Annotated in this window: 48 protein-coding genes, 1 rRNA gene and 2 pseudogenes (1 of these 51 running past the window's edge); all 51 read left to right on the top strand. The window is 38.0% G+C overall.

Features of this window, described 5'->3' with window-relative positions; genetic code table 11:
* A protein-coding gene (gene serC / locus DW963_RS07575; protein ID WP_012739008.1) for a 3-phosphoserine/phosphohydroxythreonine transaminase crosses the window boundary here: on the top strand, positions 1 to 908 show its 3' portion. Its footprint begins 193 nt before the window's first position; only the last 908 of its 1101 coding nucleotides appear in the window; its start codon lies beyond the left edge, outside the window; it ends in the stop codon at positions 906 to 908.
* Positions 908 to 2071 carry a phosphoglycerate dehydrogenase gene (locus tag DW963_RS07570; protein ID WP_012739009.1) on the top strand — a complete coding sequence of 388 codons (1164 nt, stop codon included), beginning with the start codon at positions 908 to 910 and terminating at the stop codon, positions 2069 to 2071. Before serC ends, DW963_RS07570 begins: the two co-directional genes overlap by 1 nt.
* 147 nt (positions 2072 to 2218) lie before the next feature.
* Complete coding sequence (locus tag DW963_RS07565; RefSeq protein WP_199669368.1) at positions 2219 to 3451, top strand: DUF1015 domain-containing protein; 1233 nt, start codon at positions 2219 to 2221, stop codon at positions 3449 to 3451.
* A 298-nt stretch (positions 3452 to 3749) separates the two neighbouring features.
* On the top strand, positions 3750 to 4598 hold the full coding sequence (locus tag DW963_RS07560; RefSeq protein WP_117914777.1) for an alpha/beta hydrolase: 849 nt from the start codon (positions 3750 to 3752) through the stop codon (positions 4596 to 4598).
* Complete coding sequence (locus DW963_RS07555; RefSeq protein WP_117914775.1) at positions 4591 to 6972, top strand: GlgB N-terminal domain-containing protein; 2382 nt, start codon at positions 4591 to 4593, stop codon at positions 6970 to 6972. The genes DW963_RS07560 and DW963_RS07555 overlap by 8 nt, the downstream gene beginning before the upstream one ends.
* A gap of 18 nt (positions 6973 to 6990) precedes the next feature.
* Positions 6991 to 7878 carry a mechanosensitive ion channel family protein gene (locus tag DW963_RS07550; protein WP_117914773.1) on the top strand — a complete coding sequence of 296 codons (888 nt, stop codon included), beginning with the start codon at positions 6991 to 6993 and terminating at the stop codon, positions 7876 to 7878.
* Positions 7879 to 8374: 496 nt separating this feature from the next.
* Positions 8375 to 8689: pseudogene (locus tag DW963_RS13405) on the top strand (VTC domain-containing protein); the annotation flags it as partial.
* Between the two features lie 150 nt (positions 8690 to 8839).
* Positions 8840 to 9097 carry an IreB family regulatory phosphoprotein gene (locus DW963_RS07540; RefSeq protein ID WP_012739017.1) on the top strand — a complete coding sequence of 86 codons (258 nt, stop codon included), beginning with the start codon at positions 8840 to 8842 and terminating at the stop codon, positions 9095 to 9097.
* A 1-nt stretch (position 9098) separates the two neighbouring features.
* Positions 9099 to 9524: a Holliday junction resolvase RuvX gene (gene ruvX, locus DW963_RS07535; RefSeq protein WP_117914771.1), complete on the top strand. Its 426-nt coding sequence runs from the start codon at positions 9099 to 9101 to the stop codon at positions 9522 to 9524.
* Between the two features lie 22 nt (positions 9525 to 9546).
* Positions 9547 to 9810 carry a DUF1292 domain-containing protein gene (locus DW963_RS07530; protein ID WP_117914769.1) on the top strand — a complete coding sequence of 88 codons (264 nt, stop codon included), beginning with the start codon at positions 9547 to 9549 and terminating at the stop codon, positions 9808 to 9810.
* Positions 9811 to 9860: 50 nt separating this feature from the next.
* Entirely contained in the window at positions 9861 to 11531 is a 1671-nt protein-coding gene (locus DW963_RS07525; protein ID WP_117914767.1) for a ribonuclease J, read from the top strand.
* A gap of 3 nt (positions 11532 to 11534) precedes the next feature.
* Entirely contained in the window at positions 11535 to 11876 is a 342-nt protein-coding gene (locus DW963_RS07520) for a YlbF/YmcA family competence regulator (protein WP_117914765.1), read from the top strand.
* Positions 11877 to 11921: 45 nt separating this feature from the next.
* On the top strand, positions 11922 to 12299 hold the full coding sequence (locus DW963_RS07515) for a hypothetical protein (protein WP_286169167.1): 378 nt from the start codon (positions 11922 to 11924) through the stop codon (positions 12297 to 12299).
* 24 nt (positions 12300 to 12323) lie between these two features.
* Positions 12324 to 12965, top strand: coding sequence for an O-methyltransferase (locus DW963_RS07510; RefSeq protein WP_117914763.1), 642 nt, complete (start codon positions 12324 to 12326; stop codon positions 12963 to 12965).
* A 36-nt stretch (positions 12966 to 13001) separates the two neighbouring features.
* A complete protein-coding gene (locus DW963_RS07505) occupies positions 13002 to 14267 on the top strand; it encodes a peptidase U32 family protein (protein ID WP_195367561.1) in 1266 nt (421 codons plus the stop codon).
* Positions 14268 to 14343: 76 nt separating this feature from the next.
* Entirely contained in the window at positions 14344 to 14997 is a 654-nt protein-coding gene (sigK, locus tag DW963_RS07500; protein WP_117914761.1) for an RNA polymerase sporulation sigma factor SigK, read from the top strand.
* A gap of 44 nt (positions 14998 to 15041) precedes the next feature.
* The gene (locus tag DW963_RS07495; RefSeq protein WP_117914759.1) at positions 15042 to 16859 is read left to right on the top strand and encodes an aminopeptidase P family protein; all 1818 of its coding nucleotides are present in this window, start codon (positions 15042 to 15044) and stop codon (positions 16857 to 16859) included.
* A gap of 1 nt (position 16860) precedes the next feature.
* Positions 16861 to 18036 carry a hypothetical protein gene (locus DW963_RS07490; RefSeq protein ID WP_117914757.1) on the top strand — a complete coding sequence of 392 codons (1176 nt, stop codon included), beginning with the start codon at positions 16861 to 16863 and terminating at the stop codon, positions 18034 to 18036.
* 88 nt (positions 18037 to 18124) lie between these two features.
* Positions 18125 to 19906: a GspE/PulE family protein gene (locus tag DW963_RS07485; protein ID WP_117914755.1), complete on the top strand. Its 1782-nt coding sequence runs from the start codon at positions 18125 to 18127 to the stop codon at positions 19904 to 19906.
* Positions 19907 to 19942: 36 nt separating this feature from the next.
* Entirely contained in the window at positions 19943 to 21010 is a 1068-nt protein-coding gene (locus tag DW963_RS07480; RefSeq protein ID WP_117914753.1) for a type IV pilus twitching motility protein PilT, read from the top strand.
* A 107-nt stretch (positions 21011 to 21117) separates the two neighbouring features.
* Complete coding sequence (locus DW963_RS07475; RefSeq protein ID WP_117914751.1) at positions 21118 to 21339, top strand: hypothetical protein; 222 nt, start codon at positions 21118 to 21120, stop codon at positions 21337 to 21339.
* Between the two features lie 533 nt (positions 21340 to 21872).
* Positions 21873 to 22850: an Rpn family recombination-promoting nuclease/putative transposase gene (locus tag DW963_RS07470; protein ID WP_158568659.1), complete on the top strand. Its 978-nt coding sequence runs from the start codon at positions 21873 to 21875 to the stop codon at positions 22848 to 22850.
* A 375-nt stretch (positions 22851 to 23225) separates the two neighbouring features.
* Positions 23226 to 24443, top strand: coding sequence for a type II secretion system F family protein (locus DW963_RS07465; RefSeq protein ID WP_117914748.1), 1218 nt, complete (start codon positions 23226 to 23228; stop codon positions 24441 to 24443).
* Positions 24444 to 24523: 80 nt separating this feature from the next.
* The gene (locus tag DW963_RS07460) at positions 24524 to 25015 is read left to right on the top strand and encodes a type II secretion system protein (protein ID WP_117914746.1); all 492 of its coding nucleotides are present in this window, start codon (positions 24524 to 24526) and stop codon (positions 25013 to 25015) included.
* Between the two features lie 25 nt (positions 25016 to 25040).
* Complete coding sequence (locus DW963_RS07455) at positions 25041 to 25811, top strand: prepilin peptidase (RefSeq protein ID WP_117914744.1); 771 nt, start codon at positions 25041 to 25043, stop codon at positions 25809 to 25811.
* Between the two features lie 86 nt (positions 25812 to 25897).
* Positions 25898 to 27484 (top strand): pilus assembly protein PilM, encoded by a 1587-nt coding sequence (gene pilM, locus DW963_RS07450; protein ID WP_117914742.1) that lies wholly within the window; start codon positions 25898 to 25900, stop codon positions 27482 to 27484.
* A gap of 12 nt (positions 27485 to 27496) precedes the next feature.
* Positions 27497 to 28183, top strand: a complete 687-nt coding sequence (locus tag DW963_RS07445) for a hypothetical protein (protein WP_117914741.1) — start codon at positions 27497 to 27499, stop codon at positions 28181 to 28183.
* A 22-nt stretch (positions 28184 to 28205) separates the two neighbouring features.
* On the top strand, positions 28206 to 28388 hold the full coding sequence (locus tag DW963_RS07440; protein WP_117914739.1) for a prepilin-type N-terminal cleavage/methylation domain-containing protein: 183 nt from the start codon (positions 28206 to 28208) through the stop codon (positions 28386 to 28388).
* A 23-nt stretch (positions 28389 to 28411) separates the two neighbouring features.
* Positions 28412 to 29509, top strand: a complete 1098-nt coding sequence (locus DW963_RS07435) for a hypothetical protein (RefSeq protein WP_147347586.1) — start codon at positions 28412 to 28414, stop codon at positions 29507 to 29509.
* Between the two features lie 25 nt (positions 29510 to 29534).
* Complete coding sequence (locus DW963_RS07430) at positions 29535 to 32063, top strand: hypothetical protein (RefSeq protein ID WP_117914735.1); 2529 nt, start codon at positions 29535 to 29537, stop codon at positions 32061 to 32063.
* Positions 32050 to 32658: a type II secretion system protein gene (locus tag DW963_RS07425; RefSeq protein ID WP_117914733.1), complete on the top strand. Its 609-nt coding sequence runs from the start codon at positions 32050 to 32052 to the stop codon at positions 32656 to 32658. Before DW963_RS07430 ends, DW963_RS07425 begins: the two co-directional genes overlap by 14 nt.
* A gap of 37 nt (positions 32659 to 32695) precedes the next feature.
* Positions 32696 to 33403 (top strand): PilW family protein, encoded by a 708-nt coding sequence (locus DW963_RS07420; RefSeq protein ID WP_117914731.1) that lies wholly within the window; start codon positions 32696 to 32698, stop codon positions 33401 to 33403.
* Positions 33404 to 33421: 18 nt separating this feature from the next.
* Positions 33422 to 37495 carry a DUF5057 domain-containing protein gene (locus DW963_RS07415; RefSeq protein ID WP_117914729.1) on the top strand — a complete coding sequence of 1358 codons (4074 nt, stop codon included), beginning with the start codon at positions 33422 to 33424 and terminating at the stop codon, positions 37493 to 37495.
* A 169-nt stretch (positions 37496 to 37664) separates the two neighbouring features.
* Positions 37665 to 37916: a hypothetical protein gene (locus tag DW963_RS07410; protein WP_117914727.1), complete on the top strand. Its 252-nt coding sequence runs from the start codon at positions 37665 to 37667 to the stop codon at positions 37914 to 37916.
* A 176-nt stretch (positions 37917 to 38092) separates the two neighbouring features.
* Positions 38093 to 39625, top strand: coding sequence for a YifB family Mg chelatase-like AAA ATPase (locus tag DW963_RS07405; protein ID WP_286169159.1), 1533 nt, complete (start codon positions 38093 to 38095; stop codon positions 39623 to 39625).
* Between the two features lie 41 nt (positions 39626 to 39666).
* Positions 39667 to 40682, top strand: a pseudogene (gene dprA / locus DW963_RS13985) (DNA-processing protein DprA).
* The gene (locus tag DW963_RS13980) at positions 40616 to 40777 is read left to right on the top strand and encodes a DprA-like winged helix domain-containing protein (protein ID WP_243004213.1); all 162 of its coding nucleotides are present in this window, start codon (positions 40616 to 40618) and stop codon (positions 40775 to 40777) included. The pseudogene dprA and the gene DW963_RS13980 overlap by 67 nt, the downstream one beginning before the upstream one ends.
* A 15-nt stretch (positions 40778 to 40792) precedes the next feature.
* Positions 40793 to 42868 (top strand): type I DNA topoisomerase, encoded by a 2076-nt coding sequence (gene topA, locus DW963_RS07390; RefSeq protein WP_117914719.1) that lies wholly within the window; start codon positions 40793 to 40795, stop codon positions 42866 to 42868.
* A gap of 48 nt (positions 42869 to 42916) precedes the next feature.
* Positions 42917 to 43687 (top strand): GTP-sensing pleiotropic transcriptional regulator CodY, encoded by a 771-nt coding sequence (codY, locus tag DW963_RS07385; protein WP_117914717.1) that lies wholly within the window; start codon positions 42917 to 42919, stop codon positions 43685 to 43687.
* A gap of 186 nt (positions 43688 to 43873) precedes the next feature.
* Positions 43874 to 44602: a 30S ribosomal protein S2 gene (rpsB, locus tag DW963_RS07380; RefSeq protein WP_117914715.1), complete on the top strand. Its 729-nt coding sequence runs from the start codon at positions 43874 to 43876 to the stop codon at positions 44600 to 44602.
* A 92-nt stretch (positions 44603 to 44694) separates the two neighbouring features.
* Complete coding sequence (tsf, locus tag DW963_RS13650; RefSeq protein WP_286169158.1) at positions 44695 to 45138, top strand: translation elongation factor Ts; 444 nt, start codon at positions 44695 to 44697, stop codon at positions 45136 to 45138.
* Complete coding sequence (gene tsf, locus DW963_RS07375) at positions 45051 to 45776, top strand: translation elongation factor Ts (RefSeq protein WP_286169157.1); 726 nt, start codon at positions 45051 to 45053, stop codon at positions 45774 to 45776. The genes tsf (DW963_RS13650) and tsf (DW963_RS07375) overlap by 88 nt, the downstream gene beginning before the upstream one ends.
* Before the next feature lie 181 nt (positions 45777 to 45957).
* Positions 45958 to 46662, top strand: a complete 705-nt coding sequence (gene pyrH, locus DW963_RS07370; RefSeq protein ID WP_012739092.1) for a UMP kinase — start codon at positions 45958 to 45960, stop codon at positions 46660 to 46662.
* A 22-nt stretch (positions 46663 to 46684) separates the two neighbouring features.
* Entirely contained in the window at positions 46685 to 47236 is a 552-nt protein-coding gene (gene frr, locus DW963_RS07365) for a ribosome recycling factor (protein ID WP_022097318.1), read from the top strand.
* 74 nt (positions 47237 to 47310) lie between these two features.
* Complete coding sequence (gene uppS, locus DW963_RS07360; protein ID WP_117914713.1) at positions 47311 to 48045, top strand: undecaprenyl pyrophosphate synthase; 735 nt, start codon at positions 47311 to 47313, stop codon at positions 48043 to 48045.
* Positions 48046 to 48048: 3 nt separating this feature from the next.
* Positions 48049 to 48864, top strand: coding sequence for a phosphatidate cytidylyltransferase (locus DW963_RS07355; RefSeq protein WP_243269387.1), 816 nt, complete (start codon positions 48049 to 48051; stop codon positions 48862 to 48864).
* Positions 48865 to 48866: 2 nt separating this feature from the next.
* A complete protein-coding gene (locus DW963_RS07350) occupies positions 48867 to 50009 on the top strand; it encodes a 1-deoxy-D-xylulose-5-phosphate reductoisomerase (RefSeq protein WP_117914709.1) in 1143 nt (380 codons plus the stop codon).
* A 3-nt stretch (positions 50010 to 50012) separates the two neighbouring features.
* Positions 50013 to 51392: an RIP metalloprotease RseP gene (gene rseP / locus DW963_RS07345; protein WP_117914707.1), complete on the top strand. Its 1380-nt coding sequence runs from the start codon at positions 50013 to 50015 to the stop codon at positions 51390 to 51392.
* A 21-nt stretch (positions 51393 to 51413) separates the two neighbouring features.
* Positions 51414 to 52469: a flavodoxin-dependent (E)-4-hydroxy-3-methylbut-2-enyl-diphosphate synthase gene (gene ispG / locus DW963_RS07340; RefSeq protein WP_117914706.1), complete on the top strand. Its 1056-nt coding sequence runs from the start codon at positions 51414 to 51416 to the stop codon at positions 52467 to 52469.
* Between the two features lie 5 nt (positions 52470 to 52474).
* Positions 52475 to 57007 (top strand): PolC-type DNA polymerase III, encoded by a 4533-nt coding sequence (locus tag DW963_RS07335; protein WP_199669366.1) that lies wholly within the window; start codon positions 52475 to 52477, stop codon positions 57005 to 57007.
* Between the two features lie 602 nt (positions 57008 to 57609).
* A 16S ribosomal RNA gene (locus tag DW963_RS07330) occupies positions 57610 to 57671 on the top strand; the annotation flags it as partial.

The raw sequence follows: 57671 nt of genomic DNA, 5'->3' as shown, positions 1-57671 counted from the left end.
ATAACTATAAGGTGTTATTTTTACAGGGTGGTGCATCGCAGTTCTTCGCTGAAGTGCCTATGAACCTTATGAAGAATAAGAAAGCAGGTTATATCCTTACAGGACAGTGGGCTAAGAAAGCATTTGCAGAAGCTAAGATATATGGAGAGGCTGTTGAGCTTGCTTCATCAGCAGACAAGACATTTTCATATATTCCAGACTGCTCAGATCTTGATATTCCAGAGGATCTTGACTATGTATATATCTGTGAGAACAACACAATTTACGGAACAAAGTATAAGACATTACCTAACACTAAGGGTCATATTCTTGTATCAGATGTTTCATCATGCTTCTTATCAGAACCTATGGATGTAACTAAGTACGGCGTTGTATACGGCGGTGTCCAGAAGAACATCGGACCAGCAGGCGTTGTAATTGCTATTATCAGAGAAGACCTTATAACAGATGACGTTCTTCCAGGAACTCCTACAATGCTTAAGTGGAAGACACAGGCAGATGCAGATTCTCTTTATAATACACCACCATGCTACAATATCTATATCTGTGGCAAGGTGTTCAAGTGGATTAAGAAAATGGGTGGACTTTCAGCAATGAAGGAACACAATGAGAAGAAGGCTAAGATTCTTTATGATTTCCTTGATGAGAGCAAGTTATTCATGGGAACAGTTGTTAAGGAAGACCGTTCACTTATGAATGTACCTTTTGTATGCAACATTGAAGATAAAGAAGCTAAGGATGCTATGGAAGCTAAGTTCATTAAGGAAGCTGCAGCTGCAGGATTTGTTAACCTTAAGGGACACAGAACAGTTGGCGGTATGAGAGCATCTATCTACAATGCTATGCCAATCGAAGGTGTAGAGAAGCTTGTTGAATTCATGAAGAAGTTCGAGAAGGAGAATGCATAATGATTAATGTTAATTGTCTTAATAATATAGCAGCCTGCGGATTAAAGCTTTTTTCTGATGAGTATAATACAGAAAGCTCATTTGAAGATGCACAGGCTGTACTTGTAAGAAGTGCCAAGATGCATGATATGGAGCTTAGTGATAATCTTCTTGCAATTGCAAGAGCAGGAGCTGGCGTTAATAATATTCCTCTTGACAAATGTGCAGAGGAAGGTATTGTTGTATTCAACACACCAGGAGCTAATGCTAACGCAGTTAAGGAACAGGTTATTGCAGCTATGCTTTTAGCATCAAGAGATTTAATCGGTGGTAACAAGTGGGTTGCAGATAACGCTGAAGACCCTGATATTGCCAAGGCAACTGAGAAGGCTAAGAAAGCATTTGCAGGACAGGAAATCAAGGGCAAGAAGCTTGGTGTCATCGGTCTTGGAGCAATTGGACAGTTAGTTGCCAATGCAGCTATAGCACTTGGAATGGAAGTATACGGATATGACCCATATGTTTCAGTTAAGGCTGCATGGAATCTTTCAAGTGAAGTTAAGTACATATCTGATGTTAAGGATATCTATAAGGAATGTAACTATATTACAGTTCATGTTCCTGCACTTGACAGCACTAAGGGAATGATTAATAAGGAAGCATTTGACCTTATGCAGGATGGAACAGTAATTATCAACTGTGCAAGAGATGTACTTGTTGATGAAGCTGCTATCGGCGAGGCACTTAAGTCTGGAAGAGTTAAGACTTATGTTTCAGATTTCCCTAACCCAACAACAGCTAAGATGGAAGGAGCAATTGTTCTTCCTCATCTTGGAGCTTCAACAGCAGAAGCTGAAGATAACTGTGCTATTATGGCAGTTAATGAGCTTAGAAACTTTATCGAGAACGGTAATATTGTCAATTCAGTTAATTACCCTAACTGTGATTGCGGAGTATGTGCAACTAAAGGAAGAATTACTGTATGCCACAAGAATGTTCCAGCGGTTATCAGTAAGATAACAACAGTTCTTGGTGCTGCAGGCATCAATATATCATCTATGGCTAACCAGTCAAGAGGTGATTATGCATATTCTCTCTTAGATATTGAAGCATCTGCGCCAGAGGCAGTAGTTGAAGAGCTTTCAGCAATTGAAGGTGTTATCAAGGTAAGAGTTATTAAGTAATCATATGTAATGATAATAATATCAAAGACCAGTCATTTGTTGTAACATTTGGCTGGTCTTTCTTGTATTAAGGTTGTCTGAATGTTAAAATGTATCTAATATATGAAAGTATAGTACTTAAGTTAAATAGTGCGGATGGAGGTTAGTATGGCAGTAATAAGACCATTTGAATGTGTCAGACCGGCTGAGAAAGTGGCAGATAGAGTAGCAGCTCTTCCTTATGATGTGTATGATTCAAAGGAAGCAAGAGCAGAGGTGGAAAGAGAACCATTATCATTTCTTAAGATTGACAGGGCAGAGACCCAGTTTGATGAATCAGTTGATATGTATAGTGAGCAGGTATATAAGAAAGCCCATGATATGCTTATGGAAGCTATAGATGATGGAACATTTATAACAGATAAGGACAAGGCATATTATGTGTATGAGCTTACAATGGATGGAAGGACACAGACAGGAATTGTAGCATGTGCTTCTATTGATGATTATCTTAACAATGTTATTAAGAAGCATGAGAACACAAGAGCTGATAAGGAATTAGACAGAATTAACCATGTTGATACATGCAGTGCCCAGACTGGTCCTATATTCCTGGCATACAGAGCTAATGCAGTAATAAGTGCAGAGGTTGCCAAAGCTAAGCAGGAAAAGCCTGTATACAGTTTTACAGCGGTTGATGGAATAAGACATCAGGTCTGGAAAATAAGCAGTAAAGAATCTGTAGAGGCTATAAAGAACGCATTTGCAGGAATTAACCATATATATATTGCGGACGGACACCACAGGGCAGCTTCCGCTGTAAAGGTAGGTTTACGCAGAAGAGAAGCTAATCCGGGATATACAGGCAATGAAGAGTTCAATTATTTCCTGTCAGTATTATTCCCAGACGAAGAACTTATGATAATGCCATACAACAGGGTAGTAAAGGACCTGAATGGTTTAAGTGAAGAAGAGTTCATGGCAAAGATTAAAGATAAATTCACTGTAAGCGAGAGCAGCACACAGGTTGCACCTTCTAAGAAAGGTGAATTTGGAATGTATCTTGGCAGGAAATGGTACATACTCACAGCCAAAGAAGAAATCTTAAGCAGCGACCCGGTAGACGGCTTGGATGTAGCAGTACTCCAGAACAACGTCTTAGAGCCGCTCTTAGGAATCCACGACCCTAAGACAGATAAGAGAATAGACTTCGTAGGCGGAATCCGCGGCTTAGGCGAGCTTGAGAGAAGATGTGATGAGGATTGCGTTCTTGCTTTTTCAATGTATGCAACTTCTATTGGAGAACTATTTGCAGTAGCGGACGCAGGACTATTAATGCCTCCTAAGTCAACTTGGTTTGAGCCAAAATTAAGAAGCGGATTATTCATACATAGATTCTAAGTAGATATTAATCTGCTTTTTGTAGAAGTGTAGATGTGATGTGTGTATATTTTCGTGTGTGGTCGATTTATGACGAGCTGTGTGGGAGTTAATGCCATTAGATGCATAAGCGCTGTGAATGAAAGCTCGTTCAAGCGAAGCGCGTTTGCTTTCGTTCACAGTAAAAAACTTTGCAGATAACGGCATTTACTCCCACTAAGCGTAGGAATCATGAGACCACACACGAAAATATACGCACATCACCACCACTACACTACAGACATAATATACAGAATTATTCAGCTGGAAGGAGAACATTATGTTACATAATACTATTAATATAGATTTACCATATCAGGAGTTTGGAATAGAACAACAGGGAAATGCAACAATTACTACTTACATCAAAGATGTATTTCCTAATGATCAGGATCCGTTTAAGAGACCTCTTATAGTTATCTGTCCGGGTGGCGGATATAATCATCATTCTCCAAGAGAAGGAGAAGCTATAGCTATTAAGATGCTTGATATGGGGTATAATGCTGTTGTATTAAGATACAGTCTTGCACCTGTTACGTATCCTGCACAGCTTTTTGAGGCAGCCTATACAATGAAGTATGTAAGAGATAATGCAGCAGAATGGGATGTTGATCCTGACAAAATCATTATCGCAGGATTTTCAGCAGGAGGTCATGTTGCCGGACTTCTCGGAACCGGATGGAATTCAAAAAGACTTGATTATCTTCTGGAAAATGTACTTCACTGCAGCCATGAGTATGTTAAGCCTGATGGCATGCTGTTAGGTTATCCTGTAATTACATCAGGAATTGATGCACACAGGGCATCATTTGAGAGAAGTCTTGGGGAAAAATATGATGAGTTTATAGATGAAGTGTCTATAGAAAAGAGAGTGGATAAGGACACACCACCTGCATTCATATGGCATACATGTGAAGATAAGACAGTTCCGCTTGAGAATTCACTACTTATGGTAGAGGCGTTAAGAAAACAGGAGATTCCGTTTGATTATCATGTATATGCTAAAGGTACTCATGGTCTTGGACTTGGCACACGAGAGACTGCGACTAAGAATATGGGACATTATGAACCACAGGTGTCATCATGGACGGAATGCTTTAAACAGTGGATGGGGGTAATGTATGAATAAAAACTTATACGGCCTGATGAACTGGCCGGAGATAGAGGGAATTGTATATGCAGAATGTGACAAGCCAAAGGAGCTGCTTGGTGCGCATGTTACCGGTAAGGGACTGCTTATACAGATAATGCGTCCTGATGCAGTGACAGTTAAGCTGCATATAGATGGCAGAAAAACTGCTGTTAATATGGAAAAGGTTGATGAATCTGGATTCTTTGCAGCACTTGTTTCATCTAAGAAAAAGCTTTCATACACTTATTCAGTGGAAAAGGTTAATGGAGAGGTCACAGAATATACGGACCCATATGCATTTGCAAATGTTACGAAACCGGAAGATTACAAAGCATTTCTTGCAGGAGAAGAGAAAAATGCAGCACATATATTCGGCGCTCATGAAAGAACTGTCAATGGCGTGAAGGGAGTGCTTTTTACTGTATGGGCACCTAAGGCACTCAGCGTAAGTGTTGTCGGAGAGTTTAACAAATACGACGGCAGAGTTCACTTAATGGAAAGAATTGAGGATACAGGAGTATTTGAACTGTTTATTCCGGGACTGACAGCCGGATGCGGATATATGTATGAAATTAAGAGACAGGGTAAAGGGACTACAAGAAAGTTAGACCCTGTATCAAGACAGATATCATCAGTTCCAATTACTGCATCAGTGGTAATTGATGAGAACATGCCTGATTCATATGCATGGAACGATGGGATATGGATGATAAAGCGGAAGAAAGAAGCAGGAAAGAAGAAGCCTGTAACAGTATATGAGGTATCACTTACTGACTGGCTGAAAGAAAAAAGTGCAGATGAGCTTGTGAATTTTGTAAAGCAGGAAGGATATACACATGTATGTTTTATTCCGGTTGCAGAGTATCTTAATGAGGAGATGAATGGATATTCGACATTGGGATATTTTGCGGTGACACACCGAACAGGCGGCAGTGATGCATTTAAAAAGCTGGTTGATGACTTCCATAACGCTGGAATTGGCGTAATAATGGACTGGAATGGTGCTTACTTTGGTACAGAAGCTAAGGGACTGTATGATTTTGACGGGGCAGATGCTTACGGATATCTTAGGCCATCACTAGAGAAGCATCCTGAGTGGGATGTTGTCACATTTGACTACAAGAAAGGCGCTGTAAGAAGTTTTCTTTTATCAAGCATATTAATGTGGCTTAATGATTACCATATTGACGGCATCAGAATTGACGGCGTTGCATCAATGCTTTATCTCGATTATGGTAAGCAGCCGGGCACATGGACACCTAACATGTATGGCGGCAATGAGAATCTTGACGCCATCGAATTTCTTAAGACTATGAACAAATGTATTGTTAAACGTGGCGATGGCTGTTTTACAATAGCAGAAGAATCAAGCGGCTGGTTTGGGGTTACTGCGGCAGATAATGATGACCCTCTTATGTTTACTTATAAGCAGAATAACTGCTGGACTAAGGATTTTCTTGAGTTCATGGGAACTGACCCGCTGTTTAGAAAAGGTGAGTATGATAAGCTGACATATGGAATGCTCTATAATTACGGAGAAGATTTCATGCTCTCGCTCAATCATGATGATTTCAGGCAGAAAGCGTTTGTGGACATGGTGTCAGGCTGTGATGAGAAGGCACATTTGTCAGATATCAAGGCCGCACTTGGATTCATGTATGCACATCCCGGAAGCAAGATGTTTGCAGCAGGACAGGATATAGGACTTGAAAAGTTTATGGCAGAGCTTAATAATTTCTATGCGAAAAATGCGGCTCTATATGAGCTTGACAATGACCCTGATGGATTTATGTGGCTCGAGAATTCTAATCCTGAAGAGACTGTTATTGCAATGCAAAGAACTGACAGCAAGGGTAATAAGCTGGTGATTGCTGTGAATTTTACTCCTGTTAAGAGGGAAAACTACAGACTTCACGTTGATGTGCGTGGAAAATATAAGGAAGTATTTAACAGCGAGTGGAAGAAATTCGGTGGAGACGAAAAGGTTAATGGACAGATTATCAAGTCAGATAATGATGGTGATGATATGGAATATATTGATATTACACTTCCCGGACTTTCATTCGTTATATATAACAGTGAGCCGTATACACAGCTTGAACTCGAGGAGATTGCTGTATTAAAGAGGGCTGCAATTGCAAAGAAGGAAGCAATGAAAAAAGCAGCAGAGGCTGAAATGCTTGAACTTGCTGCAGCAGAGGAAGCAAAGCGGGCGGTTGAAGCAAGAAAACAGGCAGAGAAAGCCTGCATGGAAGCACTTCAGGCTAAGGAAGAAGCTGTAAGAAAGGCTGAAGAAGCAGCCCGTGCAAGTGAAGAGATTGATATAGAGACTAAGAAGAAGTTAGAGCAGCTTAAAAAGAAGATGAAATAATACAAAGGGGGATCAGCTATGGGATTCATAGGACTTGTGGCAGATGCAGCCACAACAATCCAGCAGGAAACGGATGAGATAACCAGATTCTTTTCTATTGCCCATGTTAAGCAGCTTCTCAATGATTTAGGAAACTGGTCAGTTTCACTTATCGGTAAAATTGTTATTGCTGTCTTAATATGGTTTATTGGCAAGAAGATAATCAGGGTGCTTGATAAGCTTGTAAAGAAGATGCTGGATAGAAGCACGCTAGATAAAGGCGTTGTTAATTTTGTGGTATCAGTGCTTAAGTTTGTAATGTATGCAATACTTATCATGATAGTTGTGGATAAGCTGGGATTTCAGACGACATCACTGCTCACACTTTTTGGCTCTGCAGCACTTGCGATTGGTATGTCCCTGCAGGGAAGCCTTTCAAACTTTGCAGGAGGAATTCTTATTCTTATATTCAAGCCTTTTAAGGTTGGTGATTATATTATAGTCGGAACTAATGAAGGAAATGTAAAGTCTATAGAGATTCTTTACACAAGGCTTGTTACTATTGATAACAAAGTAGTAATGCTTCCGAACGGTTCACTTTCTAATTCAAGCATTGTTAATGTAGGCGCAGAGAATACAAGAAGAATTGATATCCAGATAGGAATTGGCTATTCATCAGATATTCCTAAAGCCAAGAAGCTTCTTGAACAGGTTATTAACAGCGAGAAGGGAATACTTAAGGACAAGGATATTCTGGTTGTTGTCAAGAGTCTTGATGAAAGCTGTGTAACACTTGAAACAAGAGCCTGGGTTAATACAGCAGACTACTGGAATGTAAGATTTAACCTGCTTGAAAGATATAAGAATATATTTGATGAGAATGGAATTGAGATTCCGTTCAATCAGATTGATGTACATATGAAGTAGTTTTTTTGAAGGATGCCGCGAAAGTGGCATCCTTTTTTGACTGGACAGGGGGTGTATATATGCTGGGCTGCTGTATAGACGTTAGGCTGCTGTATATGCTGGTTGTTGCATATATGTTGGGGTATTATGCCTGAATGTGGCATATGCTGGCGGGGATAAAAGCATATTTAACTGCAATAGCTGCTTGAAAATATGCCAAAACCTACTAGATATAATGAGAAACGGGATTTAGTAGGTTTATTTTTAGAACTTGTAACATGAGAAATTGTGAAAGACCCACTAAATCATTTATTAGGTGTGATTTAGTGGGCTTTTTTGACGTTATGAGAAAGAAAAACAGGTGATTAGGTACACCTAACAAGCATTGAAGACCTACTATTCTGCAATAAAGTAATGTTTGTGTAGGTTTTTAAGTTGAAATGTGGATAATCATTCGTAGTAATGTGGGGGTTTTGTTAATTACCAGACACTTCAGGTTCACAAAACTACATTTGATAAAAATATTACGACCAGAAGGGAAGATGTAAGACTCGAGCATGGAAGCTATGGAAAGAAGCTTTTGCCGGATGGTAAGTATTTAATGGAAGTTAAGATAAGCGGCGCTGTTCCGCTGTGGTTTACTAAGATAATATCAGGACTTAATGTTTACCCGATATCGTTTTCTAAGTATGGTACTGAATTTAAGCAGTATGTCCTTACGAATTACGAGAGCGAGCAGAAGCAGTTCATAGATGAGTTAAGAGTAAGGAATGGTAATCTCAATATTACAATGGGTACGATGCCAAATTCGGATGGCGGAAACCTTAATTAATATATATATCTTAAGCAAAGGCTGTCCGGGCAAATACACGCCGTCCGGGCGGCCTTTTTACAATTTTTTTACAATATTTTTTATGTTAAATACTTGTATAATTCGCTTATTTATTATATTATAGTCAATATACGAAAGGGCGTGGTAGATATGGTAGATAACAACACTCAATTTTTTAAGACTCAACCAGAGAAGACAATTTCCGTAGAAGGCATACTTGAGCAGGTATATCTTGCTCTTAAAGAGAAGGGGTACAATCCGGTTAACCAGATAGTTGGATATATTATGTCTGGTGATCCAACATATATTACAAGTCACAATAATGCAAGAAGTCTTATTATGAAGGCAGAGAGAGATGAACTTGTAGAAGAAGTTGTAAGATACTTTATAGAAGGTAAAGGCTTATAGTATGAGAATTATAGGCTTAGATGTCGGAACGAAGACTGTGGGAGTTGCCTTAAGTGATCCACTTGGGATAACTGCACAGCCTTTCGAGACGATAACAAGAAAAGATAATAACAAGTTACGAAGAACTTATGCCAGGATAGAGCAGATTATATCTGAGTATGATGTAACTGAAATCGTGGTTGGTTATCCTAAGAACATGGACGATACTATTGGGGAAAGAGCGAAAGCTTGTGAAGAATTTGCAGCAGCACTGGAGAGACGTACAGGATTACCTGTTACACTGTGGGATGAGAGACTTACTACAGTTGAAGCAGATGAAGTCCTTGAAGAATGCGGGGTAAAGCGAGAGAACCGCAAGACGGTTATTGATCAGATTGCCGCTGTTTTTATTTTGCGTGGATATATGGAAGCTAAGCAGAAGAAGTAGAATTTTGGAGGATTTGTTTTTCATGGAAAGGCTTGAATTTATTGACGATAACGGTGAGAAGACACAATTTTATGTGATTGAAGAAACTAGAATTAATGGAATTAATTATCTGCTCGTATCAGAATCAGATGATGAGAATGAAGAATCAGAAGCTTATATTCTTAAGGATACATCTGATGCGGCAAGTGAAGAGGCTGTTTATGAGTTTGTTGAAGAAGACAGTGAGCTTGAAGCGGTGGGCAAGGTGTTTTCTGAGTTAATGGATGATGATGTTGAACTTAAATAAGGTGTGAGCCTTATTCATATTTTATATTTTATTTTTATTATGAGGTGTTTATGAAAAAAGCAGAGAATGCGTCTGTCAAGATTATACCTTTGGGAGGTCTTGAGCAGATAGGAATGAACATTACTGCCATTGAATATGATGACAGTATTGTTGTTGTGGATTGTGGTTTATCTTTCCCAGAGGAAGATATGCTTGGTATTGATCTGGTTATACCGGATGTTACTTATCTTAAGGAGAATCTTGACAAGGTTAAAGGATTCGTTATAACTCATGGACATGAGGATCATATCGGAGCTATTCCTTATGTGCTGAAGGATATTAATGTTCCAATATATGCAACAAAGCTTACTATGGGACTTATTGAGTCAAAGCTTAAGGAACATAATATGTTAAAGGCGGTTAAGAGAAAGGTTGTCAGATATGGACAGTCTGTAACTCTTGGTGATTTCAGGGTTGAGTTCATAAGAACTAACCATAGTATTGCAGATGCAGCAGCACTTGCTATATATTCTCCAGCCGGCATTATTGTTCATACTGGAGATTTTAAGGTTGATTATACACCTGTATATGGTGACCCAATTGATCTTCAGAGATTAGGCGAACTTGGAAAGAAGGGTGTACTTGCACTTATGTGTGACAGTACTAATGCTTTAAGACCTGGTTTTACTATGTCAGAAAGAACTGTTGGTGCTACATTTGAAAAGATATTTAATGATAATAAGAACAGCAGAATAATCATAGCTACATTTGCATCTAATGTTGACAGAGTGCAGCAGATTATTAATTCAGCGGTTAAGTATGGAAGAAAGGTCTGCGTTGAAGGCCGAAGCATGGTTAATATCATTGAGGTTGCAGAGGATCTGGATTACCTTAAGATTCCGGACGGAACTCTTATTGAGACAGACGAGATGAAGAATTATACACCTGAGCAGATTGTTCTTATTACAACCGGTAGTCAGGGTGAGTCTATGGCTGCTCTTTCAAGAATGGCAGCTAACCTTCACAGAAAGGTATCTATCCAGCCGGGCGACTGCGTAGTATTTTCATCAACTCCTATACCTGGTAATGAGAAGTCAGTAGCCAAGGTTATTAATGAGCTTGGTATGAAAGGAGCTAAGGTTATATTCCAGGATACACATGTATCAGGACATGCATGTCAGGAAGAGATTAAGCTTATATATTCTCTTGTTAAGCCTAAGTATTCTATTCCTGTCCATGGCGAATACAGACACCTTGTTGCGCAGAGAGATGTTGTTATGTCACTTGGATACGACAAGGATCATGTTATTATTGCGAAGTCTGGAGATGTACTTGAGCTTAATGATGAGCATGCACAGGTTGTTGACCATGTGCAGACAGGAGCTATTTTTGTTGATGGACTTGGCGTAGGTGATGTAGGAAATATTGTATTAAGAGACAGACAGAACCTTGCAGAGAATGGTATTATTATTGTTGTTCTTACACTTGAGAAATATACTGGACAGCTTATAGCCGGTCCGGATATTGTTACAAGAGGTTTTGTGTATGTAAGAGAGGCTGAAGAGCTTCTTGATGAAGCAAGAGCAATTGTGTCTGATTCAGTAGACAGATGCCTTGATAAGAACATTACTGACTGGAGTAAGATTAAGAATATTATTAAGGACGATTTAAGTGAGTATCTCTGGAAGAAGATTAAGAGAAATCCAGTGATACTTCCAATTATTATGGAAGCTCAGGTTTAATCTATGCGTAGGATTGATGAACTTAAGAAGGAAATCATTCATGAGATTCTTAATAGTGAAGAATACAGGGAATATAGAAGACTGCAGAATGAGATTGACAGAATACCAGATCTTAAGAGACAGATTGATGAATTCAGAATGAAAAATTTCATGCTGCAGAACTCGCCTGATGGACAGAATTTATTTGAGGCGATGGAAAATCTTAATAAAGAATATGCGGATATGAGGAATCAGGATATAGTTAACAGATATCTTATGACAGAAATCACATTTTGCAGATATATGAGTGATATATTCAAGGATATAGCAGAGGTGATAGACGTAGACCTTGATTTTTTAGGGTGAATCATATATAGTGTAGCTTATTAAGGAAGAGGAGATGCAGGTTTTATGAGCAATAAATCAATCAGAATGCTGATATCAGTATCACTGAATGTATTAATAATTGTACTAGGAATATATCTTGTATTTATCGCTGGAAGCAGGGCATATTCATTTGGTGAGAAAGTATTTAACGAGCAGTCAGTTGATTCAGAAGATAATGCCCGTACAGTTGAAGTTACTATAACAACAGATATACAGCCTAAGAAACTTGCAGAACTTCTTTATGATAAGGGACTTGTGAGTGATAAGACAATAGCGTTTTTCCAGATTCAGTTCTCAGATTATAAGGGAAAGTTTGTTGGTGGAACCTATGAGCTTAACACGGGAATGACACCTACCGAGATTATGCAAGTTCTGGCACAGTCAGACAGTGAGGAAGAATAAATAACATAATTGTAAGGGGAATATATGATAGTCAATGAAAGAGTAGTTGCCTATATTAATTCTCTTGATTGTGGTAATTCTGATATATGTAATACAATTGAAAAAGAAGCGATTGCGGATGAAGTCCCAATCATTAGAAAAGAGATGGGTAATTTGCTGAAGGTGCTGTTACAGCTTGTACAACCTGAAAGAATTCTGGAAGTTGGAACAGCAGTAGGTTACTCATCTATTCTTATGAGTGAGAATATGCCACATAATTGCACGATTACTACAATAGAGAATTATGATAAAAGGATACCGGTTGCGAAGAACAATTTTAAGAGAGCTGGCAAAGAGGATGTAATTACACTCATAGAAGGTGATGCCCTTGAAGTGCTAAAGACTCTTGATGGCCCATATGATTTTATATTCATGGACGCAGCTAAAGGACAGTATATTAATTATCTTCCTGATATTAAGAGAGTCCTTAGAAAAGGTGGACTTCTTATATCGGATAATATTCTGCAGGAGGGTGAGATAGTCGAATCCCGTTATGCAGTTACAAGAAGGAACAGAACAATTCATACAAGAATACGGGAGTATGTGTATGAGCTTACTCATACAAAGGATTTTGTGACATCAATTGTTCCTATCGGCGATGGAATTACACTCAGTGTAAAACAGTAAAATGCAGCGCAAAAGCAGCGCAGAAATGAGGATAATATGGCAGGACATATGTATAATGGCAGGGAGACAGAACTTCTCATACCAGCAAGCAGTCTTGAAGTTTTAAAGATAGCAGTAATATTCGGTGCAGATGCCGTATATATCGGTGGTGAAGCATTTGGATTAAGAGCTAAGGCTAAGAATTTTTCAATAGAAGATATGAAAGAGGGCGTTAAGTTCGCCCATGAAAGAAATGTCAAGGTATACGTTACAGCTAATATTCTGGCACATAACTATGACCTTGAGGGCGCAAGAGCTTACTTTGAGGAACTTAAGGAAGTAGGACCTGACGCGCTTATTATATCTGATCCGGGAATGTTCACAATAGCAAAGGAAGTGCTTCCTGATACAGATATCCATATCAGTACACAGGCTAACAATACTAACTATATGACATATAATTTCTGGTGGAACCAGGGTGCAAAGCGAGTGGTTTCAGCAAGAGAATTATCGCTTGAGGAGATTAAGGAGATAAGAGCACATATCCCTGAAGAGATGGAGATTGAGACATTCATGCATGGTGCAATGTGTATATCTTATTCGGGCAGATGCCTGTTATCAAGCTTCCTTGCAGGAAGAGACGCTAACAGGGGAGCATGTACACATCCATGCCGCTGGAAATATGCTGTTGTTGAGGAGAACAGACCGGGACAGTACATGCCTGTATACGAGAATGAGAGAGGAACATATATATTTAACTCTAAGGATTTATGCATGATAGAGCATATTCCAGAAATGGTAAGCTCAGGCATCGATTCATTTAAGATAGAAGGCCGTATGAAGACAGCTCTGTATGTTGCAACTGTTGCAAGAACTTATAGACTTGCTATTGATGATTTCATAGAAGACCCTGAGAAGTATAAGGCCAGAATCCCATTCTATAAGAGCGAGATAAGCAAATGTACTTACAGACAGTACACAACAGGCTTCTTCTTTGGAAAGCCGGACGAGAATACACAGATATATGACAGCAACACATATATCAGGGAATACACATATCTTGGTATCGTAGGAGATGCTAACGAGCAGGGACTTTACCATATTGAGCAGCGTAACAAGTTCTCAGTTGGCGAGACAATTGAGGTTATGAAGCCGGACGGACAGAATATAGAAGTTACAGTCAAGCGTATTGTTGACGAGAATGGAAAGGACATGGAGAGCTGTCCACATCCTAAGCAGAACCTCTATATTGACTTAGGAATCCAGCTTGATAAGTATGATATCTTAAGACGCCAGGAAGAAGAGACAGAAGTTAACAGTTAAATTAAAGAGACAGTTGGATAGGCAATTAAAGGCACCTTTACACATATTATATATAAAAATGTGTAGGGGTGCCTTTTTGAAAACATTTGAAAAACCGTTATCGGCACAGGAAGAGAAAGAACTGCTGATAGAATTACACAATGGCAATAGTGCGGCACGCAATGTTCTTATAGAAAAGAACATGCGTCTGGTTGCTCATATAGTGAAAAAATATACCTCTACGGAACGTGATTACATTAATGAAGATCTGATTTCAGTGGGAACAATAGGTCTTATAAAGGCTGTTGATTCATTTGACATAGAAAGAAACGTAAGATTTGCCACATATGCTGCCAAATGTATAGACAACGAGATTCTTATGCTTTTCCGTCAGGATAAAAAGAAAGAACGGGAAGTGTCGCTGAACGAGCCTATAGGAAAGGACAAAGAAGGAAATGAGATAAGCCTTAAGGATATTATCGTAGAGGATTCGGAGAAGAAACAGCCAGATGCTGTAGAAGATTATATGTTTTATGAGCAGATTAAGTGTATATATGGTAATATAAAAAAGGTGCTTGCACCAAGAGAGATAGAGATATTAAAATACAGGTATGGGCTTTTTGGTGCAAAAGAATGTACACAGAATGAGCTTGCTGACAGACTTGGTATAAGCAGGAGTTATGTGAGCAGGATAGAGAAAAAGGCACTTGGCAAATTGAGAGGAGTGCTTATAGAGCGGAAATTAATGTAACAGGAGACAACATTTATATTACAATATAGTCAGGAGGACAGGTCATGGAGATTACAGATGCTAAAGTAATAGCTGAAAGATTATCTAAGGTAAGAGACATTATGAAGACAGAATGCGTTGATATATATGTGGTTGTTACAGGTGACTATCATATATCAGAGTATGCCGGTGATTACTTTAAAGAAAGAGAATTTATTACAGGATTCACAGGCTCAGCAGGAACTGCTGTAATAACACAGAATGATGCAAGGCTTTTCACTGACGGAAGATATTTCGTGCAGGCTGAAAAGCAGATAGAAGGGACAGGCTTTTCACTTATGAGAGTTGGTGCACCGGGCGTTATGAATGTGATTCAGTACTGTGAGAGTATAGTTAAAGATGGAATGCGTATGGGATTTGATGGAAGAACCATGCCGGCAGAAGAAGGAATTGAGCTGTCTGATATATGTAAAAAAGCAGGAGCTGGCTGTTTGTATGATTTTGATGCAATTGAGAATATATATGAGGACAGGGCAGCGTTTCCACACAGCAAAGCATTTTATCTTGATGAAGAGTACTCAGGAGAAAGCATAGAAAGCAAGCTTACACGCATAAGAAAGTACATGGATAATAAAAATGCTGATGTACATATTATGGCAACTCTTGACGACATATGCTGGACATTTAACATAAGGGGACGCGATGTTGAGTGTAACCCTGTAATTATGGCGTATTCAGTGATAACTAAGGATGAAGCATACATATATACAGATAAGGACAGGTTTGATGATAAGACGCTGGCAAAATTCGGGGAAGCATGTGTGAAGGTGCTGCCATATGACAGCATATATGGAGACATTACCAGAATGAATGGAAAAGTACTTATTGATAAGAAACGTGTGAATATGCGTATATATGAGCTTATACAGTCTGGAATAGATGTGAAAGCAGTACTGTCTGACAATCCTGCAATGCTTTTTAAGGCAATAAAGAATGAGACAGAGATAAGGAATCTGTACAGCGTACATGTTGACGATGGCGTTGCTGTAACAAAATTTATATTCTGGCTTAAGAAAAATGTAGCTTCAGGTAATATAACAGAAGCAGCTGCAGCGGCATATCTTGATAATTTAAGAAGCAATATAAAAGATTACATAGAACTAAGCTTTGACACAATCAGTGCGTATAATGCCAATGCAGCAATGATGCATTACCATGCAGATGAAACTAATGCTGTGGTGTTAAAGCCAGAGGGTATGCTGCTTGTGGATTCAGGCGGACAGTATATGCGTGGAACAACTGATATAACAAGAACAATAGCACTTGGACCTGTTACCGACAAGATGAAGATGTACTACACGCTTACACTTAAAGGCATGTTAAGCCTGGCAAATGCAAAGTTTCTGAAAGGCTGTAACGGTTTCAGTCTTGATATTCTTGCCAGAGCACCACTGTGGAATGTCGGAATGGACTACCGCTGCGGAACAGGTCATGGCATAGGATACCTTTTAAATGTGCATGAGAGTCCTAATGGATTTCGATGGAAGCACAATCCGGGAAAGAATGATCTTGCAGTTATAGAAGAAGGTATGGTTACCTCAGATGAGCCAGGTGTATACATTGAGGGTGAGTTCGGAATAAGAATTGAAAATGAAATAGTATGCCAGAAAGACTTCGACAATGAATATGGCACATTTTTAAAGTTTGACATGCTTACTGTTGTTCCAATAGACTTAGAACTTGTTGATGTTAATTATCTTGATTCTGTGGATACTGAGAGACTGAACAATTATCAGGAAAGAGTATATAAGACGCTTGAAACGTATTTTGAAGGTGAAGAAAAGGTTATGTTAAGAGAGGCAACAAGACCAGTAGGAGTGTAATATGGAATTAAAAGAATTTTCACATAAGGGTGAAGTTATTGAGAAAGAGATTAAGAAAGAGTTCAGGTTCATGGGGCGTACAATTAAGAAACGCAGGGTTGGACTTCTTATCGCAGCAATCGGAGTAATAGCAGCAATGGTTGTAGCACTTTTTATCCGTTCACAAAGGTTTGATGTGTGGGATTATGTCACAATAAACTATAATGGTGCTAACGGCTATGCAAGCCCGGAATTCACGCTTAACAAAGACAAGCTATACAAAGAACTTATGGGAAAAAGCAATGACTCAGACAAGTCATACAATGTTAAAATGCTTATTGCATCGATAGACATATCTTCAGAGGCAGCAGATGTTTCTAACGGTGATACATATAAGGTAAGACTTGATGCTGACAAAAAATATGAGGATGCTGTCGGGATAAGTATAAGCAGTGGTAATAAAAAGATAAAGGCATCGGGAATATCTAAGGGAACATCTGTTGAACTGTTTGACAGGCTGGATGTTATGTTTACAGGGGTAAGTCCGGAGGCTAACGTTGTCATAACCAACAATTGGGATGATGAGTACCTCGCAGGTCTTACGTTTACTGCAGACAAGAAGAATAATATAAGTTATGGCGAATCAGTTAAGATAACATGTAATGCATCATATGAAGAGATTGCGAGACATGGATTCCTTGCACAGAATATGGAGGCTTCATATAGTGCAGACAAGCTGCCAGGATATATCGACGATGTGTCTAAGATAGACAGGAGCGTTATAGAGCAGGTGGGCAAAGAAGTGCTTGATACAATTACGGCTGAAACAGCAGATACAACATTTCACATGCTGTATAAGGCAACAAAGGATACTTCATATCTGTACCACATTAATGAGGAAACAGCCAGCGCTGCGAAGATTGTCTCAACATATTTCCTTTCAAGAAAGGGAACTGCCGGAGATAACAATAACTACGTATACATAATTGCCCAGGCAACAATATCAGATTCGGAAGACAGCAAAACTGTCTACTTCGCATTTTCATACAGCAATACATATCAAAATGTTGATGGCACATTTGACATGAACCACGATAATGAAAGTAAGAGATACATATGCAGCACTGATTATGATGCTCTGTACAATGAGTGTATCGGCAGCAAGAGTGAAAATTATACTATAAAAGAGGTTAAATAGCTATTTGTATAATGTATTCTGTTGTGATATAATCTATTTATTAATGCGCTAATAGCAGGGGGGATTAGCCTGCGGAAAGAGGTTGAAGGTGAATTACAGAAAGAAAGTTAGATTGGGTGATGTTCTTGTTAAGAAGGGAATTATAGATGAGAACCAGTTACAGACTGCACTTTCAAGACAGAGAGAGCAGGGTAAGATGCTCGGTGAGATGGTTATAGCATTGGGATATGCTAACCAGAGAGATATTAATGAGGCACTTTGTGACAGTCTTGGAATTGATTATGTTGATATGAGAGAGACAGAAGTAAGTGACGATGTTCTTTCTATGCTTGATGAGAGTATTATGAGAAAATATACTCTTGTTCCGTTAGGTGATGCACCGGATAATCCAGGTGCTATAAGAGTTGCGATGGCAGATCCTACTAACATTCTTGCTATGGATGATATCAACATTGTAACTGGAAAGCAGGTTGTTCCGGTTCTTGCTAATGCTACAGATATCAATGCATTTTTTGATAAGGCGTTCGGACAGAAACAGGCACAGAGTATTGTTGACCTGTATAAGAAAGAGCAGGGCGAGACTGTAAGGGAAGAGACTAAGGAAGATAAGGCAAGACGAGAAGAGATAGAAAATGCTCCTATCGTTCAGCTCATTAACAGTGTTATTGAGCAGGCTGTACGACAGAGAGCTTCCGATATACATATTGAGCCAATGGAGAAGAGTATCCGTGTAAGGTACAGAATTGATGGTAATCTCCGTGAAATTATTGATTATGATAATACGCTTCTTGGTGCTATTACAACCCGTATCAAGATTATGTCGGGAATGGATATCTCTGAGAAGAGAAAGCCACAGGATGGACGTATTACCATTAATGTTGATAGAAGAGAGTACGATATCCGAGTATCTAACCTTCCTACAGTATATGGCGAGAAGTGCGTTATGCGAATTGCTTCCAAGGAAGGCTTCAACATTGATAAATCAAAGCTTGGACTTACACCAGCGGATCTTAAGGTATTTGATGATATTTTAAAGAATCCACATGGAATCATCCTTGTAACAGGACCTACAGGTTCTGGTAAGTCTACAACACTTTATACAGCTTTAAGTGAACTTAATACAGAAGATGTTAATATCATAACTGTTGAAGACCCAGTCGAGGCTAACATTGATGGTATCAATCAGGTTCAGGTTAATAACAAAGCCAACCTTACATTTGCAACTGCCTTAAGATCAATCTTACGACAGGATCCGGATATTATCATGATCGGTGAGATCCGAGATGGTGAGACAGCCGAGATTGCGGTACGAGCTTCTATCACAGGTCACCTTGTTGTCAGTACACTGCATACTAACAGCACAGCAAGTTCTGTCGCTCGTCTTGAGGATATGGGTATTGAGTCATACCTGATTGCTGATTCACTTGTTGGTATTATCGCCCAGCGACTTGTAAGAAAGCTGTGCGACTGCAAGATGCCTAAGGAAGCAACTGCATCAGAGAAGCATATGCTTGGACTTAATCCTGATGAACCATATACAATATATGAGCCATGTGGCTGTAAGCTGTGTAATGGAACAGGATACTATGGACGACTCGGTATATATGAGATTATGAAGATAACTCCACCAATTAAGAGACTTATCTCAAAACATGCTGGAGCAGAAGAAATTAAGAACCAGGCTATAAAAGAAGGAATGAATACTCTTAAGATGGCTGCTATCAATGCAGTTAAACAGGGGGTAACAACAATAGCTGAGATGGTAAGGGCTACATATGAGGCAGAGGAAGATGACTCGCAGCCTAATCCTAATGCAGCTAAAGCGTCAGGTTCAGATATAGAACACATTGAACTTGAACAGATTAATTAATAAACAATACAATGTAACAATACAATGGGGGCAAAAATGTTATTTACAATTGAAGAATTACTAACTATAGCGAAAGAAAAGAAAGCGAGTGATGTCCATGTGACAGTTGGACTTCCACCAAGAATCAGAATTAATGGAGAGCTTGTTGATCTTGATTATCCTAAGATGACACCGGCTGACTGTGAAGAACTGATTCTGTCCATAATGGATGAAAGGCAGAAGGAGCTGTTTAAGGACAGGGGCGAACTCGATTTCTCTTTCTCGTCCCCTAATGTAGGAAGATACAGAGTTAACGTATTCAGGCAGAGAGGTTCAGTTGCGTGTGCAATGCGAGTTGTAGGAACAGTTATCCCTAAGCCGGAAAGTCTTGGAGTTCCTAAGTCAGTTATAGAATTATATGCCAAGAAGAGAGGACTTGTTCTTGTAACAGGACCTACAGGTTCCGGTAAATCTACAACACTTGCTTCTCTGATTGACAGAATCAATGACAATCGTAATGCACATGTAATAACATTGGAAGATCCTATTGAGTACCTTCATACTCACAGAAAGGCTATGATTAACCAGAGAGAAATTGGGCTTGATACACATTCATATGCTGATGCACTCCGTGCAGCACTGCGAGAAGATCCTGATGTAATTCTTGTAGGAGAGATGCGAGACTTAGAGACTATCTCAACAGCCATAACGGCAGCAGAGACAGGACATCTTGTATTCTCGACACTGCATACAATCGGTGCGGCCGCAACAATTGACCGTATCATCGATGTATTCCCTCCACATCAGCAGCAGCAGATAAGAATCCAGCTTGCTGTAGTACTTGAAGCTGTTATATCACAGCAGCTCATCCCTACAGCTGACAAGCATGGTCGAGTAGCTGCATTTGAAGTAATGCACGGAACAATTCCAATCAAGAACCTTATTCGAGAGGCTAAAACATACCAGATATCAAGTGTTCTCCAGACAGCAAGAAAAGAAGGTATGCTTTCGATGGATGACGCGCTGCTTGACCTTTATAACAAAGGCCTTATCAACGCAGAGAACGCAATAGGTTATGCACAGGATGTTAACTATGTTGCTAAGAGAGTTAATCAGTTCTTCTAAAACTAATTGATTCTTCTGAATATAAAGTAAGTAAAGCAATGTTGGTAGTGATATACCAGCATTGCTTTTTTGCTGTCAGGGCAAGGTCTTGATTGCGGGGGATTTGGATGTTGAACATTGAAGTCTGTCATATTGGACGTTATGGCGGCGGGAAGATGTGCGGAAGTCCAATTCCAGGATTACATCGCGTGAAATTGGACGTTGAAGCAGTGGGAAAGCATGTGGAAGTCCAAAAGAGACGAGTCAGTCTGTCAGATTGGACGTTAAAGTGGTGGGAAAGCATGTGGAAGTCCAAAAGGGAAGCTACAGTCTGTCAGATTGGACATTAGAGCGGCGGGAGGCATGCAGGAAGTCCAAAAGGGGAGCCACAGTCTGTCAGATTGGACGTTAGAGCGGCGGGAAAGCATGTGGAAGTCCAAAATCGTAATGAAAAAACACAAAATTGGACTTCCACCGTGCACACACCCCACGAAAACGTCCAATCCCCAAGTAGTTTGCACATCATGCTGGATTCCCAAGATACCCCCGTGATGATAAATAACACCCCACCAACACAATTTCAAAACAATAATTACAAAACAATTGACATACCTAAATAAAAGTGATATTAATATATTAAAAGAATTGCAGATGGAAATCTTTTATCTTAAGCAATGCACACGGATACACAATTATCCGGCGTCCATTGCCTATCAGGACTGAATAATCATTCAGACTACCCAGCAAGACACAATTAAATAAAGCAGGCTTGTATTAGATATCCGTTAATGCTAATATACTATACATAGAGACCCAATTATTAGTACAAGTGTATAAAATGCGCGTGGATATCAGCCTGCAAGCGAGAAAGAGGAGGATATCTATGGCAGAGAAAAAAGACAAAGTAGCAGTTAAATACAAGGATAATGTATTCTGCATGCTGTACAGGAACAAGAAAAACCTGCTTGAACTGTATAACGCACTTAACGATTCCAATTACACAAATGTGGATGATCTGGAAGTGACGACATTAAAAGACGGTTCGTATATGAAGTACAAGAACGATGCCTCGTTTGTGCTGAATATGAGCCTGTATATGTTCGAACAGCAATCCAGCAAGAACGAAAACATGCCACTGCGCTTCCTGCATTATCTGTCAGATGTGTATAGGGAAATGTTTGGAAACGAGCTGCTTCACCGAAAAACAATGATGAAGATTCCAGTGCCGTACTTCGTAACATTCTACAATGGTAAAGAAAAGTGGGACAGAGACAAGCTCACACTTGCTGAAATGTTCGAAAAGCATGTGGATAATCCGCAGATTGACCTTCAAGTAAAAGTTATAGACATCAATGGAGATGCAGAAATCCTTAATAAATGCAAGAGCCTTCGCGATTACATGACATTCGTTGAAAAAGTAAGAAAAAAGACAGACAACGAAAAAATAAATGTCAGAGAAGCAGTAATACAGGCGATAGACGAATGCATAGAAGAAAATATACTTGTCGATTTCTTTAAAGAGCACAGAGAGGAGATTGTAGAAGTGAGTATATATGACTATGAAGAGGAAAAAGTGAGAAAGACCTTGGCTGATGAAGCGCGAGAGGAAGGTTTAGCTGAAGGAATTAAGGAAGGGATTGAAAAAGGAATTGAGAAAGGAATTGAGAAAGGAATTGAAGAAGGCGAAATATTAACCAAAATCAACCAGATTATGAAGAAAGTGAGAAAATCCAAGTCTCTCCCAACAATAGCCTCAGAACTTGAGGAGGAAGAAGCTGACATCAAACCAATCTATGATGCAGTAGTGGCGTCAGCACCAGATTATGATATAGAAGAAATCAAAGCAAAATTGAATATGTAAGATAAAAGCAATGCCGGTAGTAACATACTGGCGTTGCTTTTTTTGTATAAATGCGTCTAATAACAGATGCCTAGTAAAAATGACTTATCAATCACGGCAACTTCTAACTTTGGTCTTCCAAAAGCTATCCACCCGTGAAAACGACCAAACGCCATATCAAGCTGCAAAGACAAAAGATGAATAAATCCCCTACTTTTAGTATGTAGTCAATAAGTACTACTTTGTGGTATATATGTGAAGTGGATAATTATGTGGCAATAGTAATTTAATGACTAATTAATTGTTTGTTAATTTTGATAAAATTATTGTCATAAATTGGACGGTGTGTTATACTAAACGCACAAATTTGATTCTACTTGGAATGGGGAGTGTGATATGGAAACATTTTCATACAAAGCGGTAGACGCTTCGGGAAAAGATGTTAAAGGAGCTGTGGAAGCCGAGAGCAGGGATGAAGCAGCCAGAAAGATAAAGGAACAGGGATTCACACCTGTGTCAATTGGAAAACAGGGGGCACTTGATAAGGATGTGAATGTATCTTTTTTAGGTAAAAAGAAGATACCAGCCAGAGATATGAGTGTATTCTGCAGACAGTTTGCAAGTATTCTTAAAGCGGGTGTCAGTGTAATCAATGCTTTGGAGATGCTTTCTGAACAGACAGAGAATAAGAAGCTACAGGAAGCAATTAAGAGAACACAGGACAGCGTAGAGAAAGGCGAGACTCTTTCGGATTCTATGAAACAGAATGAAGAGTTTCCAAGTATTCTCGTGGATATGGTTAAAGCAGGTGAGGCATCAGGTAGCTTGGAGAATTCTCTTACAAGAATGGCTATACAGTTCGAGAAGGATGCCAAGTTAAAGGGTGTTGTTAAGAAAGCAATGATGTATCCAATAGTTCTTCTGTGCGTAATGATTGGTGTAATTATTGTAATGCTTACATTCGTTATACCAAGCTTTATGACAATGTTCGAAGACCTTGACAGTGAACTGCCGGTTACAACTAAAGCGATTCTTGCGATGAGTAACAGTCTTAAGCATTACTGGTTCATATACATAATTGTTATTGCAGGAATTGTAGTAGGACTTCAGTTATATAAGAGAACTGATGCAGGAAGACATAACCTTGATAAATTAAAGTTAAAGATTCCGGTATTCGGATTGTTACAGACTAAGTCAGCATGTGCTTCATTTGCAAGAACGATGAGTACATTGTTGCAGGCAGGTATGCCTATGATTGATGCACTTGAGATATCAGCTTCGACTATGAAGAATGTATTATTCTACGATGGACTGGAAAAGGTTAAGAATGGTGTGTCACTTGGTTTACCGTTATCTAACCAGTTAAAGTCCACGGGATTGTTTCCACCTATGGTCGTACATATGGTCGGTATCGGTGAGGAGACAGGTAATGTTGAGGAGATGTTAACTAACTCAGCAGTATATTATGAGGAAGAAGTAGAAGTTCAGACACAGACTCTTACTTCTCTTATGGAACCAATTATTATAGTACTTATGGCGTTAGTAGTAGTAATGCTTATACTTGCAATCTACCAGCCAATGATTCAGCTCTATAATACACTGGGCAATTCTTAATTAAGTATATACAATCTGATAGTCAGGTCGCTTATGATATCAGATTTATATAAATATATTTCAAAAGGGAGATATGAAACATGAAAAAAACACAGAAAAAATTAGGTAACAAAGGTTTCTCTTTAGTAGAGCTTATCGTAGTTATTGCCATTATGGCAGTACTTGTTGGTGTATTAGCTCCAACACTTATTAGAAACGTTGAGAAGTCAAGAGAGTCAACAGATCTTCAGAATCTTGATTCAATCAGACAGTCAGTTGTAACAGCAGTTTCAACAGAAGCAGTAGCAAAAGAATTGGATACAACAAATGGAAATGTTGTTGCATATGCTGATATAAAATCAGATGCAACAGGTTTAGCTAAAGCTTTATATGATGAAATGAATGAAGATAGTACACTCGGTGTTACTATGAAATCAGCAGCTGCATCAAAGTCTGCCAATTCAATTCAGATTAAGATTACAAGCAACGGAAAGGTTTCAGTAGGAGTATATACAGTTGCTCCAACAACATCTACAGATGGTACTATTGTATCTTGTGCTAGAACAAAGTCAACTGACTTTATTTCACAGTAATAACTAATTAAAGAGGACAACGTTAATGCAATACGAATTACCACTGTACTTCATTATCTTTCTATACGGTACCGTATTCGGAAGTTTTTTGAACGTACTGATTTACAGATTACCATTAAAAGAGAATATAGCTACAGAACATTCGCATTGTATGACATGTGGCGAGAAAATTCAGTGGTATGATCTCATACCACTGGTAAGCTACATAATACTTGGTGGAAAATGTAGACACTGTAAGACAAAGATATCACCGCAGTATCCAATCATTGAAGCGACCAATGGGATTGCATATGTGATAATCTTTATTGTGAACGGATTCAATCCATTAAGCATATTGATGTGCTTTGCATTTTCGATATTTCTTGTTATTTCAGTCATTGACTGGAGAACTTTCGAGATACCATTTTCGCTTAATGTGGCAATCGGTGTCTTGGCAGTAATAAGAATCATACTTGATTACAAAAACCTATTAGACTATCTAATAGGGTTTTGTATTATAAGTGGATTCATGCTCATATGTCTGTATATCGGACGGGCAATTAAAGGAATTGACGCTTTCGGAGGTGGAGACATTAAGCTGATGGCGTTTGCAGGATTGTTCTTAGGATGGAAGTGCATTATCCTGGCATTTCTGATTGGCTGCATCTTGGGTGCAGTCATTCATTCCATCCGTATGAAGGTCACGAAAGCTGAGCATGTATTGGCTTTCGGACCATATCTGTGTGCAGGGCTTACAATAGCCATGCTTTTTGGTACGAATATAATTAACTGGTATCTTTCACTTATGGCGTTCTAAGCATGAGAGGAAGAACAGCGAATTTATATATATTTATTAACTAGAATGAATAGCTTATTATGTGGGGAGCTGGATAGGAGGATTTTATGGCTGCAGTTAAAGCCAAAGGTAAATTGGTAAGTATCGTTATTAATAACGAGTATATTAAGATATGTGAAATCACTAAAACAGGTAAGAATGTTATAGTTCATAAGACAGTAACAATACCTACTCCTGAAGGATGCTATGAGGATGGCATTCTTGAAAATATACCTAATCTTGCAAGTGCTATTAAAGCAGTAATGGATGAGCACAGATTTGCATCTAAAGATGTTGCATTTTCAATAAGTTCTCCTAGACTTGCTACTAAGGAAGTACTTATTCCTAATGTAAAGGGAGATAAAGTCGGTAAGATTGTACAGGCTAATGCAACAGAATATTTCCCGGTTAATATGGATGAGTATATTATCCAGCATACAATTCTTGAAAAAATAGAAGATTCAGGACAGGACAAGTTAAAGCTCATGGTAGCGGCGGTCCCTTCAGAAGTTGCTGAATCATACTATAATCTTGCTAAGACTTTAGGCTTCAAGATTGCATTTATCGATTATGTAGGTAACAGTACATATCAGATAATGAAGCAGCAGATTGGACCGGAAGTCAGTCTTGTTATTCAGGTAGAGAACGACAGTACAGTAATTAATATCTTCAAAGAAAATGTATTACAGCTCCAGAGAATGGTTCCATATGGTAAATCAATGCTTGTTAACGCAGTTATGGAAAGATATGAATTAAAATATGATGCTGCTACTGCAAAGCTTCAGAATGAAACACTTCTTCACTCAAGATTTGATGGAGATGAGGTTACAGAGTCATTAAGATATATGGCAAGTAATATCAACCGAGTTATTGACTACTATGTATCACGTAACAGAGTATCAATCCAGAAGGCTTACCTTATTGGACATTCAACAACAATCAAGGGCTTTGCAACGCTTCTTTCTAATGAACTTAATATGCCAATTGAGAAGGTTGAGAGACTTAAGAATATTGCACTGGACAAGAAAGCGTATGTTGAAGAGGCTACTCTTACAAGTTATGTAACTAACTTAGGTGCAGTTATTGATCCGGTTGATTTCGTTCCTAAGAGGATGATTGATTCAGGTGTAAAGAAAGAGAATACTAAGACTCTTGTTATCGCGCTTGCTGGTGCGGTTGTTGTAGCGGCAGCACTTGTACTTGTTCCTCTTGGAAGAGTTGTTGTGCTTAATGCTGAGATTTCTAAGCTTAATAAGAGTATAGACAAGCTTAGTTCAATTAACCAGGTTGTTAATGATTACTACAGTGCTAAAGACAAGTATAATGATGTACAGGCTTTTGCAGCACTTACAGCTGACAGTGATGATACATTACAGAATCTGATTGATTATATGGAAAAGAGTATTCCAAGTGATGTTGTTATCCAGAGTATTAATGTAGCATCAGGCGCTATATCAATAAGTGGTAAGGCTGACAGTAAGGCATCAGTTGCCAAGCTTATACAGCAGCTTCAGGCTAATTCATCTATTCTAAATGTAGATGTTCCTACAATCACAGAGAATAAAGATAATGCAGGTGCAACAGAAGTTACATTCTCATTATCATGTTCATACATTGGTGAAGCAACAACAACACAGAAGAATACAACTAAGTAGGGGGGTTAATCGATGGATAAGTTAAAAGGTATGTTAAAAATATCTGAAAGAGATAAAAAGTTACTGCTTATAGTTGCAGCTGCATTAATTGTAGTCCTTGCTTATTTCTTTGGATATCAGAATCTTTCATCACAGGCAGATACATTATCTACTAAGAAGTCATCATTAGAGGTAACGCAGCGAGACTTGAAAGAAAAGAACAATAATAAAGATAAATACATTTCAGATACAAGTAAGTATGAGAAGGAATACAATACTCTTATAACTAAGTATGATTCTGGAAGTACTCAGCCTAATACAATTAATTATTTTATTAAGACTGAGTCTGTAACAGGAACATGGGTACGAAGCCTGGCTTTATCGCCAACAACAGTTCTTTACAAGTTTGGACAGGTATCATCAAGTAATGTTAACGGTTCAAGTTCATATTCTTCTAATCTTGTTGGTTATAAGTCACTTATAAGTATTGCTTATGAAGGTGACTACAGCCAGTGGAAGAATTTTATTAAGTATATCAATACATATGCTAATAAGAGTACTATCGAGTCACTTTCGGCTTCATATAATGAGTCAACAGGTACTGTATCAGGTGCAGCTTCTATTGCACTTTATTCAATAGAGGGTGGCGACCGTAAGTTTACAGAACCATCATTTGATGTAAAGACCGGAACAGGTAATATATTTTCGTCAGGTAACTAATTGAAATATTTGGGAGAGGGATATGAGAGTAACAGATAAGAAAAGACAATTGAATAATTCTGGATTTTCATTGGTAGAAGTTCTTGTTGCAATTGTAATTCTGGCAATTATATCTCTACCAGTCTCAGTACATTTTCTAATGCTGCAAGAATTAATTCCAAGGCAAGAAGAACTGAGAATGCTAATACTGCTATCAATAATATAGTTGAGGAAGCCAAGATAACTCCATTGGAAGATTTGTTGAAGGGTAATGGTGAGTATACTTATACTAAGGTTGAACCTAAGAATTCCGAAGGTACGAGTGTAACTGAGCCATATTATATTGTAAAGACGAAAGGCGCAGAATATTATAACGGTGTTAATAACCAGAAGTTCTATATTAAGACAACATTTGATAAGAACAAATATACTGCCAAGACTACGGGAAATGCTAATTCAGCTAACGATATTAATTCATATGGTCTGTCAGTGTATACTGATATTAATTCGAATAATAACTATGTATATCGTGATGACAGTCTTGATAACAGTGCCAGAGAGCATTTCAAATCTCTTGTATATGGCAGTTATGATGAGAAACAGATAACTAAGAAAACTCTTATTAAGATAAGTCTTGAATATCTTAATGATGATAAGAGTGCTCCTACATATGTTCAGAAGATGTCAGTTAAGGTTACATATACATATGGCGGAGGTTCAAGCAGTTATGCTCCATATGAAAGTGAAACAACAATGAGAGATTATACATTCTCAGCCGAACTGGATGAGGATATTAATCCATCTAATAATAGTGGCAAATCAAGATATAATGTTGATAGTGCGTTAGAGAATAATGCCAAGAATCTGTATGTGTTCTATACACCTTTTAACAGCAGCGGTTCGCCAACAGGTACAGAGAATGAACAGTATGCTAAGGATGAGATAGAGATAAGATATGCAATGCCTACTTATTCTGGTGATGGAACTAAAGAGGTTGTATATAAGGATCTTAATGTATATATTCTTCAGCAGGAAAAGGTAGACAGCTCCAATAGCAGGATTGTTGTAGATGGAAATAATAAAGTCAAGCTTGCACGAGTGTATGGAAATTCAACAACACTTGAAGGTGTATCGCTAGCTGATAATAGTTCATTGAAAGATACTGTAAAGGTATACTCTACTATTAAAGGTGGTAATTCAACATGGAATTCCGGAGACACAACCAAGACATCAGATTCAATGTTCAGAATGACTGTTGAGGTATGGGCATGGTCAGAAGGAAAGGAAGACGATTATTATACCGAAAGTAACCGAATTGCCAGAGTAACAACAACAAAGGAAAATTAATTGGCTTAAGAATGGGAGATAGCATATGGGAAAGGGTTTATTTAGAAGAAAAAAGAATAATTCTGGTTCCACAATTGTAATAGTACTTTTAATGACATCTTTTGTGTTGATACTTGCAACATTGATTACTACTACAACAATGGTTAACTTGCGGATGAAGATTGCTGCGAGTCAGTCAACGAAATCATTCTATACAGCTGAGGAAGCTGTCGATGAGATATATGCTGCATTAGGAAAGACTTCAATGCAGTCTTTTAATAAAGCTTATGAAGAACAGTTAACCAAGCTTTTTAGTACGAGTGAAGTTAACGGTACTACAGTTGTAGTTGATAATAAGAAGGCTAATAAGAATCTACGAGAAGGTTATATATCCAATCTTATAGATTCATTTAGCATTACAAGATATAACCCTAAAGAAGTCGTTCCATATGAATGGAATGATACTACTGATGTTAAGGATTCGGAAAATCCTGAAAAGCAGACAGAAAGAGAGAAGTTTGTTGGTAAGCTTAATAGTTATATTGAAGGTGACGAGTCTGCATTAAATGTTAAGTCTATTAAGACATTAGCTATTGAAGTTGCAACAACCGGAATAATTGATAATTCGTCAGCAGGTGGAGCAACACAAGCTAATCTTCCTATATATACAGTTAAATTTACAGATTGTGTAGTTGAGTACAAAGATGACAAATCAGGAAATTATTCTTATATCACATTTGATGGTGCGGTAGGACTTCCTGATATATACGTTGATTTTAAGGATGAAGTTCCAGCGGGAACACTTTTCTTTAGTAATTTCTCATTAATAGGTAATGCCGGTATATCATTTAATGGTGTATCAGGAGTTAATATTAGTGGTAATGCATATGCAGGTGTTGGTGATAACACAAGTTCATCAAATGGATTCTATGTTAACGGTTCTAATATGACATTCAGTGGTAAATACCTTGTATGCGGCGGTAAGCTTAATATTAAGGATGCCAGCAATGTAACATTATCAGGCAATCAGGTATGGGCTGATAATATTGTTGTAGGAAGTTCTGACACAGTAACAATATCATCTCATGTATATGCTAATGATGATACAACTATAGAAGGTAATAATTCTGATGTAACATTTTCTTCATCATATGAAGGTTATGGAACAGGTAATAATAATGATTCGGCTGATAATAACAGTTCAGTTATAATTAATGGAGAAAGTTCTAACATAAAATTCTCCAGTGCATTAAGTAAACTTGTTATTGCAGGTAGAGCATATGTTGCTTACAGGGATTCAAGCGGCAACAAATATGATATATATCCTACAGGTGAGTCGTATTCGGTTAATATTAATCAGGAAATATATCTTATACCTCAAACACTGATAAGAAATGGTTCTAACCCATCTAAGTCAGATGATACTTCGTTCAGTGTTAAGATTACAGAAGATAATTTCTTCGGATATGATTTACTTGCAACCGATACACAGTATGTAAGCAAGGCTGTAAAGAACGAGGAGACAGGTAATATCGAGAAGTATTATTATTACTTCAATTTCAAAGATTCAGACAGCAGAAACAGATATGCTGAACTTATTAATGATAGCGATAAATTTGATGATTATATATCAGGATTTTCATCAGACAGAAAGAGAAAGGCAGTTGCACTGAGAGCAGAAATATTGAAATCAGTTGTTTCAACTAATTCAAAGATTGATCCTCCAACAGCAAAATCTAACAAGATTGTATTTGCTGACTCTTCTGACATTACTAATATGAGATTATATTTTGATACTACACGAAAAGACAGAATTAACAGATACGATGTATTCAGTAAGATTCTTATGCCATTAAGTAAGGAAGATGTACTCAATAGTGGAGAAATGAGTGCATTAACAACGTCTGCTGACAAATATCTTACAACGGCATCAGCTGAGTCTTATCTGAACAGTATGCAGGTCGGAACAGATATTAGTCACGGAATTGAGCTTAATAAATATGTTTCAAAGGATGTATTCTATAATGTTATTAATACAGATGGAAAGAATGGCTTTAATGACTTTACAAAGTATGTAACAGGTGATTCTAATAATGGAGCATTTTTAAAAATTGTTGATGGCAAGGTTGTTGTCGCTATTAATAACACGGTAGGAACAGTTATTATTACCCAGGAGTCAGAATTAAAAATGACAACAGATGGAAATGATATCAGGCTGACTATTCCAAGTACGATAGGTGGAATTATCGTATGCTCTGGTAATGTTGATCTTGAATGTGATTATAATGGAATACTTCTTAGTAATAAAGTTATTAGCGTTGGCAATAATTGCACCGTAAAGAATACATATTTCTCAGATGAAAAAGGTGAAAAATTCAAGAACTTTATTGAGAACAACAGAGAAAGCCTTAAGAAACAGATTCCTGGAACTGAACAGTACAAATATTTCGAGGATATCTTTAGATTCTGGAATGCAAGCAAGGAAGAGAGAGATGATGGCTCGCTTAATGTGGCAGATATGACATATAAGGATATGGTAACATTTAGTCAGTGGAGAAAGTATGAAGAAGAGTAAGATGTTTAGAAATGCAAAACAACTGGATAATAAAGGATTTTCATTACTTGAGTTACTTATTGTTATGGCAATAATAGTTGTTGTTTCTGTAGCGACAACTGTCAGTTTGTCAGTAATATCCAAGGGTAATGCCAAAAAAGTGAATAAGAATCTTTATTCTACACTTAGTTCTCTTAAGACAACAACAATGTCTAAGACAGGTGACTGGTATATGGAGGTAAAAAAGTCAGGAAACCAGTATGAAATCAATACATACAGGGTAACTGAGGTGAAAGATGCAGATGGGAAGGTTACAGGGACAGAAACTACTCTTGAGGAATCTTATAAATGCAGTTCATCAAGGATATCGATTGCTTATAAAACCAATCTGAAATCAGATGATACTGATACTATCAAGATAGATGACAATAATTCTATTAAGATTAGTTTCAGCAGATCAGATGGTTCATGCAACAAAGTAGAGTCTTCCGATGGAACTAATCTGTTGGATAGTACTAAATATGGTAACAAAGGTACATTTGTTATTTCAGTGTCAAAAAACATATATGAATCAACATTGTGGTACAAGACAGGAAGGGTAACGACACAGAATTAATTATTGAAAACTACATGGTATAACGGGAGCAGGAGTTATGAAAGAGGATAACAAGGGTTTTTCATTAGTAGAATTATTGATAGCTATTGCAATATCAGGAATCGTGTTGACAGCACTTGTCCTTCTTATTACACAGTCCGTAAAAAGTTACGGCAGGCAGACAGCTTTGGCACAGATACAAAGTGATGCTGATATCAGTCTGAATCAGATTCAGAAGAATGTAATGGAAGCTAATGAAATTAAAGTTAAAAAGAGTGTTAAATCAAGTGGTTTGATTGATGTTGAATTATATACAACACGAACTACTGAAGAACAGATAGATGCCTCTGGTAATAAAAAGACAGTTACTTTGAGTGAATGGGGCTATTATTATGATAGCGAAAAGAAAGAACTGTATTATTCAGACGATACCCTGAATCCAGATCAGATGAGTCTTGTGTGCGATAATGTTAGTCATTTTGATGTTATTATTAATGAAGATGGCATCAAATGGGATAATGCAAAGATAACTTCTATAGTTAAGAAACCGCAGATAATAGTAAGTATTACGATCAGCAGAATGGGGCGGGAAAGAACCGTAGTAAGGCAATATTCAACAAGAAATACGATTAATTCTGGCGATGGAAGTTTCCAGATTGGAAAATCAATATCAGGTGATGTTGACACAGAAAAGGAACTCACAATGTTAACTGTTGGAATAGAAATCACACCAGCCCAGAAGAATTGTTACTTTGGTAAACAGTGATAGTAGGAGGTAATTGAGATGAAGATTAATTCTAAGAAGTTCATTAAAAGAAGAATATTACCAGCAATCGCATCTGTTGTTGTATTCTGCCTTGTTGTATTACTTATCGTTGCTACCAGAAAAACAGAGGCCAGTGCTGATAATGATAAGGTAACAATCGGTGTAAAAGAATATACAGTTGATAATCCTATGACGGTGCTTGAGATAGTGCCGGATGATACATATGATGTATTTGGCCCTATGATTGGGAAATATGATACAGCTAATTCAGATAAAGACGTTATTACATGGGATAAGATAATTGAGAATGCTCCAAGTGGAGAGACAAAGCTTAGTTCTCTTAAAAGTTATATTTCAGATGTAGCAACACCTTATATCAGGGCCATGAATGATAATATTAGTGCAGCAGGATATCAGGCTTATATACAAATAGGAACTGTTGCAAGAGATTATGGTTGGAATGTATCTGATGATGATTTGAAAAAGATAAAATGTAAATTAACAAAAGATAATTTTAAAGTTGTTTTTTATAAAGGTCAGGAAAAAGTAGCTGATGTTTCGGATATTTTTTCTTATTTAGTATTTGGAACAACTGCTGAAGATGGAGAAACTTCGCAAGGCATTCTTGCACAGGGAAAAGTTCAGGTAAGGGTGAAGAATGCTAAGAATATTACTGTTGATGATATTAATGATGCAGGTTTGGTATTAATTTCATCAACATTTGGAGGATATGTTAAGGAAACATATGACAATATAAAAAAATATACTAACAAAATTAGCGTGACAGGTGCTGGTGTTAAAAATTATGCATGGAGTTCATCTGGAATAGATTTAAAACCAGATGTTGCTATTCAATTGTTATATTGCAATGCAAAAGATGGAAAACCAGTAATATACAATGCAGCAGATAAAGGAACAACATCAAATATTGGTAAGGTTGCCAATATAATGAATGGTATAGAAAATGATTATCTGTTAAGAGATTTTATGCGTACTGCAACAAAGAATGGATATTCAGGAAAAAGAGGTTCCATATATGCGTCTGGTAATGATATAAAAATGACTCTTGATGGTAATAATTTGGAGTTTGGTACAATTATGTTTGTAAGAGATTATTATGGACGTGATGGAGGAAATAATGATTATTACTATCCTGTTTATAATACAACTGATGGTGCAATCAGTCAGAACAAGTTGAGAAAAAATTCATTTGTATATAGCGATGGAAATCAGTTGTATCAGAAGTTCACATCTAATATATCGAAAGGTAATGATCATGACTCAAGTGGTCGTTATCTTGGTTCATACTATGATGATGCAAGCAAAAAATTAGGAACTAATGATATAAAAACTTGCGAAGCAATAAGATATATTTTTGGAGCACAGGATCCGGGTAATATATCTAGTTTGAAAGTTTTGGAAGTTGAACCAGCTGGTTATTATAGATTCCTTACTGATACAGCTACAAGAAAAACAGAAACAGAGAATATAATTAAGAAGTGGTTTGGAATTACCTCAGATGATGAGAATGTCGATATTACAGTAGAGCATTGTACTATGAACGGTTTTAATGGTAAGAATGTTGATTTGGCTGCAGAATATGATTTGATTATCATAGGCAGTTATGGTGCTGAAAATCTTGATACTAGTATACTTGGCAATGTATATTCAAGTGGTAATGCTATATCAGGTGGATCTACAGTTGCAAATGCTAAGTTAAATGGCAATGATATGACTGAGAAGATGTATAATAATTTGTATGATTATGCATTAAGAGGAATGCCACTTGTTATAGATGAGGCTCTGTATTTTGGAGATGATATTGCATCAAAAGATACTCAGATTCATAAAAATGTACAGCTTGATGGAATAGTTCAGAAAGTTGTGGATGCAACAGGTACAACAAGAAATATATCATGGTTAAAAGAAGATGGTGATCGAAAAGAACTTGCTAAAAATGTATATTATATTGATCGAGTAAGTCGGATTGAAACGGCAAAAGCTGATATGAGACAATACGTATATAATTCATCAACAAAGTCTGGCAATTCATATTCGATGGATGAGCTTTCGATAGTTGATGGAGAATTTGGGGTTAATTTCGTTGAATCATTACCAGCAGGAAAGTATAGGATAAAGGTATACATTGATATTAATCAGGATGGTATATTTGCCGATGATATATCAGAAGGTGGAAGAGAACTTTGGTATTATGATGAAACAAGTAATAACAGAGATCTTAATGGTAAGTTACGAGGTAAGTATTATGAAAAGAAGAGTGATTCATCAAATATAATTACTACTGTAAAATTACCAGCATCTGCTAAAGGCTATTTCTCATGGAAGGTTGAAATAATTGAAGTCACTGATAAAAATACAGATTCAGCTTTATGTCCAAAATCAGTTAATACAGGTGCCTTTGCTATAAAGGGTGTGGAATCAACGGTAAGAGTTCTTCAGATATTAGGATCTGGAGGTTCAGGCGCACTTGACTTGAAAGATGACGAAGCATTTAACGAAGCATTCGCCAGTGTTGGTTCTACGACAGGATTGGAACTTCATGTTACGCAGATGACACAGGATGAACTTAATAAAGCGTATAATACATATGCAAGTGATGGTTCTATCAGTAGTAGTAAGTTGATTAATGAAATTGTTCCGGATCTTGAGACATATTCTATGATTGTCATGGGATTTAGTGGTAATTATGGAGCTGAGTCAAAGCTTGCAGATAATATTAATGGTGCAATTAGACAGTATATTGATGATGGGTATTCTGTAATGTTTACATTTAACACAATGTCTACAGCTTCATATACGTATAAAGATAAAAATGATACACAGAATTTTAGCAAAACAGAATCAGTAAAAGATTATTCATATTTAAGAAATGATACGGTTGTTTTTTTGCCACGACTTAGTTTGAAAAAACAGTTTACAGATCCATATTTGTTCACGCTTGTAAGAGTTAAAGATGGAGGTAAAAAGGATAATATTGAATATATACCATATAAATTTAATACACTTGTAGACAATGCTTTACTGACTAAATACGGATACAATGGAAGTAATGATTATCTAAAGAATGGTTATATAAGATCATCTACATCAAATATAGAGACAAATAAGGCTACAGAGCTCAATGCTGGTCAGGTAACTTCATATCCTTACGCTATAAATGAAAGTATTGATTATCTTGAAGGTAATTCTATAACTATCGCCAAGACTCATGATCAGTTTTTTGCTCTTAATCTTGAAAAACCATCTGAATTATATGATTCAGAGACAGGAGCAATGAATATTCAGCCAGTTGTTTGGTATACATTTGCTAAGTCTTTTGACAGAAACTTTAGTGGTGTTAATGATGTATCCGGTGAGGCTTCTGATAGACTTAGACGAAATATATATTATTCAGTTACAGATAAAGATGCTATGAATAATTATTATATTTATTCATACGGTAATGTTACATATACAGCAGCTGGACATGATTCAATTAAGAGCGAATCAGAATTACAACTTTTTGTTAATACATTCACTAAAGCGATATTATCAGGAAAACATATTCCAACAGTTACATATACAGATGCTACAATTGATGATACTGTGACTGAATATACATCATATACAAAGAATATGTATAAGAAGTTCTTGACTGGTGGGTTACAAATTAAGTTTAAGATAGATTATCTTTCAAATGTTTATAAAATAAAAGATGCTTATATGTATATAGACTTGAATGGTGATGGAAAATATGATGAAGATGATGATATTGGCTTAGGTTATATTAATGCAACTAAGGGAACAGCAACAAATCCAGGAGGAGTATCATTACAGCAGAATCCAGTTGGCATTACTGCTGGCGTTGAATATACAATTGATGATTTTTGGACGTTGCTGTCTAATAATGATAAGGTTGTAGCTAATATTGCTGCTAAATCAAAGAGTATTGATGATTTAAAACGTGATATGCAAGAAGGAAAACTTAATATAGGAATACGGGCAACATCGGATCAGAAAGAGAATGGAAAGAATATATCAGGATTTTCAATTCTTAATATACATATTAAAGACTTGTTTGATTTAGATTAAATGCTATCTACCCCCTAAAGACTTCCCGATTGATTCGTGATTATACGGATTGGTCGGGAAGTTTTTTAATATTAAAATATATTTATAATTTATTATGTAAATATATATTGACATTAATATTTTATAATGTTAATATATCAACACGAAATAACGCACCGCGAAGAGTGCAGTGGAAAGCAATATATACAGGAATAATATAGATTACATATATTCCAAGTATGATGGCACAAGAGTGGATAAAGATCTGTTATGGATGATTGGAAAGATAACAGAGAATAAGGATATGATAGAACTAAGCGAGATTAAGGAAGGGGAGTCGGTTGATATGTGTGATGCGTGGAAAAAGTTTTACGAAAAAGCCAGACAGGAAGGATTTACTTACAAAGTTTACAGAAGAAGAATACAACGAAGCGTTATCTAAGATGAAGACTATGTAACAGATGAGACAATCCAATCGAATCAAAGATATATAAGAACGGTTCGATTGGATATTTTTTACAATGTATATATATTTATAATTGCTATTGTATACGAGAGTGGAACATAGCGACAGAATTAAAATATAACTAAATTAACAAGAAGAGGAAGTGATATTTATTGTACAGTAGCGTATTGAGTGGTGTTTTACATGGGCTAAAGACTGAGATTGTGCATGTGGAAGTTGATGTGGGGAATGGACTTCCAAGCTTTGAGATGAGTGGTTTCTTAAGCAATGAAGTGAAGGAGGCAAGGGAGAGAGTAAAGGTTGCTATCCGTAATTCGGGTTATGAACTGCCGCCGCAGAGGATTGTTGTTAATATTTCTCCGGCTGATATAAGAAAAAGTGGAACAGGGTTTGACCTGCCTATTGCTTTGGCGATTCTTGCGGCTAATGGACTGGTTGATGAGGTTAATCTTGATAAGACAGTAGTTCTTGGTGAATTGAGTCTGGATGGAAGCATTAACGGTGTGAGAGGTGTATTGCCCTGTGTATGTGCAGCGAAAGAAGAAGGCATTGAGAAGATACTTATACCGGATATTAATGTTAATGAGGGAAAGATTGTTGATTCCATGCATGTAATAGCTGCTGACAGCTTAAGAAATGCAGTCAGATATATTAACGATGGTATTATAGATAATGAAGAAAATGCTACATCAGATAAAAGTATGTTTAACAGATGTGCGGCACTTGATTATGCTGATATCAGGGGACAGCACGCTGCCAAGAGGGCTACTATGATAGCTGTTGCTGGCATGCATAATATTATGTATATGGGACCTCCGGGGAGCGGTAAAACTATGATGGCAAAGCGGATACCAACAATTATGCCGGATATGACATTTGAAGAGAAACTGGAACTTACTAATATATACAGTGTTGCGGGGCAGCTTGGAGATTGTGGTGGATTAATGAAAGAAAGACCTTTTCGGGCTCCATATCATAATGTGACAAGAAGTGCATTCTTTGGCGGTGGAATGTACCCAAGACCGGGAGAGATAACGCTTGCCGGGAAAGGGGTGCTGTTTCTTGATGAGATGACTGAATTCAAGCCGGATATACTAGAAGGGTTAAGACAGCCGTTAGAAGACAGGAACATTACTATTGTAAGAATGGGAAGGTCTTATACATATCCAGCAGATTTTATGCTTGTAGGAGCTATGAATCCCTGCAAATGTGGTTATTACCCGGACAGAAACAGGTGTAACTGTTCTGAACAGGAAGTTAAAAGATTTATGGGGAAAATAAGCATGCCACTGTGGGACAGATTTGATATGTGTATTAAGACAGAGGAGATTGGTTATGAGCAGTTAGGGGATAAGAATAATGGTGATACTCTTGATTCTTCATATATGAAGCAGGCAGTTGACAGAGCCAGAGCTGCTCAGATTAAGAGGTTTAATGGCAGGGATATTATGTACAATTCACAGATGGGTGGAAAGGAGATTGAGGAATTCTGTGGACTTGGAAAAGAGGAAGAACAGTTAATAGAACGTATATTTACAAGAAAACATATAACCGCCAGAGGATATCATAAGATATTAAAGACAGCAAGAACAATTGCTGATATTGAGGGGAATGATAAGATTAGCTCAGCTAATATCAGTGAAGCGTTTTATTACCGGGGAATACCGGAAATTGCAATTCATTAAATGGGAGAGAAGTATTGAGAGAAGATTATTATTGGTATTGGGTGAATAATATTGTTGGGATATCTAATGCAAAACTTAAGAAACTTTTTGCTGTGTTTGACACACCAGAGGAGATATATAAGGCTTCTGACAGATTATTGGAGAGTGTAAAAGATATAAGGCAGACTGATATTATAGCAATTAAAGAATCACGGAAAGATGATTATGTATACAGGCAGTATTCTGATCTGGAAAGGCAGGGGATAAGATTCACATATCCGGGACACATTAATTATCCGGATAAGCTGCTTAATATATATGATTATCCATATATTCTGTATTATAAAGGAAAGCTGCCTGACACAGATAAGCCGTCAGTTGCTATTGTTGGAGCGCGTAACTGTACAGAATATGGCAGGATGGTTGCACAGCATTTTGGAGAGAGCTTTGCAGGAATGGGACTGCAGGTTATAAGCGGGATGGCACTTGGAATAGATGCAGCTGCACAGAAAGGTGCAATTAAGAATGGAGCTATAGTCTTGCCGTTCTTGGCTGTGGAGTTGATATATGTTATCCGAGGACTAATATTGAATTATATACACATCTGAATGATTGCGGAGGAATCATTTCGGAGTATCCACCGGGTACCGCACCAAGGGCAGGATTATTTCCTATGAGAAACAGGATAATAAGTGCTATGGCTGATGCACTGGTTGTTGTTGAAGCAAGACAGAAAAGCGGTTCACTTATAACGGCGGATCAGGCTTTGGAACAGAACAGGGATGTATATGTTGTCCCCGGACGAATTGGTGATGCATTGTCAGAAGGTTGTCTTAAACTTATAAAAGAAGGGGCTCAGGTTATTACTTCCCCAATGGATATTATGGCCACAAAGTCAATTGAACTTTATTATAATAGACGCCAGATTACTGATGATAAAAGAAATGATTTGAATACTAACAGTATATTTGATGATGGTTTTAAAAAATCAGGGCTTGCAACGCCTAAAATATGGTGTATAGTCAAATCAATTTGTTTCCAGTCAGTCTGGAGACAATTATTAATAATTCTGGAATAAGTCTTGTAGAGGCGGAGGGGATTCTGCTTGAATTGGAGTTGGATGGACTTATAGAAGAAATTTCTAAGAATTATTATATAAGGAAGCATATTTGATTTGGAGGGCTATTAATGCATAAGTATTTGGTTATAGTGGAGTCACCTGCCAAGGTTAAGACTATCAGTAAATTCCTTGGGGCGAACTACAAGGTAATGGCATCACAGGGACATGTAAGAGATCTTCCTAAAAGCCAGATGGGTGTAGATATTGAACATGATTATGAACCTAAGTATATTACTATCAGGGGAAAAGGTGATATACTTGCAGCTTTAAGAAAGGAAGCAAAGAAAGCAGATAAAGTATATCTCGCAACCGATCCCGACCGCGAAGGAGAAGCTATTTCATGGCATCTTGCAGCGGCACTTAAGTTAGAAGATAAAGATATATACAGAATAACATTTAACGAGATTACTAAGAATGCTGTTAAGGCTTCTCTTAAAGAAGCAAGAAAGATTGATATGAATCTTGTTGATGCACAGCAGGCAAGAAGAGTGCTTGACCGCGTTGTTGGTTATGGTATAAGTCCACTTTTATGGGCTAAGATTAAAAGAGGTCTTAGTGCCGGACGTGTCCAGTCTGTTGCTTTGAGAATGATATGTGACAGAGAGAATGAAATAGATGCATTTATTCCAGAAGAATACTGGTCTATGGAGGCAACTCTTAATATTAAGGGTGAGAAGAAACCGCTTGTTGCTAAGTTCTATGGTGATAAGAATGGAAAGATAGACATCAGCAATCAGGAACAGATGCAGAAGATTCTTGATAAGGTTAAGAAGAGTGATTTCGGAATAGAGAGTATTAAGAAGAGCGAGAAGGTTAAGAAGTCACCATTGCCATTTACAACAAGTACACTTCAGCAGGAAGCTGCCAAGACTCTTAATATGTCAACTAAGAGAACTATGAATATTGCACAGCAGCTCTATGAAGGTGTTGATATTAAAGGCAGAGGCACTATAGGTCTTATCACATATTTAAGAACTGATTCTACAAGGGTTGCAGATGAGGCAAAAGTATCATCTAAAGAATACATCGGCGAGAATTATGGGGAGAAGTATCTTCCACAGCAAGTTAGTGCTAAGAAGGATGATAAGAAGATTCAGGATGCACACGAAGCAATAAGACCAACTGACCTGACACTTTCACCGGCAGTTGTAAAGGAATCTTTACAGAGAGACCAGTTCAGATTATACCAGCTTATCTGGAAGAGATTTGTTGCGAGCCAGATGGCACCGGCTGTATATGAGACAACATCTGTAAGAATTGCAGCAGGAGAATATATATTCACTGTAGCAGCTTCTAAGGTTATGTTTGATGGTTTTATGTCAGTATATAAGAATGAAGATGATGCTGAAGCAACTAATACTCTTGCTAAGGGCTTGGATGAGAATTCAGTGCTTACGCTTGATGATGTTAATGGAATACAGCATTTTACACAGCCACCGGCACATTTTACAGAAGCTTCTTTAGTAAAGGCATTAGAGGAGCAGGGGATTGGACGACCAAGTACTTATGCACCTACAATATCTACAATTATTGCAAGACATTATGTTATCAAAGAGAATAAGAATCTTTATATATCAGAGCTTGGTAATGCAGTTAATAATATAATGCTGACAGCTTTCCCTACTATTGTAGACGTTAAGTTCACAGCTAATATGGAATCATTGCTTGATGGTGTTGCCGAAGGAACTGTTGAGTGGAAAGAGATAATAAGAAACTTCTATCCAGACCTTAAGATAGCTATTGATGAGGCTGAGAAGGAGCTTGAGCATGTTAAGATTGAAGATGAAGTAACTGATGTTATCTGTGACAAATGTGGAAGAAATATGGTCATTAAATATGGTCCACATGGCAAGTTTTTAGGATGCCCTGGTTTTCCAGAGTGTCATAATACTAAGCCTTATCTTGAGAAGATAGGTGTTGCATGTCCTAAGTGTGGTAAGGATGTTATACTTAAGAAGACTAAGAAGGGAAGAATGTTCTACGGATGTGAGGGATATCCTGAATGTGATTTCGTTTCATGGCAGAGACCATCAGATAAAAAGTGTCCTAAGTGCGGCGGTTATATGATAGAGAAGGGTAATAAGCTTGTGTGTGCTGATGAAACATGTGGCTATGTAGAAGCTAAGAATGATAAAGAACAATAGTACATGAAATACATGAAATTGTTGTTTTAGAAGAATGGGAGATTTACAATGAGTGTTCAGCTTCTCGATAAAACGAGAAAAATCAACAAGCTGCTCCACAATAATCATTCAGACAGAGTTGAGTTTAATGATATCTGTGAGGTGTTAAGTGGGATTCTTGAGTCTAATATTATGGTAATAAGCCAGAAGGGTAAGATTCTTGGAGCAGCTGTATATAGTGGCATAGATAAGATAGGAGAATTAATAACTGCTGATGTAGGCGGATTTGTGGATAAAATGCTTAATGAAAGACTTCTTGGTGTATTATCTACTAAAGAGAACGTCAATCTGCTAACACTTGGATTCTCAAGTGGCAATGAACGTAAGTTCAAGGCTCTGATAGCACCTGTAGATATCGCAGGAGAACGTCTTGGTACATTATTCATGTACAAATGTATAGCTGATTATGATATTGATGACATTATTCTCTGCGAGTATGGTGCAACAGTAGTTGGTCTTGAGATGATGAATTCTGTAAGCAACGAGAATGCAGAAGATGAGCGTAATAAGAAAATCGTCAAGTCGGCGATAAAGACATTGTCAGCATCAGAACTTCAGGCAATCAAAGCTGTGTTTGCAGAGCTGGATGGAACAGAAGGGCTTCTTGTTGCAAGCCGTATAGCAGACAATACAGGAATTACACGTTCTGTTATTGTTAATGCGTTAAAGAAGTTCGACAGTGCAGGTGTTATATCGACCAGGTCTTCAGGAATGAAAGGAACTAAGATTAAAGTACTTAATGAAGCTGTGTTTGATGAATTAAGAAAGATAGACAACTGATATTAATGCATTAAATATTGTAATAATATTGAATAAAAAGTACTTGCAATATAATTAATGCTTTGATATAATACGCTTTGTGTGAAAAAACATGCAGGTGGATTTTACGGCTGGTGCCGGTATACGCGCCGGTGGCCGCAAAAGATGAAGCTTGCAAAAGATTAATTAACCAATGGAGGTATTAAAATGAGCGTAATTTCAATGAAACAGTTACTTGAGGCAGGTGTTCATTTCGGACATCAGACAAGAAGATGGAATCCTAAGATGGCTGAGTACATCTACACAGAGAGAAATGGTATCCATATCATTGACTTACAGAAGTCTGTAGGTAAGGTTGACGAGGCTTACAAGGCAATCTCTGATATTGCTGCTGAAGGTGGTACAATCCTTTTCGTAGGTACTAAGAAGCAGGCTCAGGATGCTATCGCTACTGAGGCAGAGCGTTGTGGAATGTTCTATGTTAATGAGAGATGGTTAGGCGGTATGCTTACTAACTTCAAGACAATCCAGAGCAGAATTGCAAAGCTTAAGGAAATCGAGACAATGCAGGAAGATGGAACATTTGATGTTCTTCCTAAGAAGGAAGTTATCAACCTTAAGAAGGAACTTGAGAAGCTTCAGAAGAACCTTGGCGGTATCAAGGAAATGAAGAAGCTCCCAGATGCAATCTTCATCGTTGATCCTAAGAAGGAAAGAATCTGTGTTCAGGAAGCACATGCACTTGGTATCAAGTTAATCGGTATTGCAGATACTAACTGTGATCCAGATGAATTAGATTATGTAATCCCTGGTAATGATGATGCTATCAGAGCTGTTAAGTTAATCGTATCTAAGATGGCTGATGCAGTTATCGAAGCTAATCAGGGTGAAGAAGCAGCTCCAGCTGTAGAGGAAGAAGTAGCTGAGGAAGCTTAATATTTAAGCAACGACTTAAGTTTATGTATGCTTCAGCCTGCAAGTTCAGGTTGAAGCATTTTTAAAATTATTATTTATTGGAGGATATGATAATGGCAGCAGTTACAGCAGCAATGGTTAAAGAACTTAGAGAGTCTACTGGCGCAGGTATGATGGAGTGTAAGAAGGCTCTTACAGAGACAAATGGTGATATGGAAGCAGCTGTTGATGTTCTTAGAAAGAGCGGAGCAGCTAAGGTTGAGAAGAAGGCAGGAAGAATTGCAGCAGAAGGTATTACAAGAGTTGCATCTGAAGGCAATACAGCAGTTGTAGTAGAAGTTAACTCAGAGACAGATTTCGTAGCTAAGAACGCTACATTCCAGGAATTTGTACAGGCTGTTGCTGACAAGCACTTAAGGCTTCAGTTGATAAGGCTGGAGATGGCGAAGATGTATGCGCTATCCTTGATATGCAGTCAGAACTTGAAGAGAAGACTCTTACAATCGGTGAGAAGCTTTCTATCAGAAGATTCCAGAAGATTACAGGTGATTGTGTAGCTTCATATATTCACGGTGGCGGAAGAATTGGTGTTCTTGTTGCAGCAGATGGCGCTTCTAATGATGCAATCAAGGAAGCACTTACTAACGTAGCAATGCAGATTGCAGCTATGAACCCACAGTATCTTAGCAGAAACGATATGTCAGCAGATGAACTTGCTAAGTTAAGAGAGATTACAGAGAAGAGTGCATTAAATGATCCAGCTTCTCTTCCAAAGCCAATCTTAAACAAGTTAATTGATAAGGCTATTAACGATAAGGTATGGAGCGATGCTGATATTGCAACATACGAAGAGCATAAGAGCAACATGCAGTACTTATTCAACTTCCTTTCAAAGGAAGCAGCTGCACAGTTAGCAGAGCTTGCATTAGCTGATGAGGCTAATATCGTGGCAGATAAGATTTTCAACGGATTAGTAGAAGGCCGTGTATCTAAGCAGCTTAAGGAAATCTGCCTTATGGATCAGGCTTATGTTAAGGCTGAAGATGGAAAGCAGTCAGTTACTAAGTATCTTGCAGAAGTTGCTAAGGCTAACGGTGCTTTCACAGTTAAGGGATACGTTCGTTTTGAGACAGGTGAAGGTCTTGAGAAGAAGAACGAAGATTTTGCAGCAGAAGTTGCAGCTCAGTTAAAGTAATATATAATTATAATCAATTATAATATACGGTGAGTATTAACAATCCTCCGGAGTTTGATATTGGACTCTGGAGGATTTTTTGGAATATAACAGAGATTTAAGACTTCTATATTTGACAGTTATATGCTATAATCATCAATATATGACATTATAGGATATCAATTAATAACTGGAGGCACGTATGGATAACATTAAAAGAGTAATACTTAAACTTAGTGGCGAGGCTCTTGCTAAGAAAGAGGGCGGCTACAATGATGAGCTTATAGAGAATATTGCTAATCAGGTTAAGACAATAGTTGATAAAGGAACAGATGTTGGTGTAGTTATTGGTGGTGGTAACTACTGGAGAGGCCGTTCTAATGATAATATCGACAGAACTAAGGCTGACCAGATAGGTATGCTTGCAACAATTATGAACTGCATATATGTTTCAGAGATATTCCGTTCACAGGGACTTAAGACTAATATTCTCACACCATTCGAATGCGGAAGCATGACAAAGCTTTTTTCTAAGGACAGAGCTAATAAGTATTTCGAGAAAGGCATGGTTGTATTCTTTGCAGGTGGAACAGGTCATCCATATTTCTCAACAGATACAGGAATTGTCTTAAGAGCTATTGAGCTTGATGCAGATGCTATTCTTCTTGCAAAGGCAATTGATGGAATATATGACAGTGATCCTAAGATTAACCCGGAGGCTAAGAAGTATGATACAATCTCAATCAACGAAGTTGTTGAGAAGAAGCTTGGAGTTATTGATATGACAGCTTCAGTTATGTGTATGGAGAATAAGATGCCTCTTATGGTATTCGGACTCGAAGAAGAGAACAGCATAGTTAATGCTTTATCAGGAAAGTTTAATGGAACAGTAGTAACTGTTGATTAATATAATATTAATGGAGGATTTTATGGAAAATATTAAAGATATTGAAGGAAGAATGCAGAAGTCAGTTGACAACTTAAAGGAAGAATATGTAACAATAAGAGCAGGAAGAGCTAACCCACATATTCTTGACAGATTAAGAGTTGATTATTATGGAACACCTACACCAATCCAGCAGGTTGCTAATGTTTCTGTACCAGAAGCAAGAATGATTCAGATTCAGCCTTGGGAAGCAAGCCTTATCAAGGACATTGAGAAAGCAATTCTTGTTTCAGATTTAGGACTTACACCTAACAATGATGGTAAGACAATCAGACTTGTGTTCCCTGAATTAACAGAAGACAGAAGAAAAGAACTTGCTAAGGATATCAAGAAGAAGGGCGATAATGCCAAGGTTGCTATCCGTAATATCAGAAGAGATGCCAACGATGCAATAAAGAAAGAGAACAAGGCAGGAGATATCTCTGATGATGAAGCTAAGAATTCAGAGGATGAAATTCAGAAGATTACTGATAAGTATATTGCTATGATTGATAGTGCTATAGATGATAAGACTAAAGAGATACTTACAGTTTAAGAAAATGTCAGGGCTGTTGGATATTTTACAACAGCCTTTTTGTAATTGAATGAATTGCGAGAGGAATCATAGATATGGATACATTTAACGAGAGTCTCGGATTAAAGATTCCGGGGCATGTTGCCGTTATTCTTGATGGTAATGGAAGATGGGCTAAGAAAAGACATCTCCCAAGAACAATGGGACATGTGCAGGGAAGCAAAGTTGTTGAAGATATGCTTTATGTCGTAGATGAGCTTGGTGTAAAGTATTTTACTGTATATGCTTTTTCAACAGAGAACTGGAAACGTTCAACAGAAGAAGTAAGTACTCTTATGGGAATCTTAAGAACTTATCTTAAGGATTGTGTTAAGAAATCCATGAAGAATAATGTGCGATGCAGAGTTATTGGAAGAAAAGATGAACTCAGCCAGGATATTATAGACAGTATCAATAATCTCGAAGAGAAAACCAAGAATAATACAGGGCTTAATTTTACTATAGCCATTAATTATGGTGGAAGAGATGAGATAACAAGAGCGGTAAGAAAGATTGCTGGAAAGGTATCAGAAGGAAGTCTTAAGCCTGAAGATATAGATGAAGATACAATAAGTAACAATCTTGATACATGGGAATTGCCAGATCCAGATTTACTTATAAGAACAAGCGGTGAACAGAGATTGTCTAATTATCTGTGCTGGCAGCTTGCTTATACAGAATTTTATTTCACAGATATTTTCTGGCCTGATTTTGACAGGGAAGAACTTATTAAAGCATTTGAGAAATACAATAAGACGGAAAGAAGATTCGGCGGAGTTAAGGAGGAGTAGATTATGCGTACAAGAATTATGAGCGGAGCTGTGCTCATAGTCATACTTTTCACATGCCTGTATTTCGGAGGCTGGGTTACATTCGGGTTCAGTCTGTTTATTTCACTTGTTGGAATGTATGAGCTTATTAAAGTTAAGAAGCTTGAGAAGACAGGACTGGCAGTTGTAGGATATATAGCGGCAATTACTTATTATTTTATTCTTTTGCTTAATGATCCAGCATATATTTTATTGCTTCTTGTAGCTTCATGCTTACTTATGATGTCAGTTTATGTATTTACATTTCCAAAATATAAGACAGAAGATGTTATGTGGGTATTCTTCAGTATAGTATATGTTGCTGTAACACTTTCTTATATCTATCAGGTAAGAATGCTGCAGGACGGAATATATATCGTATGGCTTATATTCGTGTCTTCATGGGGCAATGATACATGTGCATATTTCACAGGTGTATTTCTTGGAAAGCATAAGATGACTCCAAAGCTTTCACCTAAGAAGACTTACGAGGGTGCAATAGGAGGAGTTGTCGGTGCTACACTTCTTGGCTTTGGATATGGATTTGCCATAAGCTCTAAGATGTCAGATGTACTTGTACATCCTGTATATACATTTGCAATAGCCAGCTTCATAGGTGCATTCCTGTCTATATTCGGAGACCTGGCTGCATCTGCTATTAAGAGAAATCATGATGTGAAAGACTATGGAAAGTTAATACCGGGACATGGCGGAATTATGGACAGATTCGACAGTGCTATATTCACTGCACCTGTTGTTTATTGGTCAATAGAGGTTATTAACAAAGTCTTTGGAGGTTGATAATGAAGAACGTTTCGATACTTGGTTCAACTGGTTCAATTGGAACACAGACATTAGATGTTATTAGAAGAAATGCTGATATTAACGTAGTTGCACTTGCAGCGGGCACAAGGGTTGCTGACCTTGCAGAACAGGTCCGTGAATTCAAGCCACAGCTTGTATGTATAGGTAAAGAAGAACTTGTTTCAGAGTTAAAGACTCTTATCGGTGATATGGATGTTAAGATTGTAAGTGGTGACGAAGGTCTTATTGAGGCTGCAACAATTGAGAGTGCAGAAATTGTTGTCACAGCGGTTGTAGGTATGATGGGAATTACACCTACAGTTGAAGCTATCAAGGCACATAAGGACATTGCACTTGCTAATAAAGAGACACTTGTGTGTGCTGGTCATATTATTATGAGTCTTGCTAAGGAATGTAATGTTAATATATATCCTGTTGACAGCGAACATTCAGCAATATTCCAGTGCCTTAACGGTGAGAACCGTGGTGAGATAGAGAAGATTCTTCTTACAGCTTCTGGTGGTCCATTCAGAGGAAAGAAAAGAGCTGACCTTGAAAATGTACAGTTAGAGGATGCACTTAAGCATCCTAACTGGGCTATGGGACGCAAGATAACAATAGATTCTTCTACAATGGTTAATAAAGGACTTGAGGTGATGGAGGCACAGTGGCTTTTTGGAGTACCTGCCGAGAAGGTTCAGGTTATAGTCCAGCCACAGAGCATAATCCATTCAATGGTTGAATTCAAGGATGGAGCTGTTATGGCACAGCTTGGAAGTCCTGATATGAGACTTCCTATACAGTATGCTCTTTATTATCCTGAAAGAAGAGAGCTTAACACAGAAAGACTTGATTTCTATGAACTGGCTAAGATTACATTTGAAAAGCCGGATATGGAGACTTTCAAGGGACTTAAGCTTGCTTACGAGGCAGCAGCGCGTGGAGGCAACATCCCGACTGCACTTAATGCAGCTAACGAAGTAGCTGTAGCTAGATTTTTAGACAGAAAGATAAAATATCTGGATATTCCGGATATTATAGAATACGCCATGAATGAAGTTGATTATATCAATAATCCAACAGTAGAGCAGATTCTCTCTACACAGAAGATAGTAACAGACATGATAGAAAGCAGGTGGTAGGAGTTGGTTCTTAATGTTATTCTGGCGATTCTTGTACTTAGTATAATTGTTATTGTCCATGAATTCGGACATTTTATAATAGCTAAGGCTAATGGCATAACTGTAGTTGAATTCTCAATCGGATTCGGACCGAAGCTGATACATTTCAGAAAAGGTGAGACGGAATATTGTATTAAAGCGCTTCCTTTTGGCGGTGCATGTACGATGCTTGGTGATGAGTTTCTTGAGATGAGTGTTATACAGTCAGAAGAAGATGATGACGAAGAACTTACGGATGAAGAGAAGGAAGCTAAGAAAAGAAAGCTTGCTATCGAGAATGGTTATGATATGGAAAAGTCATTTGCAAGCAAATCAGTCTGGGCAAGAATTGCTGTTATAGCAGCAGGTCCGGTATTTAATTTCCTTCTTGCTTTCGTGTGTGCAGTAGTTATTGTCGGAAGTCTTGGCTATGATCCATGTGACATTGACGTTGTTAAAGATAATTCGCCAGCCACAGAAGCAGGGCTTCAGGAAGGTGATGTCATAACTAAGGTTAATGGACATAAGGTAACATTTTACAGGGATTTTTATTTCTACAGGGCTTATAATGCAGATAAGACTCTTAACATAACATTTACAAGAGACGGTGAAAAGATGACAACAACTGTTACTCCGCAGCATATTAAGCAGCAGAAGTATCAGGTTGGAATTATGATGAATGAGAATTGTCTCATAAGTTCTGTTACTAAGGATTCTCCGGCTGAAAAGGCTGGACTTAAAGCTAATGATGTTATCAAAGCAGTTGATGGCACTGCAATGGAGAATAGTTCCAATGTGACAGAAGCTATTACATCAAGCGGCGGCAATAAGGTTGTATTCACGGTTGCAAGAGATGGAAAAAATGTTGATGTGACAGTTGAGCCTAAGATGGTTGAAGTTGAAAGTTATGATACAGGCTTTGTTGTATATGGAGACAGAGTAAAGACTTCTCCTATTGGTACGCTTAAGTATTCAGTGGAGGAAGTCGGATACAGTGTCAAGACTGTAATTCAGAGTCTTGGAATGTTATTTACAGGAAAAATTGGATTTAATTCATTGTTAGGACCAGTTGGAACTGTCAGCACAATGAGTGAGATTGTTGAAGAAAGTAAGGCAGATGGTGCATTTTATGTTTTCCTTAATCTTATGAATCTTGCAGCACTTATCAGTGCCAACTTAGGAGTTATGAATCTATTGCCAATTCCGGCACTTGACGGAGGCAGACTTGTATTCCTTATAATAGAGGCATTAAGAGGCAAGCCGGTTAAGAGAGAGCATGAAGGAATTGTTAATTTCATAGGTATGATACTTCTTGTTATACTTATGATTGTTGTATTGCTTAAAGATATAATGGCATTGTTCTAATACAGAAAGGACACAGGGGTTATGTACAGAGATAATACTAAAGTTGTTAAGATAGGAAACCGCATGATTGGCGGTGGCAATCCTATTCTTATACAGTCAATGACTAATACACATACGGAAGATGTTGAGGCTACGGTTGCGCAGATTAAGGCACTTACCAAAGCCGGTTGTGAAATAATCAGATGCACAGTTCCAACTAAAGAAGCTGCACTTGCAATCAAAGAGATAAAGAAGCAGATAGAGATACCTCTTGTTGCTGATATACATTTTGACTACAAGATGGCTATTATGGCAATGGAGAATGGGGCTGACAAGATTAGAATCAATCCGGGCAATATCGGTGGAACAGACAAGATAAAGGCTGTTGTTGATGTTGCAAAGGAAAGAAATATACCAATCAGGGTTGGTGTCAACAGCGGTTCACTTGAGAAAGACCTTATTGAGAAATATGGCGGAGTAACAGCAGAGGGAATCGTTGAGAGCGCACTTGACAAGGTTAAGATTATTGAAGACTTAGGTTATGATAATCTTGTTGTCAGCATCAAATCTTCTGATGTGATGATGTGTGTTAAAGCACATGAGCTTATTGCAAAACAGACTAATCATCCGCTTCATGTTGGAATTACTGAGTCTGGAACAATATTCTCAGGAAGCATTAAGTCATCAATAGGACTTGGTCTTATACTGAATCAGGGAATTGGCGACACAATAAGAGTTTCTCTTACAGATGATCCTGTAAGGGAAATAGAGGCTGCAAAACTGATACTTAAGACTCTGGGCTTAAGAAAAGGCGGAATAGAAGTTGTTTCATGCCCTACATGCGGAAGAACAAGAATTAATCTTATAGACCTTGCAGGAAAAGTTGAGAAAATGGTTTCTGGGTATGACCTTGACTTGAAGCTTGCTGTAATGGGCTGTGTAGTTAACGGACCGGGAGAAGCAAAGGAAGCTGATCTTGGAATTGCAGGCGGTGACGGCTGCGGAGTACTTATTAAACATGGAGAGATTATTAAGAAGGTTCCAGAAGAGGAACTTCTTGATACACTAAGGTATGAACTTGATAATTGGAATGAGTGATACATATGTACAGATTTTTTGAAGTGTTTAAGACGCTGAAGCTGCCAGAGGATCTGGCGGTGTATTTTGAGAATGTTGAAGTAACTAAAGTCTCGAAAACATCGACCAATTCTCTGGCACGCGTTTATATAAAGAGTGACAGGGTAATAGAAAAACCAATAATATTCAAGGTTGAGGATGCATTAAAGAAGCAGATATTTCGTATTTCTAACATGGATGTGCGGATTATCGACAGATATGTTTTATCAGCACAGTATACGCCACAGACTGTAATGGATATATATTATGATAGTATCTTAGCAGAGCTGGAGAAATACTGGACACTTGAATATAATCTTTTAAAGAATTCCCAGTGGGAGTTCGAGAAAGAGGATATGCTTGTATTCACGATTGAGGACAGTTTTCTTGCGCATCAGTATGCGGATACACTGACGGATTATTTCAAGAAAATATTCCTGAACAGATTCGGGTTTGAGATAGATGTAGAGTATCAGTATGCTAAGAAGAAGGAAAGCCAGTACGAGAGAGAAAATGCATACAAGATTAATCTTCGTGTCAAAGAAATTGAGAATAATATAAAGGCGGCAGCAGAAGATAATGCTGACGGCAGGGATGATAAGAAGCTTACCTCTGAACAGAAGGCAGCAAAGAAAGCTGAGACAGCAGCCAGGCAGAAGGCGGCAAGAGCAGCATTTTTTGCAAGCGATAACAGGGGCAGGGAAGAGCTTAAGACATACAGCCGAAAGCCTGCTAACGAAGATGTTTTATATGGAAGAGATTTTGACGGTGATGTAACACCGATTGAACAGATAGATACAGCAATCGGAGATGTTATTATCTCTGGTATGGTCCGTAATGTGGAAATGCGTGAAATCCGTAACGAAAGAACTATTATTATGTTCAACGTGACAGATTTTACAGACACAATTACAGTAAAGGTATTTGCAAAAAATGAGCAGGTACCGGAGCTTTCAGGGGTTATCAAGAAGGGAAATTTCTTAAAGATTAAGGGAAATGCTACATTTGACAAGTACGACCAGGAAATATCAATTGCCAATGTGTGGGGCATAAGAAAAGGCTCTGATACAAGACAGGTGCGTAATGACCTCGCACTTCATAAGAGAGTTGAGCTGCACTGTCATACCAAGATGAGTGATATGGATGGTGTGTCTTATGTATCTGATATTATCAAACAGGCAATCAGATGGGGACATAAGGCAATTGCAATTACTGACCACGGTGTTGTTCAGGCATTTACAGATGCATTCCATACGATGAGCGACCTCAAAGGCTCTTATGCTAAGAAGGGTGAGAAGCTTGATTTTAAGATAATATACGGAGTCGAGGCTTATCTCGTTGATGATACCAAGCAGATTGTAACGAATCCGAGAGGACAGAGCTTTAACGATACATATGTTGTGTTCGACCTTGAGACAACCGGATTTTCTGCGGAAGTTGACAGAATTATAGAGATAGGTGCAGTCAAGGTGTGCAATGGTGAGATAGTAGACAGATTCTCTACATTTGTTAATCCTGAGATTCCTATCCCATTCAGAATTGAGACGCTTACTCACATTAATGACCAGATGGTTATGAATGCACCTAAGATAGAAGAGATTCTGCCTAAGTTCCTTGAATTCTGCGAGGGAGCTGTCATGGTTGCACATAATGCGGAATTCGATACGAGCTTCATAATCAATAAGGCAGAGAAGATTGGTATAAATGTGGATACTACCATTATAGACACAGTGCTTCTTGCACAGTTTCTTATGCCTAATCTTCATAATTATAAGCTGGATACGCTTACAAAGCATCTTAATGTTGTACTTGAAAGCCACCACAGGGCGGTTGACGATGCTGCTGCGACTGCAGACATATTTGTCAAGATGATTAAAATGCTTTACGACAGGGATATTCCGGATGTTGATAAGCTTAATGAAGAAGGTAAGATGGATGAGAACGCCATCAAGAAGCTTCATCAGTATCACTGTATAATTCTTGCTTCTAATGAGATGGGAAGGATTAATCTGTACAGACTTGTTTCTGCATCACATTTGCAGTACTTTAACAGATTCCCTAAGATACCGAAGAGTCTTGTTAACCAGTACAGGGAAGGTCTTATTATAGGAAGTGCGTGTGAGGCAGGTGAGCTTTTCAGAAGTCTTGTAAATGGTCGTTCAGAAGCAGAGATAGCGCGAATAGTTAATTTTTATGACTATCTTGAGATACAACCAATTGGCAATAACAGGTTCATGATTGAGAAAGAGGATTGTTATGTCCAGAATGAGGAGGATTTGCGCAATCTGAATCGCAGAATAGTAGAACTTGGTGACAAATTCGGCAAGCCTGTTGTGGCAACCTGTGATGTGCATTTCTTAAATCCAGAGGATGAAGTGTACCGTAGAATTATCATGGCAGGAAAAGGCTTTGATGATGCGGATAATCAGGCACCGCTGTATCTTCATACTACTGAAGAAATGCTTCATGAATGTGATTATCTAGGAAGCGACAAGGCATACGAGGTTGTTGTAACCAACACTAATAAGATTATGGATATGTGTGAGGAGATTGAGCCTGTAAGACCGGATAAATGTCCTCCGTTCATTGAGAACTCTGACCAGATGCTTCGTACAATCTGTGAAAATAGAGCTCATGAGATATATGGTCCGGAGCTTCCACAGATAGTAACTGAGCGATTAGAGCGAGAGTTGAACTCAATTATCTCTAACGGATATTCCGTTATGTACATAATTGCACAGAAGCTTGTATGGAAATCTAATGATGACGGTTATCTGGTTGGTTCAAGAGGTTCGGTTGGTTCTTCATTAGCAGCAACAATGGCGGGTATCACCGAGGTTAATCCGTTAAGCCCGCATTATCTGTGTCCAAAATGCTACTATAATGATTTCTATTCAGATGAAGTCAAAGCATTTGCCGGAGGCGCAGGCTGCGATATGCCTGATAAGATATGCCCAAAATGCGGAGCGAAGCTTAATAAGATGGGATTTGATATTCCGTTCGAGACTTTCCTTGGTTTCAAGGGAAACAAAGAGCCTGATATCGATCTTAACTTCTCCAATGAATACCAGAGTAAGGCTCATGCCTACACAGAGGTTATCTTTGGAAAAGGACAGACCTTCAAAGCCGGAACTATCGGTACTGTCGCAGAAAAGACGGCGTATGGTTTCGTTATGAAGTATTTTGAAGAGAAGTCAGCAAAGAATGCACTTGAGGGCAAGCCTCCTATTGTTAAGAGAAAATGTGAGATAGAACGAATAGCAGAAGGCTGTATTGATATTAGAAGAACTACAGGACAGCATCCTGGTGGAATTGTTGTACTTCCAATTGGTGAAGAGATTCATTCATTTACACCGGTACAGCACCCTGCAAATGATATGACGACATCTATAGTAACAACACATTTTGATTACCATAGTATTGACCACAACCTGTTAAAGCTTGATATCTTAGGACATCTTGATCCTACAATGATACGAATGTTACAGGATTTAACGGGAATTGACCCTCTTGAGATTCCACTTGATTCTAAAGAGGTTATGTCGCTGTTCCAGAACACTTCTGCGCTAGGAATCAAGCCTGAGGATATAGGCGGCACAAAGTTAGGAGCACTTGGAATACCAGAATTTGGTACTGACTTTGCTATGCAGATGCTTATGGATACCAAGCCGCAGTATTTCTCAGACCTTGTCCGTATCGCAGGACTTGCGCATGGTACTGATGTATGGCTTGGCAATGCACAGACTCTTATTAAAGAAGGAAAAGCTACTATTTCAACAGCTATATGTACACGAGACGATATTATGATATATCTTATCCAGAAGGGACTTGATTCAGAGGAATCATTTAAGATAATGGAAATGGTCCGAAAGGGTAAGGTTGCATCCGGCAAATGTAAAGAATGGCCGGAGTGGAAGCAGGATATGATTGACCATGGTGTACCAGACTGGTATATATGGTCATGCGAGCGAATCAAGTACATGTTCCCTAAGGCACATGCTGCAGCGTATGTTATGATGGCATGGCGTGTTGCATACTGTAAGGTATTTTATCCGCTTGCATATTACACAGCTTACTTTAGTATAAGAGCCACAGCATTTGACTATGAGAAAATGGCTATGAGTCCTGTAAGGCTTGAACACTACATTGCTGAGTACAAAGCCAAGAAAGCAGAAGGAACAATCTCTAATACAGAAGAAGATGAACTTGGTGTAATGCGTATTGTTCAGGAAATGCATGCAAGAGGCTATGAATTCACACCTATAGACATATATAAGGCAAAGGCAAGAACATTCCAGATAATTGATGGAAAGATTATGCCATCATTCAAGGTTATATCAAAGGTAGGTGAAGTCGCCGGAGAGTCAATAGAGATAGCCGCCAGAGATGGCGAATTCTTATCAAAGGATGACTTACGCCAGCGAGCCAAGATAGGACAGTCAGCGATTGATAAGCTTTCAGAGCTTGGAATACTTGGAGATATGACAGACAGCAACCAGTTGTCACTGTTTGACCTGTAATGGGGAAATTGCGTTGAGTGTGCTGGTGGCTTGGGCTGGGGAAATATGTTAAGAGGATGTGCTACGGTGATGTTTTGCGGGGCATTACTGGGTGTGTTATGGGGCGAACACCTACTAAAAGCTATCGGATAGCAGAATTAGTGGGTGTTTTTCTTATAATATTGATATGGTAAGAATATAATAGTAGGTCTTTGCTTTCTGATTACAGTGTAAATGTGCAGAAAGCCAGCAAACAAGCGGTTTCACAGGCATGTCAGTTCTGCTTAAATGTCGATATTTGAGAAAAATTAAACTTTTTTGAAACTTTTTGAAAAAAGTTGTTGACAATGTGTGCACCTGATGATATTATATACAAGTCGCCGCGGTAAGCGGTAACAAATAAGACTTAAAACACCAGATAAATACTGGGTTTGAGCGATATAGATCTTTGATAACTGAATAGAAAGACAACCTTGAAATTCTTTGAGAATTTTAAAATGATTCATTAATGAATCTTGCGAGTATCGAAAGATACACGAACCTAAACAGTAAAGTCCAATCAAGCATTCTGCTTGATGGTAAAACTATTTAAGCTAGTTAGTTTATAACTGACGAGGCAAACTTTTTATGAGAGTTTGATCCTGGCTCAGGATGAACGCTGGCGGCGTGCTTAACACATGCAAGT

This window comes from Eubacterium sp. AM46-8, assembly GCF_003466705.1.
GTDB lineage: Bacteria > Bacillota > Clostridia > Lachnospirales > Lachnospiraceae > Lachnospira.
Note: the sequence above shows the minus strand (reverse complement) of the source record. Positions and strands in the feature narration are given on the sequence as shown.

Coding starts and splice junctions, on each gene's coding strand:
- topA (WP_117914719.1), top strand. CDS start 40,793: ATGCATAAGTATTTGGTTATAGTGGAGTCACCTGCCAAGGTTAAGACT.
- DW963_RS07520 (WP_117914765.1), top strand. CDS start 11,535: ATGCGTAGGATTGATGAACTTAAGAAGGAAATCATTCATGAGATTCTT.
- DW963_RS07460 (WP_117914746.1), top strand. CDS start 24,524: ATGAAAAAAACACAGAAAAAATTAGGTAACAAAGGTTTCTCTTTAGTA.
- DW963_RS07540 (WP_012739017.1), top strand. CDS start 8,840: ATGGTAGATAACAACACTCAATTTTTTAAGACTCAACCAGAGAAGACA.
- uppS (WP_117914713.1), top strand. CDS start 47,311: ATGGATACATTTAACGAGAGTCTCGGATTAAAGATTCCGGGGCATGTT.
- pyrH (WP_012739092.1), top strand. CDS start 45,958: ATGGATAACATTAAAAGAGTAATACTTAAACTTAGTGGCGAGGCTCTT.
- DW963_RS07505 (WP_195367561.1), top strand. CDS start 13,002: ATGGCAGGACATATGTATAATGGCAGGGAGACAGAACTTCTCATACCA.
- pilM (WP_117914742.1), top strand. CDS start 25,898: ATGGCTGCAGTTAAAGCCAAAGGTAAATTGGTAAGTATCGTTATTAAT.
- DW963_RS07355 (WP_243269387.1), top strand. CDS start 48,049: ATGCGTACAAGAATTATGAGCGGAGCTGTGCTCATAGTCATACTTTTC.
- DW963_RS07490 (WP_117914757.1), top strand. CDS start 16,861: ATGGAATTAAAAGAATTTTCACATAAGGGTGAAGTTATTGAGAAAGAG.
- DW963_RS07495 (WP_117914759.1), top strand. CDS start 15,042: ATGGAGATTACAGATGCTAAAGTAATAGCTGAAAGATTATCTAAGGTA.
- DW963_RS07525 (WP_117914767.1), top strand. CDS start 9,861: ATGAAAAAAGCAGAGAATGCGTCTGTCAAGATTATACCTTTGGGAGGT.
- DW963_RS07350 (WP_117914709.1), top strand. CDS start 48,867: ATGAAGAACGTTTCGATACTTGGTTCAACTGGTTCAATTGGAACACAG.
- DW963_RS13980 (WP_243004213.1), top strand. CDS start 40,616: ATGGTGTATAGTCAAATCAATTTGTTTCCAGTCAGTCTGGAGACAATT.
- DW963_RS07415 (WP_117914729.1), top strand. CDS start 33,422: ATGAAGATTAATTCTAAGAAGTTCATTAAAAGAAGAATATTACCAGCA.
- codY (WP_117914717.1), top strand. CDS start 42,917: ATGAGTGTTCAGCTTCTCGATAAAACGAGAAAAATCAACAAGCTGCTC.
- tsf (WP_286169157.1), top strand. CDS start 45,051: ATGCAGTCAGAACTTGAAGAGAAGACTCTTACAATCGGTGAGAAGCTT.
- ispG (WP_117914706.1), top strand. CDS start 51,414: ATGTACAGAGATAATACTAAAGTTGTTAAGATAGGAAACCGCATGATT.
- frr (WP_022097318.1), top strand. CDS start 46,685: ATGGAAAATATTAAAGATATTGAAGGAAGAATGCAGAAGTCAGTTGAC.
- ruvX (WP_117914771.1), top strand. CDS start 9,099: ATGAGAATTATAGGCTTAGATGTCGGAACGAAGACTGTGGGAGTTGCC.
- DW963_RS07565 (WP_199669368.1), top strand. CDS start 2,219: ATGGCAGTAATAAGACCATTTGAATGTGTCAGACCGGCTGAGAAAGTG.
- DW963_RS07420 (WP_117914731.1), top strand. CDS start 32,696: ATGAAAGAGGATAACAAGGGTTTTTCATTAGTAGAATTATTGATAGCT.
- DW963_RS07475 (WP_117914751.1), top strand. CDS start 21,118: ATGTTGAACATTGAAGTCTGTCATATTGGACGTTATGGCGGCGGGAAG.
- DW963_RS07335 (WP_199669366.1), top strand. CDS start 52,475: ATGTACAGATTTTTTGAAGTGTTTAAGACGCTGAAGCTGCCAGAGGAT.
- DW963_RS07560 (WP_117914777.1), top strand. CDS start 3,750: ATGTTACATAATACTATTAATATAGATTTACCATATCAGGAGTTTGGA.
- DW963_RS07510 (WP_117914763.1), top strand. CDS start 12,324: ATGATAGTCAATGAAAGAGTAGTTGCCTATATTAATTCTCTTGATTGT.
- DW963_RS07515 (WP_286169167.1), top strand. CDS start 11,922: ATGAGCAATAAATCAATCAGAATGCTGATATCAGTATCACTGAATGTA.
- tsf (WP_286169158.1), top strand. CDS start 44,695: ATGGCAGCAGTTACAGCAGCAATGGTTAAAGAACTTAGAGAGTCTACT.
- rpsB (WP_117914715.1), top strand. CDS start 43,874: ATGAGCGTAATTTCAATGAAACAGTTACTTGAGGCAGGTGTTCATTTC.
- DW963_RS07570 (WP_012739009.1), top strand. CDS start 908: ATGATTAATGTTAATTGTCTTAATAATATAGCAGCCTGCGGATTAAAG.
- DW963_RS07555 (WP_117914775.1), top strand. CDS start 4,591: ATGAATAAAAACTTATACGGCCTGATGAACTGGCCGGAGATAGAGGGA.
- DW963_RS07550 (WP_117914773.1), top strand. CDS start 6,991: ATGGGATTCATAGGACTTGTGGCAGATGCAGCCACAACAATCCAGCAG.
- DW963_RS07470 (WP_158568659.1), top strand. CDS start 21,873: ATGGCAGAGAAAAAAGACAAAGTAGCAGTTAAATACAAGGATAATGTA.
- DW963_RS07530 (WP_117914769.1), top strand. CDS start 9,547: ATGGAAAGGCTTGAATTTATTGACGATAACGGTGAGAAGACACAATTT.
- DW963_RS07465 (WP_117914748.1), top strand. CDS start 23,226: ATGGAAACATTTTCATACAAAGCGGTAGACGCTTCGGGAAAAGATGTT.
- DW963_RS07440 (WP_117914739.1), top strand. CDS start 28,206: ATGAGAGTAACAGATAAGAAAAGACAATTGAATAATTCTGGATTTTCA.
- DW963_RS07445 (WP_117914741.1), top strand. CDS start 27,497: ATGGATAAGTTAAAAGGTATGTTAAAAATATCTGAAAGAGATAAAAAG.
- DW963_RS07455 (WP_117914744.1), top strand. CDS start 25,041: ATGCAATACGAATTACCACTGTACTTCATTATCTTTCTATACGGTACC.
- DW963_RS07480 (WP_117914753.1), top strand. CDS start 19,943: ATGTTATTTACAATTGAAGAATTACTAACTATAGCGAAAGAAAAGAAA.
- DW963_RS07425 (WP_117914733.1), top strand. CDS start 32,050: ATGAAGAAGAGTAAGATGTTTAGAAATGCAAAACAACTGGATAATAAA.
- DW963_RS07430 (WP_117914735.1), top strand. CDS start 29,535: ATGGGAAAGGGTTTATTTAGAAGAAAAAAGAATAATTCTGGTTCCACA.